The following is a 40,674-nucleotide window of genomic DNA, read 5'->3' as shown; positions in this document are numbered from 1 at the left end:
AAAGTAATGCTCTCAAAGGAACCTCAAACGAGGTTCAAATACATAAGCTCTACTGGCTTAGTTCACTAGCACACTGTTGAGTTCTCAAGCAACACACCCCAGATCGCACCGAGCAAAACTCGGCCTTATCCGAAGCAGTCATTCCTAGCAGTTTTTGGTGGGACACCCACTCAATCACCTTGAGGTGAGAGCTTGGTTCGTGTCCCGGCGGCCACCCGGTTTCCCTGGCGACTTGGAGAACTTTACATGGCCCGCAGGGGCCCGAAACAGGGGGGTACCTTAACTGCGTTTCCGCAGGTCAGAGCCCCTGTTTCGGGCCGAGGCCGCGATCAGCCCCCGACGCGCACGCCGGCGACGTTGCGCTTGCCCTTGCGGACCACGAGCCAGCGGCCGTGCAGAGCGTCGTCCGCGGACGGCTTCCACTCCTCGTCGGCGATCTTCGTGTTGTTGACGTACGCGCCGCCTTCCTTGACGGTGCGGCGCGCGGCGCCCTTGCTGTCGACGAGCCCGGCGGCGATCAGCAGGTCGACGATGGTCGCCTCGCCGTTCGGGTCGATCTTGCCGTTCGGCACCTCGGCCATGGCGGCGTCGAGGGTCGGCGAGTCGAGCTCACGCAGCTCTCCCCTGCCGAACAGCGCCTGGCTCGCGGCGATGACCTGGCGGGTCGCCTCTTCACCGTGCACGAGGGTCGTGAAGTCCTCCGCCAGCTTCCGCTGCGCGGACCGCAGGTGGGGACGCTGTTCGGTGTCCTCGGCCAGCGCCGCGATCTCCTCCTGCCCGAGGAAGGAGAACATCTTCAGGTAGCGGATGACGTCGGCGTCGGCGACGTTCAGGAAGTACTGGAACCACGCGTACGGCGAGGTCATCTCCGGGTCGAGCCAGACGCTGCCGCCACCGGTGGACTTCCCGAACTTGCGTCCGTCCGAGTCCGTGACCAGCGGCGCGGTCAGCGCGTGTGCGTGCCCGCCGTCGGTGCGGCGGATCAGATCGACACCGCCGACGAGGTTGCCCCACTGGTCGGAGCCGCCGATCTGCAGCTTGCAGCCGTACTCGCGGTGCAGGTGCAGGTAGTCCTGCGACTGCAGCAGCAGGTAGCTGAACTCGGTGTAGGAGATGCCGTCGGTTTCGAGGCGGCGCTTCACCGTCTCGCGGTTCAGCATCATGTTGACCGGGAAGTGCTTGCCGACGTCGCGCAGGAACTCGACCACACTCTGCTTCGCGGTCCAGTCCAGGTTGTTCTCGATGACCGCGCCGGTCGGCGAGTCGTCGAAATCGACGAACCGCTCCAGCTGCCCGCGGATCCGGTCCGCCCATGCGGAGACGGTGTCCACCGTGTTCAGGGTGCGCTCACCGGTGTCACGCGGGTCGCCGATCATCCCGGTGGCGACGCCCGCCAGCACGATCGGCCGGTGGCCGGCGCGCTGGAAGCGGGAGAGCATCAGCAGCGGGACCAGGTTGCCGGCGTGCAGGCTGGGCGCGGTCGGGTCGAATCCGCAATAGAGCGTGAGGGGTCCTTGGCCGAGGTCTCGCCGCAGTGCGTCGAGGTCGGTGGATTGCGCGATCAGGCCGCGCCAGGTCAGCTCGTCAAGGATGTGCTCGCTCACGCCTGTAGATCCTCCCGCACCAGGTCAACCGACTATCGGCCGGGGGCGGCCGCCCGTCGCTTGCCGCCGCGGCGATAGGTGGAGACCGCGGGCGATCCGTCGATCCAGAACCGCCATGGCGTGTCCATCGCCATCGCGACACCGACGCGTGGCCCGGTGCGGATGTCCGCTTCGGGAACGCGTTCACCGGTGAACAACCGGACGGGTGATGCCGGGTCGGTCAGGTCGACGCCGTTCTCGGCCCGATCGATACCGAGCACGGAGGTGAGGATGGCCGGGCCTTTGGCGAGTTCGCCGTTGCCGCGCGCGAATGGCCTGCGAGCCCTGGCGATGTCCGCACCCGAGAGGACCTCCCCGGCCCGCAGCAGCACGGCACCCGGCTGCCCGTCTTCGGTGCCGACGACGTTCGCGCAGAAATGCATGCCGTAGACGAAGTACACGTACAGGTGCCCCGCCGGCCCCCACATGACCGCGTTGCGCGGGGTCTTGCCGCGATAGCAGTGCGATGCGGGGTCGTCGAGCCCTCGATAGGCCTCGACCTCGACGAGACGGACCGCGACGGTGCCGTCGGGGCCGCTCGCTTCGATCACCGCGCCGAGCAGGAGCGTGGACAGCTCCACCGGATCCAGCGCCAGTTCGCGCCGGGTGAACTGTCTGCCGGTCACCACGTCCCCTTAAATCGCATTCTCCCTGCGCCGACCTTAACCGGCCACCTCGATCTTCGGCGCCACCCGCATGCTCGTGTGACAGCACTCGGTGCCGTCGGGGAGTTTCGTGAACAGCACCGGCATCCAGTCGTCGCCGAACATGGGGTTCATCCCGGCGAAGACACACTCCGACACGGGCACCAGATCCGCTTCGATCGGCGGGGCGATCCCCTTGAGCCCGTCCGCGAATTCGTAGACGAAGTGGAGCTTTCCCGCCGTCTCGGTGACAGTGATGACGACCCCCTCACGGCGGTAGGTACCGGCGTAAGGGGCGACGTCCACCGAGGGCGGTGGCGTCGGCGGGGCGAAGTCGCCAGGAACTTCGACCCCGGCGAGTTCGCCGAAAAGTTCTCGCGAAAGCTGGTTGTACAACCTGTCGGTCGTGCCGTGATTGGTGAGCAGGGCGAAGGCCACTCCGGCGTCCGGCACCACTCGCAGGTAGGAGCGCTGCCCGATCGACGATCCGTTGTGTCCGAAGCCGGGAACTCCGTTCCAGTCGTGGATCGACAGCCCGAGCCCCCAGCCTTCGGAACCGAGCGTCCACTTGTCGGGCACCTCCGCCTCGAGACGCCGCATCATGGTCACCGTCTCCTCGGCCAGCACGCGAGTCCCGTCGGGTGCCGTGCCGTCCAGCAACATCCGGGCGAAGCGGACGACGTCGCCGGCCGTGGCGAGGACGCGGCCGTACGGTCCGGCGGAGCGCGGCAGGAGATCCCAGGCAGCGGTCGGCTCCGGGTCGTGACCGAGATGTCCCATCGCCACCCGGAAGCGCAGCGCCTCTTCGGGCAGGGTCATCGTCTCGGCGAGCCCAAGCGGGGTGATCAGCCGCTCGCGCAGGGCTTCGTCCCAGGTCAGACCGGCGAGGACCTCGACGATCCGGCCGAGCACGTTGTATCCGACGCTGCTGTAGGACGCGGCCGTCCCCGGCGGGCAGTCGAGCGCCACTCCCCTGGCGGCCTCGACGTACTTGGCGAGGCAATCGTCCCCGCGTCCGGTGTCTTCGACGAAGTCGCACGTGAGTCCACCGGTATGACTGAGCAACCGCCGGGCGGTGATGATCTTCGTCGCCGCGGGATCGATCGTCGCGAACTCCGGCAGCACCTCGATGACCGGGGCGTCGAGGTCCAGGCGGCCTTCCTCGGCCAGCCAGTATCAGCGCGGCCGTGTAGACCTTCGCGATCGAGCCGAGCTGGAAGATCGAATCGGGGGTCGCCGCCACCCCGGTCCCCCGGTGCAGGACCCCGCTCGCCAGTTCGTGGATCTCTCCCTCGGCCAGCACGGCGAGCGTCGCGCCCGGCACGTGGTGTTCGACCCTCAGGTCGTCGAGCCTGGACTGCCAGTAGGCGTGGTCGAACTTGTTCCGTACAGTGTTAGGCATACTGAACACTGTACGGAAAAGTGAGGGATCGCGGATGTCGGTGTGGATGCGTCCCCCGAAACGCAAGCGCGAGCAGCCGTCGCTGAGCCGGGAACAGATCGTTTCCCAGGCCATCGAGCTTCTCGATGGGGGTGGCGTCGACGCACTGAGCATGCGGAAGCTCGGAGCCCGGCTCGGTGTGGCCGCCCCGTCGATGTACACGCACGTGGCCACCAAGGACGAGCTGGTGGAACTGGTCGTCGACGCGGTGTACGGCGAGGTCGCGCTCCCCGAGGAGGGTCCGTGGCGAGTGACGGCGGGGCGGTTCGCGCGCGACCTGCGTTCGGTCTTCCTTCGCCATCCGTGGCTCGGCTCGCTGCTCGGCGAGACGGGAGTGGCGTACCTCGGGCCGAACGTGCTGAAGATGTCGGAGGCTGCACTAGCCCTGTTCGAAGACGCCGGTTTCTCGCTGGACGACGCCGACCTGGCGTGGAACACGGTCATGGCGTTCGTCGTCGGGCGGGCCACCAGCGAAGCCGCGTGGCTGACCACACTCGAACGCGGCGGGCAGAGCGAGGCGGAGTGGAAGGAGCGCCTGTGGCCGGCGGCCGAACAAGCGGTGCGTGATCATCCGCGGCTCAAGAAGCTGTACGCGGCGCGACGAAGGCAGGACCCGGGCGAGACGAATGAGGCCGACTTCGAGCGCGGCCTCGACTGCGTCTTCGACGGCTTGGCGACCAGGCTTCCCTGATACGCGTGAAGGCCCCCTTCGGCTGAGCCGAGCGAAGGGGGCCTTCACGCGCTTTGGGGGTTTGGTTCAGCCCAGCCAGGCGCGGTGTTCGGCGACCCGCGCGACCAGGCGATCACGCTGTTCGGCGACCCGCGCGGGAGCGGTACCGCCGCGGGCGTCGCGCGAACTCACCGAGCCCTCGACGGTCAGCACCTCGCGCACGGCGGGTGTCAGCGCCGGGTTGATCTTCTCGAACTCTTCGTCGGTCAGTTCGTCCAGCCCGACGCCGCGAGCCTCGGCGACGCGGACGCTCTCCCCCGCCGCTTCGTGCGCGACGCGGAACGGAACTCCCTGCCGGACCAGCCATTCGGCGATGTCCGTGGCGAGGGTGAACCCGGCGGGCGCCAGTTCGGCGAGCCGGTCGGTGTGGAAGGTCAGCGTCTCGAGCATGCCCGCGATCGCCGGGAACAGCAGTTCCAGTTGCTCGACGGAGTCGAAGACCGGCTCCTTGTCCTCCTGCAGATCGCGGTTGTACGCGAGCGGCTGCGCCTTGAGCGTCGCGAGCAGACCGGTCAGGTTGCCGATGAGCCGCCCGGCCTTGCCGCGGGTCAGCTCGGCGACGTCGGGGTTCTTCTTCTGCGGCATGATCGAACTGCCGGTCGCCCAGGCGTCGTCGAGGGTGACGTAGCCGAATTCGGCGGTGTTCCAGATGATCACCTCTTCGGCGATCCTGGACAGGTTGACAGCGAGCATCGCGACGTCGAAGGCGAACTCGGCCACGAAGTCACGCGAGGCTGTGCCGTCGATGGAGTTCTCGACGCTGGTGTCGAAGCCCAGTTCCTCGGCGACGGCCTCCGGGTCGAGGCCGAGCGAGGAACCCGCCAGCGCGCCGGAGCCATAGGGCGACTCGGCGGTGCGAACGTCCCAATCACGCAACCGGGTGACGTCGCGCAGCAGCGACTGGCCGTGCGCGAGCAGGTGGTGCGCCAGCAGGACGGGCTGGGCGTGCTGCAGGTGGGTGCGGCCCGGGAGGATCGCGTCCGGATGCCGCTTCGCCTGCGAAACGAGCGCGTCGACGACGCCGAGGGTGCCCGCGACCACGCGGCGGGCGGCGTCCCGCAGCCACATCCGGAACAGCGTCGCGACCTGGTCGTTGCGCGAACGACCCGCCCGGAGCTTGCCGCCGAGTTCGGTGCCCGCCCGCTCCAGCAGTCCGCGTTCGAGCGCGGTATGGACGTCCTCGTCGGCGACCGTCGGGGTGAACGCGCCAGAGGCGACGTCCTGCGCGAGGGTGTCCAACGCGGCGAGCATGCCCGCAAGCTCGTCTTCGGTGAGCAGCCCCGCCTTCCGCAGCACCCGCGCGTGGGCCCGCGACCCGGCGATGTCGTACGGCGCCAGCCGCCAGTCGAAATGGGTCGACGCGCTCAGCGCCGCCATCGCCTCGGCCGGTCCGCTGGCGAACCGGCCGCCCCACAGCTGCACCGGCTGCTCATTCCCGCTCACAACACTCCTCGAATTCCTTGGTTCTCTTCAGGCGACTGACCGGTCGAAGGTAGCGCCTGTGGTGAAGTCGTACAGCGCGCGCTCGTCGCGCGCGGAGTTCACGACCGCGTTCCCGCGGTGCAGGACCAGCCGGACCTCGCCGGACACGCGCCCGGTGCTGACCTTCTGCAGTTCCTCGTGCGCGGTGACCAGCGCGAGCGCGCCGGGCCCCTCGTAGATCTCGCGTCCTTTGAGCCCGAAGGCGCCGACACGGCGGTTCAGCTGCTGGAAGGCCTCCAGCAGCGTCACGGTCTCCCCGTCGATGGCCACCGGCACCCCTTCGTCGAAGGTGATGACCAGCTTCTCCGGATCGTCCGGGAAGGCGAACCCGTCAGGCGTCACCTTCGGTCTCCTCACCGCCGTCCACTGTGGACGACCGTCGGGCCAGCGCCATGAAACGCTCGGCCAGGTCTTTGCCGGACAACGGTTCCCTCGCGATCACCGCGACCGTGTCGTCGCCGGCGATCGAGCCGACGACCTCCTCCAGCGCCGCCCTGTCGATGGCGCTGGCCAGGAACTGCGCCGCCCCCGGCGGGGTGCGCAGCACCGTCAAGTTGCCCGACGAGTCCGCCGAAACGAGCAGTTCGGCGAGCAACCGCGAAAGCCGGGACGTACCGCCCTGCACCCCGCGTACCGGGCTGCCGTCTTCCGGGATGACATACACCGGCGCGCCGGAATCCGCACCACGGAGCTTCACCGCGCCCAGTTCGTCGAGGTCCCTCGACAGCGTCGCCTGCGTGACGTCGATGCCTTCCGCCGCCAGGAGCTTCGCGAGCTCCGTCTGGCTGCGGATGGCCATCGTGGACACGAGTTCGGTGATCCGTGCCTGCCGGGTGACCCTGCTGCCGGTCATCGTCGCTTCTCGTCCATGAGCCAAACCAGGAGCGCCTTCTGCGCGTGCAGCCGATTCTCGGCCTCGTCCCAGACAGCGCTCGCCGGTCCGTCGATGACCTCGTCGGTGATCTCCCAGCCGCGGTGCGCGGGCAGGCAGTGCAGCACGATCGCCTCGTCCGCGGCGCGGCGCATCAGCGCGGTGTTGACCTGCAGCTCACGGAACGGGCCGACGCGGTCGAGACCGTCGTTCTCCTGGCCCATGGAGGTCCAGGTGTCGGTGACGACGACGTCCGCGCCTTCCACGGCGGCGTACGGATCGGTGAAGACCGTGGTGCTGCCGCCGGTCTCCGTCGAACGGTGCTTGGCGTCGAGCATGACCTGTTGATCCGGCTGGAAACCCTCCGGCGAGACGACGCGCACGTGCATCCCGGCCGTGGTCCCGCCCAGCAGCAGCGAATGCGCCATGTTGTTGGCGCCGTCGCCGAGGTACACCAGGGTGAGCCCGGCGAGCTTGCCCTTGCGCTCGCGGATGGTCATCAGGTCGGTGAGCACCTGGCACGGGTGGAACTCGTCGGTGAGCGCGTTGATCACCGGGATGCTCGCCGCCGAGGCCATCGCGTCGATGCGCTTCTGGGCGAAGGTCCGCCAGACGATCGCGTCCAGGTACCGCGAAAGCACCCGTGAGGTGTCCTCGATGGTCTCTTCGCGGCCGAGCTGCATGGAGCGGCCGTCGACGATGACCGGATTGCCGCCGAGCTGGGCGATGCCCACCTCGAAGGAGAACCGGGTCCGGGTGGAGTTCTTCTCGAAGATCGCCGCGACGGACTTGCCCTCCAGTGCGCGGGAGCTCAGCGGCTCGGCCTTCAGCTGGTCGGCGAGGTCCAGGATCTCGGCCTGTTCGGCGGGGCTGAGATCGTCGTCACGGAGGAAGTTGCGGAGCATGGGTTTCGTCTCTGTCCTAGGTGGTGGTGGAATCGAGCGCCCCGGGAAGGGCTTCGAGGAATCCCGCGGCCTCTTCGGCGCTCAGGATCAGCGGCGGTGCCAGCCGGATCGTGTCCGGTGCGATCGGGTTGACCAGGTAACCCGCGTCCTGCGCGGCTTTGGCGACCTTCGCCGAGACCGGTTCGCGCAGGGCGATGCCGAGCAGCAGCCCGGCGCCGCGGACGCCGGACACCAGCGGGTGGCCGAGCTCCTCCACGCGGGACGCGATGTCCTTGCCCAGCGCGGAAACGTGGTCGTTCAGGTTGTCGTCGGCGATGGTCTTGAGCACGGCGAGGCCGGCGGCACAGCAGACCGGGTTGCCCCCGAACGTCGTGCCGTGCTGGCCTGGCTTCATCAGCTCCCCCGCCTCGCCGACGCCGATGACCGCGCCGATCGGCAGCCCGCCGCCGAGCCCCTTGGCCAGCGTGATGACGTCGGGGACGATGCCGGTGTGCTGGAAGGCGAACCACGCGCCGGTGCGGCCGATACCGGTCTGCACCTCGTCGAGGACCAGCAGGGTGCCGGTCGCCTTGGTGATCTCCCGCGCGGCCTGGAGGTAACCGTCCGGCGCCGGGACGACGCCCGCCTCCCCGAGGATCGGCTCGAGGAACACCGCCGCCGTTTCGGTGTCCACCGCGGCGCGAAGGGCGTCGACGTCACCATAGGGAACGTGGGTGACACCGGGGACCAGCGGCGCGAACGCGTCCCGCTTCGACGGCTGACCGGTCAGCGTCAGCGCGCCCATGGTGCGGCCGTGGAAGGCGCCCTCACAGGCGACGATCTTGGTCCGCCCGGTGAGCCTGCTGATCTTCATCGCGGCTTCGTTGGCCTCCGCGCCGGAGTTGACGAACAGCACCTTCGCGTTGCCGGACAGGCCGGCGACGTCCAAGAGGGTTTCGGCCAGTTCGACGGCGACCGGGTTCACGTAGAGGTTCGAGGTGTGCCCGAGTTTCGCGACCTGCTCGGTGACCGCGGCGATCACGGCGGGGTGCGCGTGGCCGAGCGCGTTGACCGCGATCCCGCCCAGCAGGTCGACGTACGGTTTGCCGTCGGCGTCCCAGACCTTCGCCCCCTCACCGCGGACCAGGGTCAGCGCCGGGGTGCCGTAGTTGTCCATGAGGGACGACTTCCAGTGCTCCTGGCCGTCTACATTGGACTTGTACGTGGTCACGGGAGCTCCGTTTCGGGGAAGACCATGGTACCGATGCCGCGGGAGGTGAAGACCTCCAGCAACACCGAGTGGGCGATGCGGCCGTCGATCACGTGCGCGCGGCGGACGCCACCGCGGATGGCGCGCACACAGGCCTCCATCTTCGGGATCATGCCGCTGGCGAGCCCGGGAAGCAGGGTTTCGAGACGGTCCACGCGGATCCGGTCGACCAGCGAACCGCGGTCCGGCCAGTTGGCGTAAAGACCTTCGACGTCGGTGAGCACGACGAGCTTTTCCGCACCCAGCGCCGCGGCCAGCGCGCCGGCGGCGGTGTCGGCGTTGATGTTGTGCACGACACCGTCGACGTCCGGGGCCACGGTGGACACCACCGGGATCCGGCCCGCGTTGACGATGTCGAGCACCGCGTCCGGGTTGACCTCCGAGACCTCGCCGACGAGCCCGATGTCGACCGGTACACCGTCCACAGTGGCCTGTTTGCGCTCGGCGGTGAACAGCCGCGCGTCCTCACCGGAGATGCCGACCGCGTACGGGCCGTGCGCGTTGATCAGGCCGACCAGCTCGCGACTGACCTGGCCGGTCAGCACCATGCGGACGATGTCCATGGTCTCGGGCGTGGTGACGCGCAGGCCGCCCTTGAACTCGCCTTCGACACCGAGCCGGTTGAGCATCGCGGTGATCTGCGGGCCGCCGCCGTGCACCACCACCGGGCGCAGCCCGGCCATGCGCAGGAAGACCATGTCCTCGGCGAAGGCCTGCTTGAGGCTCTCGTCGATCATGGCGTTGCCGCCGTACTTGACCACGACGGTGGCGCCGTGGAAACGCTGCAGCCAGGGCAGGGCCTCGATGAGGATCGAGGCCTTTTCGGCGGCGGTCGCGAGCCGCTCGTCCGCGGGGACCGTGGATTCGGAAGGGCTCATGACGAGTACGCGCTGTTCTCTTCGACGTAGGCGTGCGAGAGGTCGGTCGTGTAGATCGTCGCCCCGCCTTCGCCGAGACCGAGGTCGACGACGATCTGGATGTCGCGGCCCGAAAGATCCGCCTCGGAGCGGTCCGCCGCGGGGGTGCCCTTGGCGAACAGGGTGACGCCGTTGATCGCGATGGCGACCTTCTCCGGGTCGATCTCCGCCGGCACGCGGCCCAGCGCCATGGCGATGCGGCCCCAGTTCGGGTCCGAACCGAACAAGGCGGTCTTGACCAGGTTGTCCTCGGCGATCGTGCGGCCGACGGCGATGGCGTCGGCCTCGTTCGCCGCGCCGGTGACCGTGACGTCGACGTACTTGGTCGCGCCTTCGGAGTCCGCGCGCAGTTGCAGCACGAGATCGAGGCTGACGGCGGTGAGGAGTTCGGTCAGTTCGGCCTCGGTCGGCTCGACGCCGCTGGCGCCGGACGCGAGGACGAGCACCGTGTCGTTGGTGGAGGTCCCGCCGTCGACGTCGAGCCGGTCGAAGGTCACGCCGGTGGCGGCGCGCAGGGCCTTGTCCAGGATTTCGGGGGTGACGACCGCGTCGGTGGTGAGGACGGAGAGCATCGTCGCGAGGTTCGGGGCGAGCATTCCCGCGCCCTTGGCGAACCCGCCGACACTCCAGCCGCTGTCGTGTTTCGCGGCCGCCTGCTTCGGCTTGGTGTCGGTGGTCATGACCGCGGTGGCGGCGGCGAGATCGGCCTCGGCACCGGTGCCGAGCCGCCCGAAGGCGGTGTCCACACCGGAAAGCAGCGCGTCCATCGGCAGCCGCTCGCCGATCAGGCCGGTCGAGCAGACCGCGACCTCGATCGCGCCCGCCTGGAGGAGCTCGGCGACCTTCTCGGCGGTCTTGTGGGTGTCTTGGAAACCGCCGGGGCCGGTGGCGGCGTTCGCACCGCCGGAGTTGAGGACGACGGCCTTGAGCCGCTGCTGCTTGAGCACTTCCTGCGACCACAGGACGGGCGCGGCCTTGATCACGTTGCGCGTGAACACACCGGCCGCGACCTGCAGCGGCCCGTCGTTGACGACGAGCGCGAGATCGAGCTTGCCCTCGGCCTTGATCCCGGCGGCGACGCCCGCGGAACGGAAGCCCTTCGGCTGGGTGACGGTCACGGAGCGACTCCTACGGTCGGTAGTCCGGTGGTTTCGGGGAGGCCGAGCGCGATGTTCATCGACTGGACGGCGCCGCCCGCGGTGCCTTTGGTCAGATTGTCGATGGCCGCGACCACGATCAGGCGCCCGGTGTCGGCGTCGACGGTGACCTGCAGCTGGACGTTGTTCGAGCCGACCACGGAGGCCGAAGACGGCCATTGGCCCGCGGGCAGCAGCTGGACGAACGGCTCGGTGGCGTACGCCTTTTCGTAGACCTCGCGGGCGCCTTCGGCGTCGAGATCCGCTTTGAGCGCGGCGCTGGCGGTGGTGAGGATCCCGCGCGGCATCGGAGCCAGGACGGGGGTGAAGGAGACCTTGACCCGCTCACCAGAGACCGCCGAAAGGTTCTGCGCGAACTCGGGAGTGTGCCGATGGGCACCACCGACGCCGTACGCGGTGGCCGAGCCCATCACCTCCGAACCGAGGAGGTTCGGCTTCAGGCTCTTGCCCGCGCCCGAGGTCCCGGTGACGGCGACGACGTTGACCTCCGGCTCGACCAGGCCCGCGGCGAGCGCCGGGGCGAGGGCGATCGAACCGCCGGTCGGGAAGCAGCCGGGGACCGCGATGCGTTTGGTCCCGGCGAGGCGCTCTCGGGCGCCGGGGAGCTCGGGGAGCCCGTACGGCCACTGCCCGGCGTGGTCACCGCCGTACCAGCGCTGCCAGTCGGCCGCGTCCGAGAGGCGGTGGTCCGCGCCGAGGTCGACCACCAGGACGTCCGGGCCCAGCTGCGCGGCGATGGCGCCGGAGTGGCCGTGCGGCAGGGCGAGGAAGACGACGTCGTGCCCGGCCAGGGTGTCCGGGGTCGTCTCCAGCAGGACCCTGTCCGCGAGTGGTGCGAGGTGCGGCTGGTGCTGGACGAGCGGCGTCCCCGCGGAGCTGGCCGCGGTGAGCGCGCCGATCTGGACTTCGGGATGGGTCAGCAGCAGGCGCAGGAGTTCGCCGCCCGCGTACCCGCTGGCTCCGGCCACCGCGATCTTCACCGTCATACGCATGATTATGCACACCCATGCAAGTTCAATCAAACAAAGTCGTGTGGCTCACCCGATACGGGCCTTCGGCCGGGCATCCTTGACCGCATGACCGATACGCCCGCCCGGCTGCTCAGCCTGCTGTCGCTCCTGCAGACCCCGCGCGACTGGCCCGGCAGCGAACTCGCCGAACGGCTGGAGGTCAGTCCGCGGACCATCCGACGCGACATCGACCGGTTACGTGAGCTCGGTTACCCCGTCGAGGCATCGCGAGGCTCCGAGGGCGGCTACCGGCTCGGCGCCGGCACGGCGATGCCGCCACTGCTGCTCGACGACGAGGAGGCCGTCGCGATCGCGGTCGGTCTCCGTGGCGCCGCCGGGCAGGCGATCTCGGGTATCGAGGAGTCCTCGGTGCGGGCGCTGGCCAAACTCGAGCAGGTCCTGCCCTCGCGGCTGCGCTACCGCGTCGGCACACTGGGCGCCGCGACCGTGCCGCTCCCCGGCACGGGCCCCGCGGTGAACCCGGAGCACCTCACCGTTTTCGCGGGCGCGATCGCCAACACCGAGCGGACCCGGTTCACCTACCGCACCGGCGACGGGACCGAATCCCGGCGGCACGTCGAACCGCACCGCCTCGTCTCCGCCGGGCGCCGCTGGTACCTGCTCGGCTACGACCTCGACCGGGACGACTGGCGGATCTTCCGCGCGGACCGGATCTCGGAACCGCGGGCGACCGGCGGCCGGGCGAACCCGAGACAGCCACCGGCGAAGGACGTGGCGGCCTACGTCACCGACAGGATGTACAGCCTCCTTCCCACCTACCGCGCACGCGTGACCCTGCACGCGCCGATCGGCCAGGTCGCCCCCGCGATCGGCGAGGGTTTCGGCGAACTGGAACCGATCGACGACGAGACCTGCGTTCTCCACGCGGGCACGGACACCCTGGACTGGCTCGCGTTCCGGCTCCTCGGGCTGGGCTGCGAATTCACCGTGCACGAACCGCCGGAACTGATCGGCCACCTCCGCGAGATGGCCGCGCGGGCCGAACGCGGAACGGTGTCCACAGTGGACTGACGGCGGTCGCGAGGGATCGCAGCCCCTCGCGACCGCCCGGGTTCAGCCGAGTTCACCCACCTCTCGTTGGCTCGGCGGGATGGGGAGATACGCGCCCCGGCGCTCCGGGTCGCAGCCGACCCTGGGCAACCGGGCGCGGATCCCGCCCGGTGTCCGCTCGAACCGCCGCGCGATCTCCTCGACACTTTCCCCGGCCAGCCAACGGCTTTCCAGTTCGGCGTCCAGCTCGTCGGACCACGGCGAGCCCTGATGCGCGGGGCGGTCCGCCGATCTTCGGCGGCCGTTCCTTCCATTGCTCCGCCCGGCGAACGCCAGCAGCGTGTCGGAAAGGACGGTCGCCAAGGCCGGTACGGCTTCGGCGTCGATATCGAGCCTGCCTTCGGCGACAGGCTCCTCCTGCGGTCCGGCTCCGCCGACCATGACGGTCACCCAGCGGTCTTCCCCGGCCGCGCCGCCACCCTCACGGGCGGCGACCTCGATGCGATAAACGGTGTCCTGCACGCGGATCTCGGTCCGGTGCTCTTCGACGATGGTCATGCCGGGGACGCTAACGGGCGGCCCCGACAATTCGACGGCGCGGCGAGGGGAATTCGGCCGGGGACGGCGGATGACCGGTACTTTCATCGCTTTTGGGGATGTGAGGGTGCCGGTCATGACGTCCGGCAGGCCACCGGGCCAAAGGAAAAGCCCCGGTCCGGAAAACCGGACCGGGGCAGAACTTCCCGAGAAAGCGAAGGCTCAGAAAGGCAGCGCCTGAGCCAGCGCCTCCTTCTTCACTTCGGCGACCGAAGACGGCACGTCCGACTTGGCGGCCGCGGAAGCACCGGCCGGAACCGGCGGCGGGACCGGGGTGCACTGCACGTCCGAACCGTTGCCCGGCTTGCGCACGGGCAGCTTGCCGGTCAGCAGGTAGTCCGCGATCTTGTCGTCCACACAGGACACACCGGACAGCGAGCCCGAGTGCGTCGTGCCACCCGGAGCGCTGATCAGGCTGGAGTTCGGGTAGCGCTTGCGGACCTCGAGGCTGCCGGGGTACGGCGTCGCGGCGTCGTTCTCCTCGTTGACCAGCAGGATGCCGGGGACCTTGCTCCCGTCGATCTCCACCGGCTTGCCCGGCTTCGCGGGCCAGTCGAGGCACGGCGCGTTGAACCAGGCGTTGCCCCAGGTCTCGAACGGCGCCCGGAAGTGCGTGACCCAGTTGTCGAACTTCCAGCGGGGCCAGCTCTGCGGCCACGCCACGTCGGTGCACTGCACGGCGGCGTACACCGCGTATCCGTTGTCCTGACCCGGCGGGTTGGAGTCGTCGTACAGGCCCTTCAAGGTCTGCCAGTCACCCTTGTGCACCCAGCCCGAGAAGGCGTTCGCCATGTCTTCCCAGCCGAAGACGTAGTAGCCGGCCTGCAGGAAGATGTCCGTCCACTCGGATCCGCCGATGACACCGCCCGCGGGCTTGTCGTACAGCTTCTTCTGCTCGGCGTACCACAGCTTCTCGACCGCGGAGGCGGTGTTGCCGAGGTGGTAGACGTTGTCGTACTTGGCGAGCCAGCCGAAGTAGGTCTTGATGTTCTTGTCGAAGGCGATGTCCTGGTTCAGGTTCGCCTTGTACCAGACATCGCGGGGGTCGACGGTGCCGTCGAACACCATCCGCCGCACGTTCTGCGGGAACAGCGTGCTGTAGACCTGCCCGAGGTAGGTGCCGTAGGAGAAGCCGTAGTAGTTGATCTGCTTCTCGCCCAGCGCCTTGCGCAGGCTGTCGACGTCCTTCGCCACATCGATGGTCTTGATGTGGTCGAGGATCGCGCCGTTCTTGGCGCACGCCTTCGCGTAGCCCTTCGCCTTCTCACGCCACGCCGTCTCGATGGCGCGTGTGGTCGGCACGTACTGCGGGCGGTTGTAGGAGGCGTAGTTCCCGTCGCAGGTCAGCGACGGCTTGCTCTCCCCCACGCCGCGCGGGTCGAAGCCGATCCAGTCGTACTCCTCACCCGCCTTCTTGGGGACGGCCCGGCCGAGCGTGGACAGGCCGAGACCCGAACCGCCGGGGCCACCCGGGTTGACCACCATGACGCCCTGCGACTGGGCGGACTTGTGCTTCACCCGCGAGACGGCGACCGAGATCTTCTCCCCGCCCGGCTTCGCGTAGTCCAGTGGGACCTCGAGGAAACCGCATTCCGCGCCGGCCTTGACCAGGCTCGGGCGCGTACAGGCTCCCCAGGAGATGGGCTTCGGATCGAAGTCCGACGCCGAGGCGGCCGTGGCGGAGGGAGCGAGCGCCATGGTGCCGACGCCGATCCCCGCGACCGCCAGGGCGGCAACGAATTTCTTCACTGTGTTCCTTTTCGTCCGCGTTCGACCCGGTCGGGCCGAAGCTACCGAGAACCGGCTTCAATCTCGCTGACCGACACGTTGACCGCCATCCCTCTTTAGTCGGTATCCGAGCCTCGATCCGGGCATATCCGTCTTGTCGGTCCCCTGTCGTACGCTCGCGGCGCCACTGGGGAAAGGAGAAACGCGTGGACGAGGTGAAAAGCCTGGTTTCGGCGGTTCGCAACGGTTTGGCCGGACTGGCCGATCCGGAAAAGGCTCCGTCGATGCGGGCGTACATGAAGTCGGAGATGCCGTTCCTCGGTGTGGCGTCCCCACCTCGCACGGCCTTGCTGAAGCAGCTTTACGCCGAGCATCCCTTACCCGATCGAGTGAGTTTCTCGACGGCCGTGCTCACCTTGTGGCGCCAGGCGGAATTCCGCGAGGAGCGCTATGCGGCGATCGCCCTTTCCGGTCACCGCGCCTACGCCCGCTGGCAGGACGCCGGTCTGCTCGGCCTGTACGAGGAGATGGTCGTGACGGGCGCGTGGTGGGACTACGTGGACGAAGTCGCCATCCGCCGGATCGGGCCGATCCTCCGCGCGGAACCGGAGACGGTGACCACGCTGATGCTGACCTGGGCCTACGACGAGGACAGGTGGCGCCGCCGCACCGCGGTCATCTGCCAGGTCGGCGCCAAAAGCGGAACGGACACCGACCTGCTCACCCGTGCCGTCGAGGCGAACATCGACGACAAAGACTTCTTTCTGCGCAAGGGAATCGGCTGGGCCCTGCGCGAGTACGGGAAGACCGAGCCGGACTGGGTGCGCGCGTTCGTCATCGCGCACCCGGCACTGTCCACTCTGTCCAGGAAGGAGGCGCTCAAGCACCTGGGAGGTTGAGCACCGGCCTGGGAATGAGGGCGATGAGATCCTCGATCACTCCCCCGAGTTCGGGCAACAGCTCTCGCGATTCTTTCAGATCGCGAAGCAGCTCCAGCATTGTCTCCCGTGGCGGCCCCTTCTCGACCAGGGCCGTGAGCTCGCGTGTGGCTTCGTCCTCCCGTCCGAGGGCAAGGAGATAGAAGAGCGGTTGGACCTGGTCGTCCCAGTCGAAGGTGCCGGACGCGACCTTGGTGACGGCTTCGTCGAGGCTTTCGGTCAGAGTCCGGCGGGCCTCTTCCGTTCTTCCGGTCTTCAACCAGGCGAGAGCGAGGAGGTTACGGGCCCAAGCGGACTCCGGTGCGCGCGGACGCAGGATCTCCATCGCCTCGTCCGTCTCCCCCGCGTACAGCAAGGCCTCTCCGAGCCGCTCGCGGTAGTCGGTGTCAGCGGGGTCCGCGGCGACCAGTTCGCGCAACTCCCGGATCGCTTCCTCGTGTTCGCCCGTCCTGCGGTGGATCTCCGCGCGCAGGGCGCGGGCGATCTCGTCCTGGCCGGCGGCCAGCGCGTTGTCCACATCGGACAGGGCACCCTCGAAATCGTCGAAGACGAGGCGATGGCGGGCGCGCCGGTAGTAGGCGTATCCCCCGTCCTGCCCCACGCGGACGCCCTCGTCCAACGCGGCGCGGGCTTCCTCGTGCCGGTCGAGACCTCTGAGGACGTCTCCCCGGGTGGTGTGGAAAAAGGCCATTTCCGGGTTCGCCGCGACCGCGACGTCGATGTCGATCAGGGCGGCCTGATGCTCGCCGGACCGCTGACGCGTCATCGCACGCCAGGTGTACGCCCACTCGTTGCCGGGATCGAGTTCGATCGCGCGGCTCAAGGATTCCACCGCTTCGGCGTACTTCTCCAGCTGGCAGAGCTTGCTCCCCCGCTGGAGGTGATTCTCGGCGTCTTCGGGGGCCAGTTCGATGGCACGCTCATAGTCGGCGAGCGCTGCCACGCGATCCTCCAGGCCGTCGTGCGCCTGGCCTCGCATGTAATACGCCCACTCGTAATCCGGGTCCAGCCGGAGTGCCGCGGTGAAGCCGTCGACGGCGAGCCGGTGCCGCTCACCGCGATGGTGGAACGCCGCCCGGATCGCGTGGGACCTGGCGCTTTCGGGATCCGCCGCGACGATCGCGTCGAAGGTCGCCGACGCGGCGTCCATGTCTCCGGTCTGCTCGAGGAACGACGCGAGCTCGGTCAGGTAGAACACGTCCTTCGGGCGGAGGGCGACGGCCGCGCGGTGGCCGGCGAGCGCCTCTTCCTTGTCTCCGAGCTCCGCGAACAGCGTCGCCCGATGGTGGACGGCCCAGGCGTAGTCGGGATCGAGCCGGATCGCGACGTCGACCTCGTCGATCGCCTTCCGGACGTCGCCGCGCTTGAAGTGCACCTCGCTCCGGATGGTGTAGGCCCACCGGTGATCGGGCTGGAGGCGAACGGCCTCGTCGAGGTCGGCCATCGCACCCTCGAGGTCGCCGAGCTCGGCCCTGGCCGAACCGCGCCCACGCCACGAGTAGGCGTAGGTGGGATCGAGTTCGATCGCCCGGTCCAGATCCGACAGTGCCCGCTCCCAGTCGCCTTCGTTGTGGAACAGGTTGCCCCGATCGCTCCACGTGTAGGGATCGGCGGGGTTCAGATCGAGAGCCCGGTCGAAGTCCCGTTTCGCCGCGGCGACGTCGTCCCGCCCTTCGTAGGCCCACGCGCGGCGCCGGAGCACCGTGGAAAGCCGGGCGGCGTCGAGTTCGCCCGCACCGGCGAGCAGGTCGAGCACCGGGATCTCACCGTCGCCGACCGCGGCGGCCAGCCGCTGTCCCCAGCCCGATACCGAGGGCGCGTCCGCGTCGAGACCCGCCTGCTCCATCATGCGCGCCCAAGCGCGGGCGGAAGCGGTGCCGGTGGTGATCATCTCGGCCGCGCCGAGCAGGGCGTCCGGCAGCGCGTCGGCCGGGGCGCCGCAGAGCCGGTGGTAGGTCTGCTCGAGCTTCCTCTTCTGCCAGCGCTCGTCGTCCCAGGCGTCGCGGTGGCTGCTCAACCCGAGTTCGGCGCACCGGCCTTCGTAGTACTCGCTGAGCTTGAGGTGGCGTTCGGCGAACTCGGAAGGCGAACGCCCGCGTTCCAGCCGCACCATCGGGCCGCGGACCACCGGGTGATAGCGCACCGGGAGCTCGCGGCGCCCGACGAACGGCAGTTCCCGCAGCCAGCGGAAGGTCTCCCCCGCGGTCTCCTTCCCGGTCAGCACGCCGAGGACGTCCTCGTCCAGGAATCGGGGCAGCGACGCCGTGGCGGCGATGTCCTTCCTGGCCTTTTCGGGAACCCAGTGCAGGAACCGCTTCACCGCGTCGTCGCTGGGATCGGTCACGGCGTCGGCTTCGGCGGGATTCCCCCTGGCCAGCATGGCGACCAGGACGGGCAGGCCGTCGGTCAGCCGCAGCACGATCTCGATGACCTTCTCGTCGGTGATCCCGTGCTCGGCGAGCAGGCGCCGCGCCTCCGGCTCGGTGAACGGCCGGAGTTCGATCTCGCGCACCAGCGGCGCGTGCCGGTTCCATTTCGCCTCGTCCAGCGGGAACTGACCCGCGACGGTGAGCACCAGGTTCTGCGGCAGATCGCCGTACAGTCCGGCGAGCAGGTCGAGCAGCCAGGTCTCGAGCACCGGCGCGGTGCGCTCGAAGGTGTCGAAGAACAGCGCGATCTGCCGCGTCTCGGGAAGGCGCCAGAGATCTTCGACGAACGGTTTGGTGAGTTCCTCCGCCGGTTCCAGGAGCAGCTGGACATCGGCCTTCCGCTTGAACTTCGCCGCGAGATAGACCTGGAGCTGCTCCAGCTGTTTCGCCGTCGCGTCGGCGTCGATCGCGTCGGCGGCGATGCTCCCGCCGGGAAGGGTCTTCGCCATCCCGAGGCCGGCCTTGACCACGGTCTTCGTCACGAGCGCGCGGCCGGCGGCCGGAGCCTGCGGATCGCTGTGAAGCCGTTCTCTCGCTTTGAGATAGGTCTCGTAGCGCTTCTCGAAACGGCGCATCTCGTACCCGCCGCGAGCGAGGTCCTTCGCCAGTTTGACCAGTGTCGCGGGCAAGTCCTGCTGCCGGTCGTCCGCGAACCCGACGGCGGCGCGGGTTTCCTCGGCGATACCGCGAAGCTGGTCTAGGAGGAAGGACTTGCCGACCCCGGCGAGACCGTGCACCGAGAACAGGTACCGGCGGCGCCGGTCAGCTCCGGACAACCCCAGATTGTCCCGGAAGTCCTCGCGTTCCCCGACCCTGCCGACGAAACCGTCGCTCAGCCGCGCACGGGCGATGTCTTGGATACTGGACCGGCCGTCTGGACGTGACACAAGTCCTCACTTTGCCACACCCGAAGCGCGTGAAGGCCCCTTTTCTCGGCTGAGCCGAGGGAAGGGGGCCTTCACGCGCGTTGAGAGGTCAGGCTCGCAGGCTCGCGCCGAAACGTTCACCGGCGACCGCGACGGCGGCGTCACGAGCCTTGGTGGCCTCGTCGACGGTCAGCGTGCGGTCCGCGGCACGGAAACGCAGCTTGTACGCCACCGAACGCTTGCCCTCGCCCACCTGCTCTCCCTGGTAGGAGTCGAACAGCGTGATGTCCTCGAGCAGTTCGCCCGCGCCTTCGCGCAGCGCCTCGGCCAGGTCCGCCGACGGCACCTCCGCCTCGGCGACGAGGGCGACATCGAGCAGCACCGGCGGGTACGCCGAGATCCGCGGCGCCGGACGGTCGTCCGGGATCGGGATCGCGTCCAGGTCGAGTTCCATGGCGACGGTGCGCGGCGGCAACCCGAGCGCCTCGACGACCTTCGGGTGCAGCTCACCGGCGTAACCGATCGGCCACTGCCCCACCCGCAGCTGCGCGCAGCGGCCGGGGTGCCACGGCGGCTGATCCGCCGCGGCCGTGGTCAGCTCGACGCCGGCGGCCTGCGCCACGAGCCGGGCGGCCTGTACCGCGTCGGCCCAGTTCGCCTGCTCACCCTCGCCCCACCAGCCGGCGCGAGCGCGCTGGCCCGCGAGCACGACGGCGACGTGCAGCGGCTGCGGCGGGACGGCCGCCTCCAGCACCGCGAGCTCCTCGTCGGTCGGCCGCCGGTCGACGCCGAGCGAAGGCATCGGCATCGGATTCGGCCCGGGCAGCACGACCTGTCCGAGGTGGAACAGCGAGACATCCTTGAAACCACGGGAAATGTTGCGCTGCAAGGTCTCCAGCAGCCCCGGCAGCAAGGTGCTCGCCATCCGGTCCTTGTCCGCCTCCAGCGGGTTGCGGACCCGCACGGTGCTGCGGCGGACGTCGTCCTCGGGCAGCCCGAACGCGTCCCAGACCGAGTCCGAGATGAAGGGGAAGGGCAGGACCTCGACGTAGCCGTTCTCGGCCAGCGCACGCGCGACCGAACGGCGGCGACGCTGCGTGTCGGTGAGCCCCCGGCCGGCCGGGGCGTCGGGCAGCACCGACGGGATGCTGTCGTAGCCCTCCAGCCGGAGCACCTCCTCGACCAGGTCGGCGGGCTGCACCAGGTCGCCACGCCAGCTCGGCGGGACTGCGGTCACCAGCGCGGTGCCGTCCTCGGACGTGCCCACGTTGACCTTGCAGCCGATCTGCGAAAGCCGCTTGACCGTGACACCACGCTCGTACCGCACCCCGGCCACCTGGTCGGGCAGGCTGATCGGCATGGTCACCGGCTTGTTCGGCTCGACGCCGCCCTCGTCGGTGCGGCCGGGCAGGATCGAGCCCTCGCCGTACTGACGCAGCAGGCGTGCGGCGAATTCGACGGCCACCGCGCACAGCTGCGGGTCGGTGTAGCGCTCGAACCGCTTGGCCGCCTCGGAGAACAGCTTGTGACGGCGGGCCGTCCGGCTGATCGACGACGGATCCCAGTGCGCCGCCTCGAGCAGCACGTCGGTGCTCTCCGGCGTGATCTCCGTCGACGCACCGCCCATCGTGCCCGCCAGCGAGATGACCCCGCTGTCGTCGGCGATCACCACGTCGTCCACGTCGAGCGTGCGCTCGACATCGTCCAAAGTGGTCAGTTTCTCGCCCGGCTTCGCCTTGCGTACCACCAGATCGCCCTTGACCGAACCGGTCGCGAACGCGTGCAGCGGATGCCCGAGCTCGATCATCACGTAGTTGGTCACGTCGACCGCGAGCGAGATCGAGCGGATACCCGACAGCATCAGGCGACGGCGCATCCACCACGGCGTCGGCGCGGTCGAGTCCAGGTTCTTGACCCGGCGCAGGACGAACCGTTTGCAGCCCTCGGTGTCTTCGAGGTGCACCGGCCAGACGTCGCTCTCGGCCTCGGGGACCTCGATGGACGCCGGGTCGCCGAACGGGACGTCGAGCGCGTTGGACAGCTCACGGGCCAGGCCGCGGACCGACAGGGTGTACCCGCGGTCCGGGGTCGGCGTCACCTCGAGGACGGTGTCGTCGAGGCCGAGCAGCTTGTTCGCGTCCTCGCCGGGGCTGGCCGTGCTCGGGGGCAGCACCAGGATCCCGGAGTGGTCGTCGCCGATGCCGAGCTCGCTCGCGGAGCAGATCATGCCGTCGCTGAGGCGGCCGTAGGTCTTGCGCGAACCGATCTCGAAACCGCCGGGAAGCACGGTGCCGGGCAGCGCGACGACGACCAGGTCGCCCTCGGCGAAGTTCGTGGCGCCGCAGATGATCCCGCGGGTCTTGATCCCCGTGGGGCCGTCGTCCTCGAAGGGACCTTCGTCGTCCTCGTCATCGTCGAGGTTCTCGTCCGCCTTGCCGGCGTCTTCGGTGCCGCTATCGGATTCGCCGACGTCGACCCGGCAGAAGCGGACCGGCTTCTTGAACTCGGTGAGCTCCTCGATCTCGGCGACACGGCCGACCACGAGCGGGCCGGTGACCGGTTCGAGCTTCCGGACGTCGTCGACCTCGATGCCGATGCGCACGAAAGCGTCGGCCAGATCCTGGGCGGTGACCTCCTCGTCGACGTCGAGGTGTTCGGTCAGCCAGCTGGCTGGGACCTTCACTCAGGCCTCCGTTCCGAAGGGCAGGGTGAACCTGATGTCGCCCTCCACCATGTCGCGCATGTCCGGGATTCCGTTGCGGAACTGCAGGGTGCGCTCGATACCCATGCCGAAGGCGAAGCCCGAGTAGACCTCGGGATCGACGCCGCAGGCACGCAGGACGTTGGGGTTGACCATGCCGCAGCCGCCCCATTCGACCCAGCCGGCGCCGCCCTTCTTCTCCTCGAACCAGACGTCGACCTCGGCCGACGGCTCGGTGAACGGGAAGAAGTGCGGGCGCAGGCGGGTCTTCGAGGTACCGCCGAACATCGCGCGGGCGAAGGCGTCGAGGGTGCCCTTGAGGTGCGCCATCGTCAGGCCCTTGTCGACCGCGAGGCCTTCGACCTGCGAGAACACCGGCGTGTGCGTGGAGTCGAGCTCGTCGGTCCGGTAGGTGCGGCCGGGGCAGACGACGTACACGGGCAGGTCGCGGTGCAGCAGCGTGCGGGCCTGCACCGGCGAGGTGTGCGTCCGCAGTACCAGGCCGGAGTCCTCCTCGCCGAGGTAGAACGTGTCCTGCAGCTGGCGCGCGGGGTGGTCCTTGCCGAAGTTCAGCGCGTCGAAGTTGAACCACTCGGCTTCGAGCTCCGGGCCGTCGGCGACCTCGTAGCCCATCGCCACGAACGCGTCGGCGATCCGCTCCGAGAGGGTCGCGATCGGGTGCCGGGCGCCGCGGGGAACGCGGTCCCACGGCAGCGTGACGTCGACGGCCTCCTCGCGGAGCACCCTCTCGTCGCGCTCCGCCTGCAACACCGCGCGACGCGCGTCGAACGCGGACTGGATGCCTTGGCGCGCTTCGTTGACCCGCTTGCCGGCCTCGGCCTTCTCCTGCTTCGGCAGGGCGCCGATCTCGCGGCGGGCGAGCAGCAGCGGAGACTGGTCCCCGAGGTGAGCGGGTTTGACCGCGGCCAGCGCGTCGAGATCCGCCGCGGCCGCGAAATCGGTCTCGGCCTGTTTGACGGCGGCCGTCAACGTTTCCGGCGCGAGCGTTCCCGCCTGGGGGTCCTGCTTGTCGTTGGCTTCGGACATAACTCCTCGGCGTCCGCTGGGACTGGTCCGGTGCACGCGAGCGCACACATGGGTTTAGCAGCTGCTGAATTCTATGGGACAGCGAACGGCGGCCCCCGATCACCCTCGGGCTGGGCACACCGTCACTCGGAAGTGCGAAAAACGCGCTCTACGCCGTAAACAAGGTGCTGGAACGAACACTGCGTTCCATGAGAGCTCCCTTGGTGTCGTGGTGCGACGGCGTGATGCCCGCGACTCTACGTGACGGCGGCGCGGGAAGCCATCGCATTCGTGTACACGCAGACGGCCGCGGCCGTCGCGAGGTTCAGGCTCTCCGCGCGGCCGTACATCGGGATCTTGACCGCGAGGTTGACCGTTTCCAGGACCTCCCGCGGCAATCCGTGCGCCTCGTTGCCGAAGACCCACGCAGTGGGCTCGTCGAAGGTCACCTGATCGAGCTCGGTGTCGGCGTAACCGTGCGCGCCGATGGTGCGGAGCCCGGCGGCGGAGCAGGCCTTCAAGGCCGCGTCGACGTCCCGGATCCGGGTGATGGCGGGATGGAACAGGCTGCCCGCGGCCGCGCGGACGCATTTGCCGTTGTGCGGGTCGACGCTGTCCCCGGCGAGGACGACCGCGTCGGCGCCGGCGGCGTCCGCGACCCGGATCACGGTGCCCGCGTTGCCGGGGTCGGCGACGTCGACGAGGACGACGACGAGCTTCGCGCCCGGCTTCAGGACGGTCTCTTGTGGACGGTCGACGAGCGCGCAGACGGCGACGATGCCTTGCGGCGTCACGGTCTCGGACAACCCGTCGGCCGCGCGATCGGTGATCGGCGAGACGGGGACGCCCGCCTCACGCGCCGCGGAGAGCAGGCGTTTGTGCTGCGCGGCGGCGCGTTCGGTCACGAACAGCTCGTACACCTTGCCGCCGTGTTCGAGCGCGGCTTCGACCGCGTTCGCGCCTTCGGCGAGGAACCGGCCGGTCTTCTCACGCTCGGCGCGGCGGGTGAGCTTGCGCGCAGCAACGACCCGGGGCGTCCGTTCGGTGAACGGAGCGGCCCCGGGTCGATGAAGAGCGCTGTCGCCGGTCAGGCCGACTTCTTCTCTTCGGTGTTCACGTTCGCCTTGGCCAGCTCGGCCAGCGCGGTGAACGCGGCGGCGTCGTTGACGGCGAGGTCCGCGAGGATCTTGCGGTCGACCTCGACACCCGCGGCCTTGAGGCCCTGGATGAACCGGTTGTAGGTCACGCCGTTGGCGCGGGCCGCCGCGTTGATACGGGTGATCCACAGCTGGCGGAAGTCACCCTTGCGGGCGCGACGGTCCCGGTAGGCGTAGTTCAGCGAGTGAAGCGTCTGCTCCTTCGCCTTGCGGTACAGCCGCGAACGCTGGCCGCGGTAGCCGCTGGCGAGCTCGAGAGTCGCGCGACGCTTCTTCTGGGCGTTGACAGCCCTCTTGACGCGTGCCACTGGGGTCCATCCTGTCGATCTGGGGGCGCGCTGGCGCGCCCGGCGTTTACAAAGTGCGGGGTGTCAGCGGCCGAGAAGGCGCTTGACGCGGCCGACGTCGTTCTTGGCGATCTCGGTCGTGCCTTCGAGGCGACGGGTGAGCCTGTTGGACTTCTTCTCCATCAGGTGGCGGCGGCCGGCCTTCTGGCGGCGCAGCTTGCCCGAACCCGTGACGCGGACACGCTTGGACGTCCCGCTGTGCGTCTTCATCTTCGGCATTACGTTGTCCTCTTCCGTGCGGCGGCACACCGGTTGTTCCCGGTGTGCCGCTGACATGTGCTGGTCGGCGCTACGCGTCGGCGGGCGGCTCGGACGACTCGTCCTTCGCTGCCTTCGCGGCCTTCTGCGGCTTCACGTTCTTGTGCGGGGCCAACACCATGATCATGTTGCGACCGTCCTGCTTCGGCGACGACTCGACGAAACCGAGTTCGGTCACCTCGTCGGCGAGCTTCTGCAGCAGGCGGAAACCGAGTTCCGGCCTGGACTGCTCGCGACCGCGGAACATGATCGTGACCTTGACCTTGTTACCGGCGGCCAGGAAGCGCGACACGTGACCCTTCTTGGTCTCGTAGTCGTGCTGGTCGATCTTCGGTCGCAGCTTCTGCTCTTTGATGACGGTGAGCTGCTGGTTGCGGCGGGACTCGCGGGCCTTCTGCGCGCTCTCGTACTTGAACTTGCCGAAGTCCATGAGCTTGCATACGGGCGGGCGTGCCTGCGGGGCGACCTCGACGAGATCGAGATCGTTCTCCTGTGCCAGCCGCAGCGCATCTTCGATCCGGACGATGCCGACCTGTTCACCGGCCGGTCCGACGAGGCGGACCTCCGGAACCCGGATTCGGTCGTTGATGCGTGTCTCGGAGCTGATGGGGCCTCCCTGGTTCGAGGTAAATTCTTCTACCGTTTCGACCTGGTGCCCACATGCCGAAGGCCCCGGTACCGTGAGGTACGCGAGGCCCACTCATTCCGATCGCGTTCAGTCTCCAGAACCGAACGCACCGCCTCCGACGCCCGAAATCGTCTTTGGCGAGACCGGACCCGGACACCTGATCTTGCGGCGGTGACGCGGGTGGGAGCGGGGCTCCACTTGCCGCCCCCGATCGCTCGGAGGCTGGTCGCTCGTGGAAGGGTACCAGACGTGTCAGATGAACCCGTTCAGCAACCCCCGTATTCCCCGGACGTCCGCGACCTGGAGGACATCCCGAGCGTCGAGGTGATCAGCAGGGCGGCCGTCATGCTGCTCTCCGCCGGCGCCGAACGTCTCGGCCTCGCGGACGAGGATCCGGCCAGCTCACCGCACCGCGACCTCGACGAAGCCCGTCGCCTGATCACCGCCCTCGCCGGGCTGGTCACCGCTTCGGCAGAGTACCTCGGCCTGCACGCGGGCCCGTTGCGCGACGGCCTGCAGTCGCTGCAGAAGGCGTTCCGCGAGGCTTCGGCCGTACCGGACGCGCCCGGGCAGGGCCCAGGCGAGAAGTACACGGGACCGGTCTACTAGCCCTCGAGTACATGAAGGCCCCCTTCCTTACGCTTAGGTACAGGAAGGGGGCCTTCATGTACTTCCCTCTCTCCGTCAACTAACATTTCAGATGTGAGTGGGTTAGCGAAGGTGCCGAGGTCTCTCCTGCGGGACGAGGCCTACGAGAACATCCGACGGGCGATCATCGACGGGACGCTGCCGCCGGGCACGAATCTGCGCGACGGCGACCTCGCCGATCAGCTGGGGCTTTCCCGGGCGCCGGTGCGCCAGGCGTTGCTTCGACTCATCGAGGACGGCCTCGTCGAGTCGAAGCCACAGAGCTACACGCGCGTCGCGGGGTTCGTTCCCGACGACGTCCGTGACGCCTTGCAGCTCGTGCGCACACTGCACGAGTTCGCCGTCCGGGCGGGCGCGCCGCGGATGGGGCCGGCGGAGGTCGCCGCGATGCGCGCGGCCAACGCCCGGTTCGCCGACGCGATCGCCGCCGGGGACATCGCGGCCGCGATCGCCGCCGACGACGAGCTCCACGACGTCCCGGTGGCCGCCGCGCGCAACCGGGCGATCGCCGCGACGCTGGCCCGCTACACGCCGCTGCTGCGACGTCTCGAGTACGCCCGCTTCGGCTCCCTGCCCGCGCACCGGTCGGTGCAACGCCACGCGGAACTGGCCGACGCCATCGAAGCCGGCGACGTCGACGCGGCCTGCGCGATCACCGCCACCATCTGGACCGAGCTCGAAGACCTCCTGGAGACGCCATGACCCTCGCCGATTTCCCCCGCTACCCGCTGCTGTTCGGCCCCTCCCCCGTCCATCCGCTGGAGCGGCTCACCGCACATCTCGGCGGCGCGCAGGTCTGGGCGAAACGAGAGGACGTCAACTCCGGGATCGCGTTCGGCGGCAACAAGACCCGGAAGCTCGAATACCTGGTCGCCGACGCGCTGGCGTCGGGCGCGGACACGCTGATCTCGATCGGCGGCGTGCAGTCGAACCACACCCGCCAGGTCGCCGCGGCCGCCGCGCGGGCCGGACTCAAGGCCGTGCTGGTGCAGGAGAGCTGGGTCGACTGGAACGACCCGCTGTACGACAAGGTCGGCAACATCCAGCTCTCGCGCATCCTCGGCGCGGACATCCGGATGGTCGAGGCCGGGTTCGGCGTCGGTTTCAAGAAGAGCTGGGAGAACGCGGTGAAGGAGATCGAGGCCGACGGCGGGAAGCCGTACGCGATCCCGGCGGGCGGTTCGGACCACCGCCTCGGCGGGCTCGGTTTCGCGAACTGGATCGTCGAACTCGAAGCGCAGGAGGCCGAGCTCGGCGTCTTCTTCGACACGGTGGTCGTCTGCTCGGTCACCGGCAGCACGCAGGCGGGGATGGTCGCCGGGGCCGCGCTTTCCGGGAAGCCGCGGCGGATCCTCGGCGTCGACGGATCGGCGAAACCGGCGGAGACGCGCGACCAGATCACCCGCATCGCCCGCGCGACCGCGGAGCTGATCGGCGCGAGCGAGATCGACGAGGTCGAGCTGGACGAGCGCTATCACGCCGGGATCTACGGCATCCCGGACGAGTCCACTTTGGACGCGATCCGGACGCTGGCGCGACTGGAGGGTGTGCTCACTGATCCGGTGTACGAAGGCAAGTCGATGGCGGGGCTGATCGACCTCGTCTCGCGCGGTGAGATCTCGCGGGACTCGAATGTGCTCTTCGCACATCTGGGCGGGCAGCCGGCGCTCAACGGGTACACGAGCGTGCTCTAGCGGCTGCAATGAACGGGCCGTTCCTTGCGAAATTTGCAAGGAACGGCCCGTTCATGGCGCGCGCGAGGGTCAGTCCGTGACGGCCAGGACGTCGATCTCCACCAGCAGCCCGGCGGGCAGGCCGACGTACACGGTGGTGCGGGCCGGGTGCGGCGCCTCGCCGATCAGCTTGTTGTAGACCTCGTTGAACGCGCCGAAGTGGTCGACGTCGGTCAGGTAGACACGCACCATCAGCGCGTCGGCCAGGCTCGAACCGGCGGCCTCGAGCACCGCTTCGATGTTCTTGAAGGTCTGCTCGGTCTGCTCGCCGACGGTCTCGCCGACGATGGCGCCGGTGGCCGGGTCGAAGGCGACCTGGCCGGCCACCTGCAGGATGTTGCCCTTGCGGACCGCCTGCGAGAACGCGGCCACCGGCTTCGGCGCGTTCTCCGTGCTGATCGCGGTCTTGCTCATTCCAACTTCCCCTTTCGGTTCCCCGTCCATCCACTGTGGACGGAAGCTTCTTCGGTGGCGGCGATCAGCTCCGGCACGAGCGCCATCAGGCCGTCGTAGTCGAGCAGCACCTTCGGCACCGACACCGACGCGGCGGCGAGTACCACGCCGCCCGGGCCGCGAACAGGTGCGGCGACGCAATGGATGAAGTCCTCGTGTTCGGCGTTGTCCACCGCGTAGCCACGGTCGGCGACGAGCGCGAGTTCCTTCTCGTAGGCCTCGGGCGTGGTGATCGTGTTCGGCGTGCGGACGAAGAAGTCGATCCTCGACACCACGTCCGCCTGCTTCTCCGGCGTCATCGCCGCGACCAGCACCTTGCCGACGGCGGTGCAGTGCAGCGGCGCGCGTTTCCCGATACGGGAGTACATCCGCACCGAATGCCTGCCCTCGAACTTGTCGATGTAGACGACCTCACCGTCCTCATAGGACGCGAGGTGCACGGTGTGCCCGGTGCGGGCGTTGAGCCCGGCGAGCGCGGATTGCGCGGTGCGGCGGACGTCGCGGTCTTCCAGCGCCTGCTGCGCGAGGTCGAAGAGCGCACTGCCCAGCCGGTAGTACCGCTGCCCTTCCCGGCGCACGAAGTGATGCGACTCCAGGGTGCGCAGCAGCCGGAGCACGGTCGACTTGTGCACGCCGATCTCCTCGGCGAGCTGGTCGAGCGTCTTCGGCTCGCGGGCGAGCCCGCTCAGCAACGTGAGCGCCCTGTCCAGGCTCTGGCTCATCCGCCCACCAATCCCTTGTCCGTCAGCTTCGCCGCCGCCCATGCTGCCTCATCCGCCCCGAGGAGCGCTTCGACGACGGATCCGGGCAGCGGCGTGCCCACGTCGTCGTGGGTCAGCAGGGTGGCCGCGGCCTGCAGATGACCACGTCGCAGCCGGGTCGCGGGGTCGTCGCCGCGCAGGGTGGCGGCGAGGAATCCGGCCGCGAAGGCGTCACCGGCCCCGACCGGCTCCACGACGTCGACCTGGAGCGCGGGCGAGAACAACGGTGCCTCGTCGCCCTCGATCAGCGTCACTCCGCGTGCCCCGTGCTTGACGACCAGCGTCTTCGGCCCCGGCACCGCGGCGCGCAGCCGTCCCGGGTCACCGGTCCCCCACACCCGCTCGGCCTCGTCCTCGCCCGCCAGCACGATGTCGGCGCGCGCGGCCAGCCCGGCAAGCACCGACGGATCGCGCCCGGTCCACAGCGCGGGCCGGAAGTTCACGTCGAACGACACGAGCGTGTCGCCACGTGGCCGTTCCATCAAGGCCCGCACCAGGTCGAGGCAACCGTCCGACAGCGCGGGCGTGATCCCGGAGAGGTGGATCACGCGCACCTCGTCGAGATCGAGTTTCCCCAGCAGGCCGGCGTCCATTCCGGACGCGGCCGAACCCTTGCGGTAGTAGCGCACGGGGCTGCCGTCCGCGCCGCTTTCCTTGATGTAGAGCCCGGTCGGGCGCGTCGGGTCGACCACGACCGCGCTGACGTCGACCCCCGCTCCGCCGATCTCACGCACCAGCGCCCGGCCGAACGGATCGTCGCCGACGGCGCTCACCCACGCGCTGGTGAACCCCAGCGCCGGGAGATGGCAGGCGACGTTCGATTCGGCTCCGCCGATGGTCCGCACCCACTTCCGTACCTCGTCGGGCGGCCCGGATTCGGCCGGTACGAACAAGGCCATCGACTCCCCGATGCATAAAACGTCGGGCGCGCTTGTCACCTTCGCGTCTCCTAGTCGTCACGCCGTTGACCTCCAGCGGACCGGATGCTACACCTATCCCACGCAATATGCGCAACGTCCGTTGCAACATACGCAACCGAGGTGAACCTCATGTTCCAAGCCGGCACCATCGATTCCGCCGCGGTCGCGGCCGTCCGGGAGGAGCGCGTCGACTGGCGCTTCCGCTCGGTCGCGCCTTCGCTGTCCGGTCTCACGATCGGCGAAGCCGCCGCCCGCGGCGCGAAGCTGTTCGAAGACGGCTTCCTCGGGCCGTTCGTGGTTCTCGACGAAGAGGCCGTCGAACACAACCTCCGCACGATGGCGGACTGGTGCGCCGAGCGCGGAGTCGCGCTGGCCCCGCACGGCAAGACGACGATGGCGCCGCAGCTGTTCGAGCGGCAGCTGCGGCACGGCTCGTGGGGCATCACCTGCGCGAACGCCGGGCACCTGCGGATCTACCGCGCGTTCGGCGTTTCCCGCATCCTGCTGGCGAACCAGCTGCTCGACCCCTCGGGCCTGAAATGGCTCGCCGCGGAGCTGGACGCCGACGACGACTTCGAGTTCGTCTGCTGGGTCGACTCGGTCCGCGGTGTCGAGCTGATGACCGAAGCCCTGCGCGGGGCCCGCCGCAAGGTCGACGTGCTCGTCGAACTCGGCGCCGAGGGCGGCCGCACCGGTGTCCGCGACACCGAGACCGCGCTCGCCGTCGCCGAAGCCGCGCACGCGAGCCCTGCCCTGCGGCTGCGCGGATCCGGCGGCTACGAAGGCGCGCTTTCCCACCACACCGACGAGAAGTCGCTCCAGCTGATCAGTTCCTATGTGGACGGTCTGCGGGAACTCGTCTTCGCCTTCCACGCCAAGGGCCTGCTCGACGACGCCGGTCAGATCATCGTCACCGGCGGCGGCAGCGCGTACTTCGACCGCGTCGCCGACGAGCTCACCAAGGATTGGGGCGGCCTGGACGTCCTGCCGATCCTGCGCAGCGGCGCCTACGTGACCCACGACGACGGCTTCTACCGGGTGATCTCGCCGCTGGGCGAACATCCGCGTATCGGCGGCGTCGCCTCGTTCCGTCCCGCGTTGCGTGCCTGGGCGCAGGTCACGTCGAAGCCGACGGACGAGCTCGCCCTGCTCACCATCGGCAAACGGGACGCCTCGTTCGACGAGGGCATGCCCGAGCCGCGCCTGATCCGCAAGGGCGACGGGCCACCGTCCGCGCTCGAAAATCATTCCATCCAGAAGATGAACGACCAGCACGCCTTTCTCACCCTGCCCGCGTCGTCACCCGTCGAAGTCGGGGACTGGATCGCCCTCGGTCTGTCCCATCCGTGCACCGTCTTCGACAAGTGGCCCCTGATCCCGGTCGTCGGCCCCGACGGCGAGACCGTGCTCGATTTCGTCCGCACCCATTTCTGATCCGTCCTCCACCGCCGCAGAGGAAGAATCACCATGGACATCGTCGTCCGCTCGGCACTGGTCGCCGACGGCACCGGGGATCCGCTCACCAGGCATGACGTGGGCATCTCCGGCGGCCGGATCGCCAGTGTCGCCGAACCGGGCTCGCTCGCGGGCCGCCGCACCATCGACGCCGAAGGACTCGTGCTCGCGCCCGGGTTCATCGACATGCATTCGCATTCCGACCTCCAATTGCTCGCCAATCCGGATCACCTCGCGAAGCTCTCCCAGGGCGTCACGACCGAGGTGCTCGGGCAGGACGGGCTCTCCTACGCGCCCGTGAACGACGACGTCCTCGCCGCGCTGCGCCAGCAGCTCGCCGGCTGGAACGACGATCCGGCCGGGTTCGACTGGAACTGGCGTTCCGTCGGCGAGTACCTCGACCGGCTCGACGCGGGGGTCGCGGTCAACGCGGCCTATCTGGTGCCGCAGGGCACCGTCCGCATGCTCACCGTCGGCTGGGAGGACCGGCCCGCCACCGAAGCCGAGATGAACGCGATGAAGGAACTCATCGCGACCGGGCTGGCCGAGGGCGCGATGGGCATGTCGTCCGGGCTCACCTACACGCCGGGCATGTACGCGACCACCGAAGAACTCGTCGAACTGTGCCGGGTCGTCGGGGAGAACGGCGGCTTCTACAGTCCGCATCACCGCAGCTACGGCAAGGGCGCGCTGGAGGCGTTCGGCGAGATGGTCGACGTCTCCCGCCGTTCGGGCTGCCCGTTGCATCTCGCGCACGCCACGATGAACTTCTCGGTGAACAAGGGCAAGGCGCCGGATCTGCTGGAGCTGCTCGACCGGGCGCTCGACGACGGCTGCGACATCACGCTGGACACCTATCCCTATCTTCCCGGCGCCACGTACCTTTCCGCGCTCCTGCCGAGCTGGGCCACCGAGGGCGGGCTCGACGCCACGCTGGCGCGCTTGTCCGATGTGGACACTCGCGAGCGCATCCGAGCCGAGATCGAGGAGACCGGTTCCGACGGGGCGCACGGCGTGCCGATCGACTGGGACGCCATCGAGATCAACGGTGTCCGCCGGGACGAGAACTCCCACCTCGTCGGGCATTCCGTCGCCGCTTCGGCGCGGCGGGCCGGAAAACCGGCAGCGGAACTGTACTTCGACGTCCTGCTCTCGGAAAAACTCGGGACGTCCTGCCTGATGCACGTCGGGCACGAGGAGAACGTCCAGGCGATCATGCGGCACCGCACGCATACCGGCGGCAGCGACGGGCTGCTCGTCGGCGCACGGCCGCATCCCCGCGCCTGGGGCACCTTCCCGCGTTACCTCGCGCGCTACGTCCGCGAACTCGGCGTCCTCGACCTCGCCGAATGCGTCGCCCACCTCACCGGCCGCGCCGCGGACCGCCTGCGCCTGACCGACCGGGGTCTCGTCCGCGCCGGATACGCGGCGGATCTCGTGCTGTTCGACCCGGAAACCGTCGCCGACACCGCCACGTTCGACGAACCGCGGCAGCAGGCCGCCGGTATCCCCTATGTCTTCGTCAACGGTGTCGCCGCCATCGACGATGGTCAACCGACCGGCGCCCTCGCCGGCCATTCGCTCAGAGCTAGTCGGCGGAGCTGAAATGCATCTATCCGAAGTGACCACACGCTCGAACCCGCCCCGGCCGAAGGCCCCGCTATCGCGGTGGCAGGGCGCCCTGGCATCGCACCGCGACGAGTATGACCAACCGGCGTCCTGCCGACGTCGATCGCGGTCGCGGGTTCACCAACCGACACAGAACCCCGGGAGTGCCCGATGATCGACTGGCTCCAACATTCGACGGGAGGTCTCCTGACCCTCGCCGCCGTCTCGATCGCGGTGTTGTTGTTCCTCATCATCAAAGTCAAACTCGAGCCCTTCATCGCGCTGATCGTGGTCGGCCTGCTGACCGCGCTGGCCGCGGGCCTGCCGGTCGTCCAGATCGTCGGCTCCGCGCAGAAGGCGTCGGATTCCCTGCTGGAGAAGGGTTTCGGCGGGATCCTCGGCCATATCGCCGCGATCATCGGCCTGGGAACCATCCTCGGGTCCATTTTGGAGCGTTCGGGCGGGGCGAAGGTGCTCACCGGCGCGCTGCTGCGGGCCATCGGCGAGAAGCGGGCCCCGCTGGCGATGGGTCTCGCGGGTTTCGTCTTCGGTATCCCGGTCTTCTTCGACATCGGCATCTTCGTGCTGGCGCCGCTGGTGTACGTCGCCGCGAAACAGGGCGGCCGTTCGCTCGTGCTGTACGCGTTGCCGTTGCTCGCCGGCCTCTCCATCACCCACGCGTTCCTCCCTCCGCACCCCGGCCCGGTGGCCGCGGCCGGCCTGCTGCACGTGGAACTCGGCTGGATCATCCTGATGGGCCTCGTCTGCGGTATCCCGGCGTTCCTCGTCGGCGGTGTGCTGTATTCGACCTGGATCGGCAAGCGGATCGACGTGCCCGTTCCCGCGGAATTCCTGGTCGCCGAGGAAGAAGGCGAAAAGGAGACGAACCCGCCGTCGCTCGGGCTGGTGCTGGGGATCATCGCGGTGCCGTTGGTGCTGATCCTCGCCGGGACCTTCGGCAGCATCTGGCTGCCCAAGGGCTCCCCGTCCGCCGGTGTCGCCGCGTTCATCGGTACCCCCGCGGTCGCGCTGACGGTCTCCGTCCTGCTCGCGTCGTGGCTGCTGGGGTTGCGCCGTGGCTTGACGGGCAAGGATTTGAGCGAGCTTTCGGCGAAGTCGCTGCGCCCGGTCGCGATGATCCTGCTGGTGGTCGGCGCGGGCGCGTTCTTCGGCGCCGTGCTGTCCGCCACCGGGATCGGCAAGGCCGTCGCGGGATCGCTGGACAACGCCGGTCTCCCGGTCATCCTCGCCGCCTACGTGATCAGCTGCGGGATGCGTATCGCACAGGGTTCGGCGACGGTCGCGATCGTGACCACGAGCGGCATCGTCGCGCCGACGGTGGCCACTCTCGGCTATTCGCAGATGCAGCTCGCGCTGCTGGTCGTCGCGATCTCGGCGGGCTCGATCATCGCCTCCCACGTGAACGACGGCGGTTTCTGGATCATCTCGCGGTACTTCAACATGACCGTGCCGCAGACCCTGAAAACCTGGACCGTCTTGGAAACCGTCCTTTCCGTTTCCGGTTTCGGCGTGGCAGCATTGCTCATGGCAGTGGTTTAAACCACCTGAAAGCTGGGAGAGATCACGATGACCGGACTCGATCGACGCACCTTCCTCGGCGCCGTCGGAGCGGCTGGACTCACCACCGTTCTCGGTTCCCACCTCGCGAACGCCTCCGAACAATCCTGCGGACCGAAGGGAACCGGGGCCATCTACGTCAGCAGCTACACCAGTTCCGGGCACGGGCTCGATGTCGCTCACCGGGACGCGGCCACCAATGCCGTGGTCGTCGACCGGAAGATTCCGGGAGTCAGCAACGCTTCCTGGTTCGACATCAGCGCCGATCGCAAGACGCTGTATGTGACCAATGAGGACGAGAACGGCCAGATCTCCGCGTTCAGCCTGGCCGATCCGACCAAACCCAAGCTGCTCAACAAGAAGTCGGCGAAGGGGCAGCACCCGACGCATCTGAGTGTCCACTCGAGCCAGAAGTACGTGCTGGCCGCGAACTACAGCAGCGGCAGCGTCGTCGTCCTCCCGATCCTCGCGGGCGGGAAGCTCGGCGACGTCGTCGATCTGGCGCAGCACAAGGGCGCCGAGCGGGACGCGCACGCGCACCAGGTGGTCAACGATCCGACCGGCGGGTGGGTGCTGTCGGTCGATCTCGGCGCGGATTCGGTCTATGTCTACAAACTCGACGTCGCCACCGGGAAGCTCAAGCTGAACCAGCAGCTGAAGCTCCCGTCGGGTGCCGGGCCCCGGCACCTCGCGTTCCACCCGAACGGCAAGTACGCGTACATCCTCGGTGAGCTGCGTGCCGAGGTGACCATCGCGGCGTGGAACCCAGCCACCGGGAAACTCACCGCCGGGCAGGTCGTCCCGGCCGTTCCCGCGGGCACCCCCGGCGAGCAGTATCCGGGCGAGATCACCACGTCCAAGGACGGGAAGTTCGTCTACGCCTCCGTGCGTGGTTCCGACACGATCGCGTCGTTCGGCGTCGGCGAGGACGGAAAGTCCTTGAAGCTGCTGAACAACGCGCCCGTCGGCGGTGTCTACCCGCGTCACTTCACCCTCGACCCGACCGAGCGCTGGTTCTACGTCTCGAGCGACAAGTCCGGCACGCTCAGCTGGCTGCCGCGCGATCCCGGCACCGGCCTTCCCGGGGCCGTCGCCGGGAAACTGGCGCTCCCCCAGGTCAATTCCGTCTTTTTCGCCTAAGGAGAAATTCCCATGAGAACTCGCGTCCTCATCGCGGGCCTCGCGGCTGTCGGCCTCGTCGCCGGCTGCGCGCCGGCCCAGAACACCCCCGCCGCGAGCGGTGGTGACGAGAAGACCGGCACGATCCGGGTCTGGCTGTTCGACGAGGCCAACCGCGCGCCCAAGGAAGCCGCCGTCAAGGAGGCGATCGCCGAGTTCAAGACGGCGCACTCCGGCGTCGAGGTCGACGTCCAGTGGATCCCCGTGGAAGGCCGCGCGGACAAGTTCTCCGGCGCCTTCAACGACCCGGCCAGCGCGCCGGACGTCGCCGAGTTCGGCAACACCGACGTCTCCAGCTACGCCGCCACGGGCGCGCTGGCCGACCTGACCGGCGATCTGTCGTCGTGGAAGGAAGGCGCCGACATCCTGCCCGCGGTACTGGAGACCGCGAAGTCCGGCGGCAAGACCTACGGGCTTCCGTGGTTCACCGGCATCCGCGCGTTGTACTACCGCACGGACCTCTTCGCCGAACTCGGCCTCAAGCCGCCGACGACACTGGCGGAGCTGACGGAAACCGCGAAGACGATCCGCGCCAAGAAGCCGGAGCTGTACGGCATCTCCGTCGGTGGCAAGTACACCTACGCGATGCTCCCGTTCCTCTGGGCGCACGGCGGAGAGATCGCCAAGCAGGACGGCGGCAAGTGGAAGTCCACTGTGGACTCCGAGCTGGCCAAGGCCGGCGTCGCGGCGTACGCGAACCTGCTGAAGGCGGACATCTGCCCGCCCGAACAGTGCGCCAACCTCACCGGGACGCAGAGCATCACGGCGTTCGCCGGTGGCAAGGCCGGGATGTCGATCGGTGGTGACTTCAACCGCAAGGCCGTCGAGGCGGGCCAGGTGAAGGGCAAGTACGCGATCATCCCGCTCCCGGGCACCGAGGCGGGCAAGATCGCCCCGGCGTTCGCGGGCGGCAACCTGCTCGGCGTGTTCAACGCGACCAAGCGCAAGAGCCTCGCGGTCGAGTTCACCGAGCTGCTCGGTGGCGCCAAGTACCAGGAGAAGATGTACGTCGCCATGGGCAACCTGCCCACGCTCGGCAGCGTCCAGCAGAAGCTCGCCGCGAGCGACCCGTCGGTCAAACCGTTCGTCGACACGCTCACCGCGGGCACGAAGTTCGTCCCCGCCACCGCGGCGTGGTCGAAGATCGACGCGCAGAACGTGCTGCCCACCGCGATCCAGCAGATCGCGACCGGCGGCAAGGACCCCGCGGCCGCGCTGACCGCGGCGGCCGCCGAGATGAACAAGGCGTTCGGCTAAGTGGTCACGACAGAAATCCCCCGCACCACGGCTCCGGCCGTCCCGGCACGGCGGTCCCCCCGCCGTCGCCGGGACGGGCGGGCGGCCCTGCTCTACCTGGCACCCGGCGGCATCCTGCTGCTGGCGATGCTGGTGTACCCGATCTACCAGCTCGTCCTGATCTCGTTCTACGACTACGGACAGCCGCAAGCGGTCGGCAACGCGCCGCTGGTGTTCCTCGGTTTCGGCAACTACGTCGAACTGCTGGAGAACCTCCAGTTCTGGGAAGTACTGACCAAGACCCTCGGGTTCACCGCGGTCTGCGTCGTCGGCAGTCTCGCCCTCGGGACCGGGCTCGCCGTGCTGGCGACCCGCGTCCGCGCCTGGGCGCGCGTTCCGCTGTTCCTCGCGGCGCTGGCCGCGTGGGCGACGCCGGCGATGGCGGGCTCGTACGTCTGGCTGTTCCTGTTCGACGCGGACTTCGGTCTGGTGAACGAGGTGCTGTCGGGCCTCGGGTTCACCGGGATGGCGAACCACTCCTGGACCTTCGACACGTACAGCACTTTCGGCCTGGTGGCCGCCGAGGTCATCTGGTGCTCGTTCCCGTTCGTCATGGTGACGATGTACGCGGGGCTCAAGGGCGTGCCGGAGGAGGTCATCGAGGCCGCGTACCTCGACGGCGCGTCGACCTGGCGCACCACGTGGTCGATCACCCTGCCGATGGTGCGGCCGCTGCTGACCATCGCCACGATCCAGTCGATCATCTGGGACTTCAAGATCTTCACGCAGATCTACGTGATGACCAACGGCGGCGGCGTGGCCGGGCGCAACCTCGTGCTCAACGTGTTCGCCTATCAACAGGCCTTCGCCGGACAGGAATACGGTCTCGGCGCGGCGCTCGGAGTCGTGATGACCTTGCTGCTGCTGTCCATCACCGGGCTGTACGTCCGGTCGCAACGCCGGAGCGCCGGATGGGTGTGACCGCAAGCCGTCGAGTTCAAAAGCCTGGCAGGCTGATCGCCGAGATCGTCTGCGTGGTGATCGCGGGGATGGTCGCGTTCCCCGTGTACTGGATGGTGCTTTCGGCGTTCAAGCCCACCGGGCAGATCCAGGCGGAGAACCCCCGGCCGTGGACGCTCACACCGACCCTCGAACACTTCGAACGGGTGCTCAGCGGCGAAGGCTTCGCGATGTTCTTCCTGAACAGCGTGATCGTGGCCGTCGTGGTGGTGGCGTTGTCGCTGCTGCTCTCGTTCCTTTCGGCGGTCGCGCTGACGCGGTTCAACTTCAAGGGCCGGACCGTGCTGCTGGTGATGGTGCTCGTGGCGCAGATGGTGCCGGTCGAAGCGCTGACCATTCCGCTGTTCTTCCTGATGCGGTCGGTCGGCGACGTGGCACCGGCGTTCGGCACCAACCATCTCGGCTCGCTGATCCTGGTGCACCTGGCGTTCAGCCTGCCGTTCGCGATCTGGATGCTGCGCGGCTTCGTCGCCGCGGTGCCGCAGGAACTGGAAGAGGCGTCGAAGATCGACGGGGCGAGCCGGATGCGGTTCACCTGGCAGATCCTCTTCCCGCTGGTGGCGCCCGGGCTGGTGGCGATCAGCGTGCTGGCGTTCATCCACGCCTGGAACGACTTCCTGTTCGCGAAGACGTTCATCATCTCCAACACCGAGAACCAGACGCTCCCGCTGGCGATCCTGGTGTTCTTCAAACCGGAGGACACCGACTGGGGCGCGGTGATGGCGGGCTCGACCCTGATGACCATCCCGGTGCTGGTGTTCTTCATTCTCGTGCAACGACGACTCGTGTCCGTCATGGGCGGCGCGGTGAAGGGCTGACATGCCTGGCTTCGAAACCCTGCTCCCCCGTCCGGTCTCGGTGGAACCCTTGCCGGGGCACTGTCCCGTACCGTCCGAAGTGGACGTGCGCCGTGACGCCGGGCTGCCCGCCGAGGGTTACCGGCTGGAGATCGACCCGTCCGGCGTGACCCTGCACGCGGCCGACGCGGCGGGCGAGTTCTACGGCCGCCAGACGCTCCGGCAGCTCATCGGACCGGACGCGTTCCGGGCCGCGTCCATCCACAGTGGACAACAGACGATCCCGTGCGGCGTGGTGACCGACCACCCGCGGTTCGCCTGGCGCGGCTGTTTACTGGACGTGGCAAGGAACTTCCGGACCAAGGCCGAGGTGCTGCGGTTCATCGACCTGATCGCCGCGCACAAGCTCAACGTGCTCAACCTGCATTTGACCGACGACCAGGGCTGGCGGATCGAGATCCCCGAATTCCCCAAGCTGACCGAGGTCGGCGGCTGGCGGAAGTCGTCGATGGTCGGACGGCACGACGGGCCGGAGCGTGACGGACGACCGCACGGCGGGTTCTACACGGCCGACGACCTCCGCGAGATCGTCGCGTACGCCGCCGCGCGTTCGGTGACGGTCGTCCCGGAGGTCGACATCCCCGGCCACGCCCGGGCCGCGATCGCCGCCTATACCGAGCTCGGACCGGAGACGGACGAACCGTGGGAGGTGTGGACGAGCTGGGGTATCAGCACGTCCTTGCTGAACACCGAGAAGTCCACTGTGGACTTCTTCAAGCGTGTCTTCGACCACGTGCTGGACATCTTCCCGTCCGAGGTCATCGCGCTCGGCGGCGACGAAGTACCCGGCGCGACCGAAGAACATGGCTGGTTCGTCGGCGAGATCGCGAGGCATCTCGTCGAACGAGGACGCCGTCCGCTCGGCTGGGACGAGGTGCTCGAAGCGGGCGACCTGCCGCCGATGGTCATCGGCTCGTGGCAGAGCGAGGCGGCCGGTGCCCGCGCGGCGGCCGCCGGGCACGACGTCGTCATGTGCCCGGAGGACCACGTGTACCTGGACCACCGGCAGTCCGACCACCCCGACGAACCGATCCCCGTGGGCTACCTGAGCACGCTGGAGAGCTTTTACGGCTACGAGCCGGTCCCTGCCGATTACCCCGAGGGGAAGGCGATTCTCGGCGCGCAGGCGCAGGTGTGGTCGGAGCACCTCGACACCGTGCGGCGGGTGGACTACGTCGCCTTCCCACGCCTCTGTGCTTTCGCCGAGGTGGCGTGGAGCGACCCGGGCGGGCGGGACTACGCGGAGTTCCTGCCGCGTTTGCGGGACCACCACCTGCCCAGGCTGGACGCGCTGGGCGTCGAGTACCGGCCGCTCGACGGGCCGCACCCCTGGCAGACGCGGCCCGGTGTTCCGGGGCGGCCTCGGCAGCGGTAAGCGACGTCGTGAGTGGCATTTCGGGGGTGAAGACCAAAACCCCCACAACCACCACGCCCACCACCCCAGCAACCACCACTACGGCTCCGGGTAGGTGTGGGGCCGGGAAGGAGTGG

The 40,674-nt window shown here is 68.8% G+C and carries 36 protein-coding genes and 1 pseudogene; 14 read left to right on the top strand and 23 right to left on the bottom strand.

Translation table 11 applies throughout. From position 1 onward, the window contains the following. Positions 1-329: 329 nt before the first annotated feature. The 3 genes and pseudogenes from tyrS to ACIRGA_RS35490 all read right to left on the bottom strand — a co-directional run bounded on the left by tyrS (position 330) and on the right by ACIRGA_RS35490 (position 3,689). Positions 330-1,604 carry a tyrosine--tRNA ligase gene (gene tyrS, locus ACIRGA_RS35500; protein ID WP_400949863.1) on the bottom strand — a complete coding sequence of 425 codons (1,275 nt, stop codon included), beginning with the start codon at positions 1,602-1,604 and terminating at the stop codon, positions 330-332. Positions 1,605-1,636: 32 nt separating this feature from the next. Then, on the bottom strand, positions 1,637-2,272 hold the full coding sequence (locus tag ACIRGA_RS35495) for a DNA-3-methyladenine glycosylase (protein ID WP_400949860.1): 636 nt from the start codon (positions 2,270-2,272) through the stop codon (positions 1,637-1,639). A gap of 33 nt (positions 2,273-2,305) precedes the next feature. Further along, positions 2,306-3,689 (bottom strand): annotated as a pseudogene (locus ACIRGA_RS35490) (serine hydrolase domain-containing protein). Between the two features lie 34 nt (positions 3,690-3,723). Here ACIRGA_RS35490 and ACIRGA_RS35485 point away from each other — a divergent pair. Then, positions 3,724-4,419 carry a TetR/AcrR family transcriptional regulator gene (locus tag ACIRGA_RS35485; protein ID WP_400949857.1) on the top strand — a complete coding sequence of 232 codons (696 nt, stop codon included), beginning with the start codon at positions 3,724-3,726 and terminating at the stop codon, positions 4,417-4,419. Between the two features lie 66 nt (positions 4,420-4,485). Here the strand turns inward: ACIRGA_RS35485 and argH are convergent, their stop codons facing one another. From argH to argC, 8 genes are read right to left on the bottom strand one after another with little or no spacing between them, the layout of a single operon-like run. Continuing rightward, on the bottom strand, positions 4,486-5,901 hold the full coding sequence (gene argH / locus ACIRGA_RS35480; protein WP_400949854.1) for an argininosuccinate lyase: 1,416 nt from the start codon (positions 5,899-5,901) through the stop codon (positions 4,486-4,488). Positions 5,902-5,928: 27 nt separating this feature from the next. After that, complete coding sequence (locus ACIRGA_RS35475; RefSeq protein WP_400949852.1) at positions 5,929-6,282, bottom strand: argininosuccinate synthase; 354 nt, start codon at positions 6,280-6,282, stop codon at positions 5,929-5,931. Beyond that, a complete protein-coding gene (locus ACIRGA_RS35470; RefSeq protein WP_034321647.1) occupies positions 6,272-6,793 on the bottom strand; it encodes an arginine repressor in 522 nt (173 codons plus the stop codon). The genes ACIRGA_RS35475 and ACIRGA_RS35470 overlap by 11 nt, the downstream gene beginning before the upstream one ends. Continuing rightward, positions 6,790-7,716 (bottom strand): ornithine carbamoyltransferase, encoded by a 927-nt coding sequence (argF, locus tag ACIRGA_RS35465; protein WP_191258941.1) that lies wholly within the window; start codon positions 7,714-7,716, stop codon positions 6,790-6,792. The genes ACIRGA_RS35470 and argF overlap by 4 nt, the downstream gene beginning before the upstream one ends. Before the next feature lie 16 nt (positions 7,717-7,732). Further along, entirely contained in the window at positions 7,733-8,926 is a 1,194-nt protein-coding gene (locus ACIRGA_RS35460; RefSeq protein ID WP_400949848.1) for an acetylornithine transaminase, read from the bottom strand. After that, positions 8,923-9,843 carry an acetylglutamate kinase gene (gene argB, locus ACIRGA_RS35455; protein WP_034321637.1) on the bottom strand — a complete coding sequence of 307 codons (921 nt, stop codon included), beginning with the start codon at positions 9,841-9,843 and terminating at the stop codon, positions 8,923-8,925. The genes ACIRGA_RS35460 and argB overlap by 4 nt, the downstream gene beginning before the upstream one ends. Beyond that, positions 9,840-11,000, bottom strand: a complete 1,161-nt coding sequence (gene argJ, locus ACIRGA_RS35450) for a bifunctional glutamate N-acetyltransferase/amino-acid acetyltransferase ArgJ (RefSeq protein ID WP_400949844.1) — start codon at positions 10,998-11,000, stop codon at positions 9,840-9,842. The genes argB and argJ overlap by 4 nt, the downstream gene beginning before the upstream one ends. After that, entirely contained in the window at positions 10,997-12,025 is a 1,029-nt protein-coding gene (gene argC / locus ACIRGA_RS35445) for an N-acetyl-gamma-glutamyl-phosphate reductase (protein ID WP_400949842.1), read from the bottom strand. Before argC ends, argJ begins: the two co-directional genes overlap by 4 nt. A 90-nt stretch (positions 12,026-12,115) precedes the next feature. Here argC and ACIRGA_RS35440 point away from each other — a divergent pair, with 90 nt between their 5' ends. Then, a complete protein-coding gene (locus tag ACIRGA_RS35440; RefSeq protein ID WP_400949840.1) occupies positions 12,116-13,081 on the top strand; it encodes a helix-turn-helix transcriptional regulator in 966 nt (321 codons plus the stop codon). Positions 13,082-13,123: 42 nt separating this feature from the next. On the opposite strand, the gene ACIRGA_RS35435 is transcribed toward ACIRGA_RS35440, so the two are convergent. Next, positions 13,124-13,618, bottom strand: a complete 495-nt coding sequence (locus tag ACIRGA_RS35435; RefSeq protein WP_400949838.1) for a helix-turn-helix domain containing protein — start codon at positions 13,616-13,618, stop codon at positions 13,124-13,126. A gap of 201 nt (positions 13,619-13,819) precedes the next feature. Beyond that, positions 13,820-15,406, bottom strand: a complete 1,587-nt coding sequence (locus tag ACIRGA_RS35430) for an alpha/beta hydrolase (protein WP_400949835.1) — start codon at positions 15,404-15,406, stop codon at positions 13,820-13,822. Between the two features lie 185 nt (positions 15,407-15,591). Between ACIRGA_RS35430 and ACIRGA_RS35425 the strand changes: the two genes are divergently transcribed. Beyond that, a complete protein-coding gene (locus ACIRGA_RS35425) occupies positions 15,592-16,284 on the top strand; it encodes a DNA alkylation repair protein (protein WP_400949833.1) in 693 nt (230 codons plus the stop codon). On the opposite strand, the gene ACIRGA_RS35420 is transcribed toward ACIRGA_RS35425, so the two are convergent. The 7 genes from ACIRGA_RS35420 to infC all read right to left on the bottom strand — a co-directional run bounded on the left by ACIRGA_RS35420 (position 16,265) and on the right by infC (position 25,714). After that, the gene (locus tag ACIRGA_RS35420) at positions 16,265-19,639 is read right to left on the bottom strand and encodes a tetratricopeptide repeat protein (protein ID WP_400949830.1); all 3,375 of its coding nucleotides are present in this window, start codon (positions 19,637-19,639) and stop codon (positions 16,265-16,267) included. The two genes, ACIRGA_RS35425 and ACIRGA_RS35420, sit on opposite strands and share 20 nt — an antisense overlap. An 88-nt stretch (positions 19,640-19,727) precedes the next feature. Beyond that, entirely contained in the window at positions 19,728-22,301 is a 2,574-nt protein-coding gene (gene pheT / locus ACIRGA_RS35415; RefSeq protein ID WP_400949827.1) for a phenylalanine--tRNA ligase subunit beta, read from the bottom strand. After that, positions 22,302-23,366 (bottom strand): phenylalanine--tRNA ligase subunit alpha, encoded by a 1,065-nt coding sequence (pheS, locus tag ACIRGA_RS35410; RefSeq protein ID WP_400949825.1) that lies wholly within the window; start codon positions 23,364-23,366, stop codon positions 22,302-22,304. Positions 23,367-23,602: 236 nt separating this feature from the next. Next, on the bottom strand, positions 23,603-24,436 hold the full coding sequence (locus tag ACIRGA_RS35405) for a TrmH family RNA methyltransferase (RefSeq protein ID WP_400949866.1): 834 nt from the start codon (positions 24,434-24,436) through the stop codon (positions 23,603-23,605). Beyond that, positions 24,433-24,810 carry a 50S ribosomal protein L20 gene (gene rplT, locus ACIRGA_RS35400; protein ID WP_005163284.1) on the bottom strand — a complete coding sequence of 126 codons (378 nt, stop codon included), beginning with the start codon at positions 24,808-24,810 and terminating at the stop codon, positions 24,433-24,435. The genes ACIRGA_RS35405 and rplT overlap by 4 nt, the downstream gene beginning before the upstream one ends. A gap of 63 nt (positions 24,811-24,873) precedes the next feature. Beyond that, positions 24,874-25,068: a 50S ribosomal protein L35 gene (gene rpmI, locus ACIRGA_RS35395; RefSeq protein WP_007028043.1), complete on the bottom strand. Its 195-nt coding sequence runs from the start codon at positions 25,066-25,068 to the stop codon at positions 24,874-24,876. A 70-nt stretch (positions 25,069-25,138) separates the two neighbouring features. Next, positions 25,139-25,714, bottom strand: a complete 576-nt coding sequence (gene infC, locus ACIRGA_RS35390; protein WP_051071860.1) for a translation initiation factor IF-3 — start codon at positions 25,712-25,714, stop codon at positions 25,139-25,141. A 270-nt stretch (positions 25,715-25,984) separates the two neighbouring features. Here infC and ACIRGA_RS35385 point away from each other — a divergent pair, with 270 nt between their 5' ends. The 3 genes from ACIRGA_RS35385 to ACIRGA_RS35375 all read left to right on the top strand — a co-directional run bounded on the left by ACIRGA_RS35385 (position 25,985) and on the right by ACIRGA_RS35375 (position 28,077). Further along, complete coding sequence (locus ACIRGA_RS35385) at positions 25,985-26,344, top strand: DUF1844 domain-containing protein (RefSeq protein WP_005163289.1); 360 nt, start codon at positions 25,985-25,987, stop codon at positions 26,342-26,344. 93 nt (positions 26,345-26,437) lie between these two features. Beyond that, on the top strand, positions 26,438-27,085 hold the full coding sequence (locus tag ACIRGA_RS35380) for a GntR family transcriptional regulator (RefSeq protein WP_400949821.1): 648 nt from the start codon (positions 26,438-26,440) through the stop codon (positions 27,083-27,085). After that, positions 27,082-28,077, top strand: a complete 996-nt coding sequence (locus ACIRGA_RS35375; protein WP_400949818.1) for a 1-aminocyclopropane-1-carboxylate deaminase — start codon at positions 27,082-27,084, stop codon at positions 28,075-28,077. The genes ACIRGA_RS35380 and ACIRGA_RS35375 overlap by 4 nt, the downstream gene beginning before the upstream one ends. A gap of 69 nt (positions 28,078-28,146) precedes the next feature. On the opposite strand, the gene ACIRGA_RS35370 is transcribed toward ACIRGA_RS35375, so the two are convergent. Genes ACIRGA_RS35370 through ACIRGA_RS35360 form a run of 3 tightly spaced genes read right to left on the bottom strand, consistent with a single transcriptional unit; the run spans position 28,147 to position 30,229 of the window. Beyond that, on the bottom strand, positions 28,147-28,530 hold the full coding sequence (locus tag ACIRGA_RS35370) for a RidA family protein (RefSeq protein ID WP_007028047.1): 384 nt from the start codon (positions 28,528-28,530) through the stop codon (positions 28,147-28,149). Further along, the gene (locus ACIRGA_RS35365; protein ID WP_400949815.1) at positions 28,527-29,291 is read right to left on the bottom strand and encodes an IclR family transcriptional regulator; all 765 of its coding nucleotides are present in this window, start codon (positions 29,289-29,291) and stop codon (positions 28,527-28,529) included. Before ACIRGA_RS35365 ends, ACIRGA_RS35370 begins: the two co-directional genes overlap by 4 nt. Further along, a complete protein-coding gene (locus ACIRGA_RS35360) occupies positions 29,288-30,229 on the bottom strand; it encodes a sugar kinase (protein ID WP_400949813.1) in 942 nt (313 codons plus the stop codon). The genes ACIRGA_RS35365 and ACIRGA_RS35360 overlap by 4 nt, the downstream gene beginning before the upstream one ends. Positions 30,230-30,379: 150 nt before the next feature. On the opposite strand from ACIRGA_RS35360, the gene ACIRGA_RS35355 reads away from it, so the two are divergent. The 8 genes from ACIRGA_RS35355 (at position 30,380) to ACIRGA_RS35320 (ending at position 40,558) form a co-directional block, all read left to right on the top strand. Continuing rightward, entirely contained in the window at positions 30,380-31,684 is a 1,305-nt protein-coding gene (locus tag ACIRGA_RS35355; RefSeq protein ID WP_400949811.1) for an amino acid deaminase, read from the top strand. A gap of 33 nt (positions 31,685-31,717) precedes the next feature. Continuing rightward, complete coding sequence (locus ACIRGA_RS35350; RefSeq protein ID WP_400949808.1) at positions 31,718-33,310, top strand: amidohydrolase family protein; 1,593 nt, start codon at positions 31,718-31,720, stop codon at positions 33,308-33,310. A gap of 174 nt (positions 33,311-33,484) precedes the next feature. Continuing rightward, entirely contained in the window at positions 33,485-34,873 is a 1,389-nt protein-coding gene (locus tag ACIRGA_RS35345; protein WP_400949805.1) for a GntP family permease, read from the top strand. A 27-nt stretch (positions 34,874-34,900) separates the two neighbouring features. After that, a complete protein-coding gene (locus ACIRGA_RS35340; RefSeq protein ID WP_400949803.1) occupies positions 34,901-36,031 on the top strand; it encodes a lactonase family protein in 1,131 nt (376 codons plus the stop codon). A gap of 12 nt (positions 36,032-36,043) precedes the next feature. Continuing rightward, positions 36,044-37,327, top strand: a complete 1,284-nt coding sequence (locus ACIRGA_RS35335; protein WP_400949800.1) for an extracellular solute-binding protein — start codon at positions 36,044-36,046, stop codon at positions 37,325-37,327. Continuing rightward, positions 37,328-38,287 (top strand): carbohydrate ABC transporter permease, encoded by a 960-nt coding sequence (locus tag ACIRGA_RS35330; RefSeq protein ID WP_400949797.1) that lies wholly within the window; start codon positions 37,328-37,330, stop codon positions 38,285-38,287. After that, positions 38,278-39,144, top strand: a complete 867-nt coding sequence (locus ACIRGA_RS35325; RefSeq protein ID WP_400949794.1) for a carbohydrate ABC transporter permease — start codon at positions 38,278-38,280, stop codon at positions 39,142-39,144. The genes ACIRGA_RS35330 and ACIRGA_RS35325 overlap by 10 nt, the downstream gene beginning before the upstream one ends. A 1-nt stretch (position 39,145) precedes the next feature. After that, positions 39,146-40,558 (top strand): beta-N-acetylhexosaminidase, encoded by a 1,413-nt coding sequence (locus ACIRGA_RS35320; RefSeq protein ID WP_400949792.1) that lies wholly within the window; start codon positions 39,146-39,148, stop codon positions 40,556-40,558. Positions 40,559-40,674 lie beyond the last annotated feature (116 nt).

Source organism: Amycolatopsis sp. NPDC102389 (genome assembly GCF_044765885.1).
Classification (GTDB): Bacteria; Actinomycetota; Actinomycetes; order Mycobacteriales; family Pseudonocardiaceae; genus Amycolatopsis.
This window is presented reverse-complemented; position numbering and strand designations above follow the sequence as displayed.

Bases quoted from the DNA above. Each gene is read 5' to 3' on its own strand.
- ACIRGA_RS35345 (WP_400949805.1), top strand. From the start codon at position 33,485: ATGATCGACTGGCTCCAACATTCGACGGGAGGTCTCCTGACCCTCGCC.
- ACIRGA_RS35340 (WP_400949803.1), top strand. From the start codon at position 34,901: ATGACCGGACTCGATCGACGCACCTTCCTCGGCGCCGTCGGAGCGGCT.
- ACIRGA_RS35435 (WP_400949838.1), bottom strand. From the start codon at position 13,618: ATGACCATCGTCGAAGAGCACCGGACCGAGATCCGCGTGCAGGACACC.
- argB (WP_034321637.1), bottom strand. From the start codon at position 9,843: ATGAGCCCTTCCGAATCCACGGTCCCCGCGGACGAGCGGCTCGCGACC.
- ACIRGA_RS35335 (WP_400949800.1), top strand. From the start codon at position 36,044: ATGAGAACTCGCGTCCTCATCGCGGGCCTCGCGGCTGTCGGCCTCGTC.
- ACIRGA_RS35325 (WP_400949794.1), top strand. From the start codon at position 38,278: ATGGGTGTGACCGCAAGCCGTCGAGTTCAAAAGCCTGGCAGGCTGATC.
- ACIRGA_RS35355 (WP_400949811.1), top strand. From the start codon at position 30,380: ATGTTCCAAGCCGGCACCATCGATTCCGCCGCGGTCGCGGCCGTCCGG.
- ACIRGA_RS35320 (WP_400949792.1), top strand. From the start codon at position 39,146: ATGCCTGGCTTCGAAACCCTGCTCCCCCGTCCGGTCTCGGTGGAACCC.
- ACIRGA_RS35485 (WP_400949857.1), top strand. From the start codon at position 3,724: ATGTCGGTGTGGATGCGTCCCCCGAAACGCAAGCGCGAGCAGCCGTCG.
- argF (WP_191258941.1), bottom strand. From the start codon at position 7,716: ATGCTCCGCAACTTCCTCCGTGACGACGATCTCAGCCCCGCCGAACAG.
- ACIRGA_RS35375 (WP_400949818.1), top strand. From the start codon at position 27,082: ATGACCCTCGCCGATTTCCCCCGCTACCCGCTGCTGTTCGGCCCCTCC.
- ACIRGA_RS35360 (WP_400949813.1), bottom strand. From the start codon at position 30,229: ATGGCCTTGTTCGTACCGGCCGAATCCGGGCCGCCCGACGAGGTACGG.
- ACIRGA_RS35440 (WP_400949840.1), top strand. From the start codon at position 12,116: ATGACCGATACGCCCGCCCGGCTGCTCAGCCTGCTGTCGCTCCTGCAG.
- ACIRGA_RS35365 (WP_400949815.1), bottom strand. From the start codon at position 29,291: ATGAGCCAGAGCCTGGACAGGGCGCTCACGTTGCTGAGCGGGCTCGCC.
- ACIRGA_RS35370 (WP_007028047.1), bottom strand. From the start codon at position 28,530: ATGAGCAAGACCGCGATCAGCACGGAGAACGCGCCGAAGCCGGTGGCC.
- ACIRGA_RS35350 (WP_400949808.1), top strand. From the start codon at position 31,718: ATGGACATCGTCGTCCGCTCGGCACTGGTCGCCGACGGCACCGGGGAT.
- pheS (WP_400949825.1), bottom strand. From the start codon at position 23,366: ATGTCCGAAGCCAACGACAAGCAGGACCCCCAGGCGGGAACGCTCGCG.
- rpmI (WP_007028043.1), bottom strand. From the start codon at position 25,068: ATGCCGAAGATGAAGACGCACAGCGGGACGTCCAAGCGTGTCCGCGTC.
- argC (WP_400949842.1), bottom strand. From the start codon at position 12,025: ATGACGGTGAAGATCGCGGTGGCCGGAGCCAGCGGGTACGCGGGCGGC.
- ACIRGA_RS35470 (WP_034321647.1), bottom strand. From the start codon at position 6,793: ATGACCGGCAGCAGGGTCACCCGGCAGGCACGGATCACCGAACTCGTG.